Source organism: Kushneria aurantia DSM 21353 (assembly GCF_000382245.1).
Taxonomy (GTDB): domain Bacteria; phylum Pseudomonadota; class Gammaproteobacteria; order Pseudomonadales; family Halomonadaceae; genus Kushneria; species Kushneria aurantia.
Genome location: NZ_KB907862.1, coordinates 1 through 57,131, shown reverse-complemented (window position 1 = coordinate 57,131; position 57,131 = coordinate 1). Strand labels below are relative to the sequence as shown.

Here is a 57,131-nt window from a genome sequence, read left to right as displayed (position 1 = left end):
CTCCGCCGTGGCGCTGCTTGACGGCGCCCGGCAGTCCCGACGTCTCGATGAACTGGAAGCGCTGTTGCGCGAGCTGGCTTTTGGCGCCTTTGCGCGTCTCGAGGGGCTACCCGGGGCACGGCTCTTTCTCAACGTCGATAACCGTTCTGACTGCCAGCAGGGGCTGTCGCCGGAGGCGCTGGTCGAACACCTTGCCCGCCACGGCCTGCGTCCCGAGCAGTTGGTGCTGGAGCTTTCCGAACGCCACGACATCATGCAGCAGCCCTCGAGGCTCGAACTACTGCAGGCGTGTCGGCGTCACCACATGCGGCTGGCAATCGACAATTTCGGCGTCGGCCACGCCGGTCTGATGCGGCTGCATGATCTGCGTCCGGACTATCTCAAGATCGACCGTCACTTCGTCGCCGGCCTGGGCGGTGACCATCGTCGCAAGCTGTTTGTTGCCCATATGGCCAGCCTCGCCCATACCCTGGGAGTCGAGGTGATCGCTGAAGGGGTCGAGAACGAGCATGAATTTCACGCCTGCTGCGATATCGGCAGCGATCTTGTGCAGGGCCATCTGATCCAGCACCCGCTTACCGCCTGCGAGCGGCTGCGCGATGTTTACGAGCACATCGCCGATCTGCGCACTACCGAGGGACGCAGCGACGACGAGGAGAGCCGCTTTCTGAGCGAGCAGATCAGCCAGCCGCCGATCCTGCGCCCGGAAATGCTGATGACCGATGCGCTGACCATGTTTCGCGACCACCGGGAGCACAGCTTCTTTCCGGTGATCGACGACGATGAGCGGCCGCTGGGTGTCCTGCACGAGCAGGCGCTGCGTTTGAGTATGTACTCGCCCTTCGGCCATGCGCTGCTCAAGCGCCATCGGGTCGCCGACCAGATGGCGCGCCTTGTGCGCGTCATACCCAGTGCCGAGGCAGGAACGCCGCTGTCGCGACTGCTCGATCTCTATCATCAGCAGGAAGATACAACAGCCGGTGGCGAGGGCGTATTTGCCACCTGCGAGGGGCGCTATCAGGGGCTCTGGCGTGCCGCCACCCTGATTCACGCCATTCAGCGCCGTGACATGCACCGCGCCCGCGATGAAAACCCGCTCACCCGATTGCCGGGCAACCGCTCGATCGCCCGGGAAGTTGCCGCGCGGCTGGGCCGCAGGGCGCATCCCTGGTGTCTGGTCTACTTCGACCTCGACAATTTCAAGGCCTTCAATGATCGCTACGGCTTTCGTCAGGGCGATCGGGTGCTGATGCTGTTCGGCCAGCTACTCTCCGCCCACTTCGCCGATAGCGGCTGTTTCGTCGGCCATGTGGGCGGCGATGACTTCGTGCTGATCATGGATATCGAGGATTACGACATCGCCCGCACGCGCATTGCCGCACTGCAGGAGGACCTGCGCCAGGAAGCGCTGCAGTTCTACGACGAAGCCAGCCGCCAGCGTGGCTATCTCGACGGCACCGACCGCTTCGGTGCGCCGCGGCGCTTCCCGCTGCTGGCGGTGGCCGCTGCCGCGCTGTGCCTGCACCCCTGCCGCCGCAGCCGCGAGGAGAGCGATATCGAGGCCTGCTCGGCGCTGCTCAAGTGCGTCGCCAAGGAGAGCGACAGCGGGCTCGGCTTCGCCAGCCTGCGTTGATGCCGCTACCACCACGACGGCCCACAGGGAAGCCGCCAGAGGGAGTGGGTTCAAAAAATCGCCGGGAGCGATTTTTGACGTTGCGAAGCAGCGGCCCACAGGGAAGCCGCCAGGGAGGGTGGGTTCAAAAAATCGCCGGGAGCGATTTTTGACGTTGCGAAGCAACGGCCCGAAGGGAAGCCGCCAGGGAAGGCGGCTTCAAAAAATCGCCGGGAGCGATTTTTGACGTTGCGAAGCAACGGCCCGAAGGGAAGCCGCCAGGGAAGGCGGCTTCAAAAAATCGCCGGGAGCGATTTTTGACGTTGCGAAGCAACGGCCCGAAGGGAAGCCGCCAGGGAAGGCGGCTTCAAAAAATCCGCCGTTCGATACCCAGTTTGTCCATCAGCCGGGTAGCGATCTCCTCCACCGAGTAGTTGGTGGTGTTGAGGTGGGGAATGCCGAAGCGACGGTAGAGCGCTTCCACCTCGGCCAGTTCCAGCCGGCACTGCCTGAGCGAGGCGTAGGTGCTGCCGCTGCGGCGCTCGTTGCGGATCGCCGACAGCCGCTCGGCGTCGATGGTCAGGCCGAACAGCTTGTCACGCTGCTGGCGAATCTCCGGCGGCAGGGTCAGGTTATCCATGTCGTCGGCAATGAAGGGGTAGTTGGCAACCCGCAGACCGAACTGCATGGCCAGATAGAGGCTGGTGGGCGTTTTGCCGCAGCGCGATACGCCGACCAGAATCACCTGGGCCTGTTCGAGGTGGCGCAGTGACAGGCCGTCGTCGTGGGAAAGAGCGTACTCCACCGCCGCGATGCGAGCGTCATAGCGCGCCACGTTGTCGCGATTGAGGCCATGGGTGCGATGCACGGTGGGGTGCGGCGCCATGTCGAGCTCTTCGCTCAGCGGCGCGATCAGCGACTCGATGACGTCGTGGCAGAAGCCCTGACTGGCGAGAATGATATCGCGTATCTCATCGCACACGATGGAGTAGAACACGATAGGACGCTCGCCGCTCTCCTCGCAGCTGCGGTCGATGCGCTCACGGATCTCCCGCGCCCGCTCGACGCTCTCCACGAAGGGCCAGGTGCGCTGTTCGAACTCGCGGTCGAACTGTGACAGCACGGCGTGGCCCAGCACCTCCATGGTGATGGCGGTGCCGTCGGAGATATAGAACACGGTTCTCGACATGGCGCGGGTTCCTGAGGCATGGGTGGCCATTAGAGCACGTCCGCTGACGATGAAGGCAGTCGGCTGTCGGGTTCGATTTTCTTGACGTCGCGTTGACTACATCTTTACTACAAAAAGCAATTGCCCCTGCAACCGCCTTCGCAGCGGTGGCGCGCGGCCAGAATCGAGCGGTACGCGACCTTGGTCGTAGCTCATGTAGTAGCGCTGCGTAACGATCCTGGTCCTAAAAGTCGCGATCTGCGTTTGAAAAGTCGCAATCGATGCTATGGCATGGTGCCTGAATTGCGTAGTCTTTTGAGATCCTGAAGAAGTTACCCGCGGCAGGCACGGCCGTGGACCACAACGCATGGACGTGGGCCTTCAAGGCCCTGACGCAGTACGCCTTTGGCGCCGGGAGAGTGGAGCATGAGCGAGCAGAGCAGAGAGGATCAGTCGATTCTGTGGTACGACCAGGTCGGCATGAACGACGTCAATCGCGTAGGGGGCAAGAACGCTTCGCTGGGTGAGATGATCAGTCACCTGGCCGGTGCCGGCGTGAGCGTGCCCAATGGCTTTGCCACTACCGCCACGGCCTGGCGGCGTTTTCTCGAGCAGAGCGGGCTGGACCGACGTATCCACGCCCTGCTCGACGAGACCGATATCGACGACACCCGGGCGCTGGCCGAAGCCGGCGCGCGCATTCGCCAGTGGGTAGTGGATACCCCCTTCACCGATGAGCTGGAAGCGGCGATCGCCGAGGCCTATCAGCAGCTGGCCGGCGACAACCCCGAGGCTTCCTTTGCGGTGCGCTCCTCCGCGACCGCCGAGGATATGCCCGATGCCTCCTTCGCCGGCCAGCAGGAGACCTTTCTCAACGTGCGCGGGCTGGAAGCGATCCGGCTGGCGGTACGCCATGTATTTGCTTCGCTGTTCAACGACCGCGCCATCTCCTATCGAGTGCACCAGGGCTACGACCACAAGGACGTTTCACTCTCCGCCGGCGTGCAGCGCATGGTGCGCTCCGACCTGGCCACCTCGGGGGTGATGTTCACCATCGACACCGAGTCCGGGTTCGACCAGGTGGTCTTCATTACCGCCGCCTGGGGGCTGGGTGAGATGGTGGTGCAGGGCGCCGTCAACCCGGACGAATACTATGTGCACAAGCCCGGCCTGGCCGCCGGCCGCCCCGCCGTGGTGCGCCGCAGCATGGGCACCAAGGCCGAGCGCATGGTCTATGCCGAGGACACCGGCCACGGCCGCCAGGTGCGCACCGAGGCGGTACCCCTCGAGGAGCAGGAGCGCTTCTGCCTGAGCGACAGCGAGATCGAGTCGCTGGCCCACCAGGCGGTGCTGATCGAGCAGCACTACGGCCGGCCCATGGATATCGAGTGGGCGAAGGATGGCCAGACCGGCGAGCTGTTCATCGTTCAGGCGCGCCCGGAGACGGTGCGCTCGCGCCAGCAGGTGATGGAGCGCTACCAGCTGCGCTCGCGCGGACCGGTGCTGGCCGAAGGGCGCGCTATTGGCCAGCGCATCGGCGCCGGGCCGGTGAAGGTGGTGGCCGGCCTTGATGACATGCACCGCGTCGATGCCGGTGACGTGCTGGTCACCGACATGACCGACCCCGACTGGGAGCCGGTGATGAAGCGTGCCGCGGCGATCGTCACCAACCGCGGCGGACGCACCTGCCACGCCGCCATCATCGCACGCGAGCTGGGTATCCCGGCGGTGGTGGGCTGTGGCGACGCCACCGAGCGGCTCGCCGACGCCAGCCGGGTGACGGTCTCCTGCGCCGAAGGCGATACCGGCTATATCTTCAAGGGCGAGCTGGATTTCGAGATCAAGAGCGCCGCCATCGACGACCTGCCGGAGCTGCCGCTCAAGCTGATGATGAACGTCGGTAACCCCGACCGCGCCTTCGACTTCGCCACCCTGCCCAATGAAGGTGTGGGGCTGGCGCGGCTGGAGTTCATCATCAATCGCATGATCGGCATTCACCCCCGCGCGCTGCTGGAGTTCGACCGCCAGACGCCGGCGCTGCAGGCGGAGATCAAAAGCCGCATCGCCGGCTACGACAACCCGGTGGAGTTCTATGTCGCGCGTTTGACCGAGGGCATGGCGACGCTGGCGGCGGCCTTCTGGCCCAAACGGGTTATCGTGCGGCTGTCGGATTTCAAGACCAACGAGTACGCCAACCTGGTGGGCGGCGAGCAGTACGAACCCCACGAGGAGAACCCCATGCTGGGGTTCCGCGGCGCCGGCCGCTACGCCTCGCCGCAGTTCCGCGACTGCTTCGCGCTGGAGTGCGAGGCAGTGCGTCGGGTGCGCGACGACATGGGGCTGGTCAACATGGAGATCATGGTGCCCTTCGTGCGCACCCTGGATGACGCCGCGGCGGTGATCGAGACCCTGGAAGCGCGCGGGCTCAAGCGCGGTGAGAACGGCCTGAAGGTCATAATGATGTGCGAGCTGCCCTCCAACGCCCTGCTGGCGGATCAGTTCCTCGAATACTTCGACGGCTTCTCGATCGGCTCCAACGACATGACCCAGCTCACCCTGGGGTTGGACCGCGACTCCGGCACTGTCTCCGAGCAGTTCGACGAGCGCAACGAGGCGGTGCTGATGCTGCTGTCGATGGCGATTCGCGCTGCCAAACGCCAGGGCAAGTACGTCGGCATCTGCGGTCAGGGGCCGTCGGATCACCTCGATCTTGCCGCCTGGCTGATGGCTGAGGGCATCGACAGCCTGTCGCTCAACCCGGATACGGTGATCAACACCTGGCTGGCGCTGGGTGAGCAGGTCGCAAACGGCGAGGCGGCGTCGCCAAACGGTGCCACCATGTCGGCCGGATAGAGACGATCTGTCTGTATCCGGTTGAACGACCTGATGGTTGATGGCCGGCTCTGCTCACTGAAAGGATCGGACACACTCCTGCTGCAGCCAGTCGGCGAGTCGCAACGCATTCGGCTGCAGCTCGCTCTCGCTTGACCAGATAATACCGTAATGACTCCCGTCCACGGAAAATCCCGAAGGCGCGATCAACCGACCTCTCTCGATATCATCGATTGCCAGTGCAAGAGGGCTCAGGGCAACGCCGAGACCAGCCAGGGCCGCCTCGACCATCAGAAAATGATGGTCGTGATAGCGAACCTCCGACGGTCGTTTGGCATGCGAATTCCTGGCGAGCCAGAGTGACCATGCGTCCGGGCGCGTTTTCGATCCGAGACCAATATAGTCTTCAGCATCAAAGGCACCGACGAGTTGAGGGCTCATGACAGGGCCGACGCGCTCGGCAAAGAGCCGCTGAACATGCCAACTCTCGGGCAAGGCGAAGTCAAGACGGCGGATGGCGAGATCCACACGGTCCTTCTTGAAGGCAATAGGACCACCTCCCACCGACAGATGCAGCGCGATATCCGGATTGCCGGCCTGGAAATTGCCGAGACGCGGGATCAGCCAGCGCATCGCCACAGAAGGTTCGCAGGACAGAACCAGCGCATCCTGTCGTCTATTCGCAGCACGCAGGCTTTGGACCGTCGACTCCAGTTCGTTGAAAAAGCGACCGACCGTCAGATTGAGCGTCTCGCCTGCCGGTGTGAGACGAAGGCTACGCCCGCTCCTCTCGAACAAGCCGAAATCGAGATCCTCGGAAAGCTTCGTGATGCGCCGGCTGACCGCGCCATGGGTCAACGCCAGGCTGTCGGCCGCGAGACGAACGGAACCTAGCCGCGCCGTGGCTTCGAAGGCACGCAGATCGTCCAGGGAGGGAATATCGGAGCGTTTCATTGGTGAAAATATATCACCAATTTACACAAGAAACTATCGCTTTTTGTTTCATGGGGCGAGTTCATAATTGGCGTATGAAAACCCATGGAAATCATAGCGTCGGCATTCTGGCCGACGACCTGACAAGTGCTGCGGATGGGGCGTCACCCTTTGTGATGCGTGGTCTGACCGCGTGGATAGGCCGGGCCGAACTTCCGGGCCATAAGGCGGCCGTGATTTCGGTCGACAGCGGTTCGAGGTCGATGAGCGCTGAACAGGCCGCACGACGAACTGGTGATCTTGCCGCACAGCTGTCGTCTCACCACATCCTTTATAAGACGGTCGACTCGACATTGCGCGGTCATCTCTCCGTGGAACTGGAGGCAGCCTTTCACGCGAGCGGCCGCAAGCGGCTGGTTTTCGCTCCCGCATTTCCGGCCGCAGGCCGAACGACAGTCGGCGGTGTGCAATATGTGAATGGCGTGGGCGTGTCGGAGAGCGTCTACGGCCGCGATCCCGTTCACCCGGCGCGGACCTCGTTACTTGCGGATCTCGTTCCCTTGTCGATCAGCGATGTCGTCATGCTTGATGCAATGACGCAGGAGGATCTCGATCAACAGATCGCAGCCCTCACGGAGCCGGAAAGCATTTTGTGGGTCGGTTCGCCAGGCATGGCTCAGGCACTTGCCCGAACGCTTGCCACAGGCGTCACCCAAGCGGGCATGGTGTCTGCCTCCTGCAGCACGGTTCTCGTCGCCATCGGCTCGGCGAACCCAATCAGCCATCTGCAGGCTGACCGGGTCGAAGAGACCGCTGGCGTGACGCTCCTGCGCGCCCCATGCGATCGTGCCAGCAACGCACAGGATGTGCTGACACGAACCGCTCAAGCCGCCGCGTCACGAATCCAATCGGGTGCAGTGGATCTGTTGGTGGCAACCGGCGGGGATACGATGGAAGCAATCCTCGACCGACTGAATGTCCGAACCTTCCTGCTGTTCGACGAACTCGAGCCTGGGTTCCCTCTTGGACGAACCGTTCTTGCCGATGGACGCACGCTTCTGATCGCGATGAAAGCCGGCGGTTTCGGCGATGAAGATACGCTGCGCCGCGCAATCTCGCGCTTGCGCCATGATCCTCTTTTGTCAAAACAGGTTCTCTCATGACCAACATGTCTTCACCCCTCGCCATCACCATGGGCGACGCTTCTGGTATCGGTCCGGAGATCGTGGTCAAGACTCTCGCGAAGGATAGCGGCCAGACCGTCATCTTCGGCAGTGCGTTGGTGATGTCCGAGGCTATTTTGCTGTTCGATCTCGATCTGGAAGTGCGCACCATTGCCAGTCCAGTCGAGGCTCGGTTCGAGCCGGGTTGCATCGAGGTGATCGACGCGACACGTATCTCCGAACTGCCACCGGTCGGCACGGTCAATACCATCTCCGGACAAGCGTCCTTCGATGCCATCGTGGCGGCGATAGCGGCCGCGAAATCCGGCCAGGTCAGTGGCATTGTCACGGCACCGATCAACAAGGAAGCCATGGGCAGTGCCGGTATTCGCTACCCCGGTCACACCGAGATTCTGGCCGATTACGGTGGCGCGGAGCGTGTCGCCATGATGCTGGTAAATGACGATATCTGCACGGTTCTTGTCACGATCCATACCTCTTTGCGCAAGGCAATCGAAGAAGCCGACTACGATGCGCAAATGTCGGCGATCCGCCTCGCGCATGAGGGCGGCCGGGCACTCGGCATTCCGGCACCTCGCGTCGCCGTGGCGGGACTCAATCCGCATGCGGGTGAAGGTGGCCTCTTCGGCGATGAGGAAATCAAGATCATCCGGCCGGCCATCGAGGCTGCACGTGCCTCTGGCATCGATGCCAGCGGCCCCTGGCCCGGCGATACCGTCTACATGCAGGCCCGCAAGGGTCGTTTCGACGTCGTCGTCGCCCAATATCACGATCAGGGGCTCATCCCGGTGAAATATCCTGGCCTCGAGAAGGGTGTGAATATCACGCTCGGCTTGCCGTTCGTACGCACCAGCCCGGATCACGGCACGGCCTTTGACATTGCCGGAAAGGGGATCGCCGATCCCGCCAGCCTGGAAACCGCACTCGCCTATGCCCGGCGGCTCGTCGCCGCTCGGATCGGGTACAACGAACTGGAAGGGACTATCTGATGGGACTTCGCTTCATTTTCATGCTCACTCGGAACGACCGCACCGTCGAGGATGCAGCCACGCATCTCGGAACCGCACTGAGTGTCGGCGTTCGCCACATCGGCTTCAAGGATATCGGTTTGCCGATCGAGGCCTTGAAAGCACTCAATGAGACGATCAAGGGGGCGGACGCGACCTCCTATCTGGAAGTCGTCTCGCTCGATCGAGAGAGCGAGATGGCATCGGCAAAGGCGGCCATCGAGATCGGCGTAGACGTCCTGCTCGGCGGAACCCGCATCGATGATGTCCTGCCGATATTGAAGGGCGCTTCGATCCAGTATTGTCCGTTCCCCGGACGGATCACCGGCCATCCAAGTGTGCTGGAAGGCAGTATCGACGAAATCGTCGCGAGCGCAAAGGCACTGACGGCAAGGGATGGCGTGCATGGCCTCGATCTGCTCGCCTATCGCTCGAAAGAAAACGTGCCTGAACTGATGAAGGCTGTCTGCGCCGCGGTGTCGAAGCCCGTCTATATGGCCGGCTCCATCGATACGTCCGAGCAGATTGCCACGGTCAAAACCGCTGGTGGTGCGGGCTTTACCATAGGTACCGCCGCGCTCGATGGAAAATACCCGACCCGAGCCAGGGATGTACCGAGTCAACTCGCGGCGATCATCCAGGACGTTGCCCGTCTGAACAATCATATCTCGCCCTTCCACAAGAAGAACCTCGATACGGCCTTCGGCGGCTTCGCCGATGCCTGGTCGCCGAAGATCGCGGGACAGATCAACGACATGCAGATCAAACTGGCCAAATTCGAAGGCGAGTTCGTCTGGCATTTCCATGAACGCGAGGACGAGCTCTTTTTCGTGCATAAAGGCCGTCTGCTGATGAAGTTCCGGGACCGAGACGAGATCATCGAGCCAGGCGAATTCATCATCGTGCCGCATGGCGTCGAGCATTGCCCTGTCGCCCTCGACGATACCTGCGAAGTCGTACTGTTGGAGCCCGCTGCAACGCTGAACACGGGTACGGCCAGGGATGAAAGGACGGTCTCCGAACTGGGCCACATTTAAGGATCGGTGCCTGAAGGCCTTGACTCACACCGGCTCGCTCTCCTGTGCAAGCGTTGCATCCAGCTCCTGCCCGACGCCTCGCGGCCTTTTTCGGGGACGCTTCGCACTCGGGCCGGTTTGCCGCCCTTGTTATCAATCGAGTTGCCACGGTTCAGGCAACACGAGGCGACACAGTCAGTTACTATGGATTATTGACATTTCGCCGCTGATTTGTTCTTTTATTTCAACAATGAAGACAATGAATGCGCTACAGATCGATGAGAGCGTGACTCTCATTCTCACACCGGAAACTCCGCGCTGCGGCCTTCGCTTTCTGCGCTCGTTGCCGCTTTGCCCGTGCCTGAAAACAGTATGATCACATCCGAGCGGACACCGCTGCTTTGTGTTGACAATCTCTCGGTCCGTTTTGGCAGTACCGACGTGGTCAGGAATCTGAGTTTCGATGTTCACGCCGGTCGGACGATGGCAGTGGTGGGTGAAAGCGGTTCAGGCAAGTCGATAACCTCGCTGTCGGTGATGCGGTTGGCGGACATGATCGGCGCACATTACCCGACCGGTCGTATCAATTTTGCCCCCGAAGGCGTCGCCCCGCGCGATCTTCTGACCTGCTCCCGGAAAGCGATGCGGTCGATTCGTGGCAAGGAGATCGCGATGATCTTCCAGGAGCCGATGACATCGCTCAATCCGGTCTACACCATCGGTGACCAACTGGCCGAAGTATTGATTCTGCATGAAAGCCGTAGCCGTGCCGCAGCGCTGGGCGAGGCCGAGCGGCTGCTGAGTCTCGTGCGCCTGCCTGATGCAGGAGGCCTGCTGGGACGCTATCCGCACCAGCTGTCGGGTGGCATGCGTCAGCGGGTAATGATCGCCATGTCGCTGGCCTGTCGTCCCAGACTGCTGATCGCCGACGAGCCCACCACCGCGCTGGACGTAACCGTGCAGGCGCAGATTCTCGATATCATGAAAGATCTGCAGGCCGAACTGGGAATGGCGATGATCTTCATCACTCACGACATGGGGGTGGTGGCCGAAATGGCCGATGACGTGGTGGTGATGTGGGAGGGCAGCAAGGTCGAGCAGGGCACGGTCGAAGAGGTCTTTGCCCGGCCACGGCACCCCTACACCCGCATGTTGCTGGGCGCTGTCCCCCGGCTGGGCGAAATGAACAGTCACGCCTACCCCCTTCGCACGCCGTTAACCATGCTGCGTGACGGCGAACTGGTAAGTGAAGGTGAGGAGCGGCTGCAGGATACCGCCGACTATAGCGCGGCGCCGCTTTTGAAGGTCGAGGATCTCTCGGTCCAGTTCGATGTCCGGAAAACCTTCTGGGGCCGGGTGACGCATCGCAACTTTGCCGTCTCCAGGGTAAGTTTCGAGATCTATCCCGGTGAAACCCTGGCGCTGGTGGGCGAGAGTGGTTCGGGCAAGTCCACCATTGGTCGGACCATCCAGCAGTTGCAGGAGCCGGCGGCGGGTGAAGTCTGGTTCGATGGCAGGCCGATGTCGCAGATGAAGCTGGCCGAGCGTCAACGACTGCGCCGCGAGGTGCAGTACATCTTCCAGGACCCCTTTGCCTCGCTTGATCCGCGCCGAACCATTGAGGAGTCGATCGCCGAGCCGATCCACACTCACGGACTCATGGAAGGCAGTCGTGCTATTAAAGCCCGCGTGGGTGAGTTGCTTGAGCGTGTGGGACTCGATGCCGATATGGCCGGGCGCTATCCGCACGAATTTTCCGGTGGGCAGCGCCAGCGGATCTGCATCGCCCGTGCGCTTGCCTCGAGACCGCGACTTATTATCGCCGACGAAGCGCTATCGGCACTGGATGTTTCCGTGCAGGCGCAGGTGATCAATCTGTTCATGGATTTGCAGCGGGAAGAGGGGCTGGCCTACCTCTTTATCAGCCATGACATGGCCGTCGTCGAGAAGATGAGTCATCGTGTCGCGGTGCTCTATCTCGGCCAGATCATCGAATCTGGCTCACGTGGCGATGTTTTCGAGCGCACGGCGCACAGCTACACCCAACGTCTGATATCGGCTGTACCGGTAGCTGACCCGACCATACGTCGCGACCGCAGTTCGCTGAATGGCGAAGTACCGTCCGCCATTCGTCCTGTCGAGCAGCCTCCCGTGATTCTGCCACGACATGACATTGCACCCGGACATTGCGTCGCCCGGGAAAACAAATAATCCACCCTGGGAGTTATCCAGCATGCGTTTTTCCCCCCGCCTCAGGGCAGTCACGGCGGCCGCCGGTCTGTTGCTCGTCACCAGTGCGCTCTCCAACCCGGTCATGGCCGAGGGCACGCTCACGGTCTCTTCACCGCAGGACCCCGGCTCCTGGGACCCGGTCGATACCTTCCTGGTGAACTGGGCTTCGGTGGCGACCAATATCTATGATGGCCTGACCTATCGTGGACCTGATATGGAGCTGGTACCCGGGCTGGCCACGGAATGGGAGACGCTGGATGATGGCACCCGTATCCGCTTCCATCTGCGTGAGGGTGTGACTTTCCATAACGGTGAGCCGTTCAATGCCACCGCCGTAAAATTTACCTTCGACCGCCTTCTGGGTGAAGAGGGAGCCAGGGGACCACAGCAGTCGAACTACACCTCGATCGACAGTGTCGAGGTGATCGATGACAGGACGGTGGATTTTCACCTCAACAAGCCCGATCCGGTGCTGCTGACCAAGCTCGCCGGCTACGGCGCCATGATCGTGCCGCCGGTATATATCAAGGAGCACGGAGAGGAGTATTTCAATACTCATCCTGTCGGCACCGGGCCGTTTGAATTCGTCTCCTACGAGCCGAAGGTGGGTATCAGCCTGAAGGCCTACGACGATTTCTGGGGCGATGGGCCGACATTATCGAACCTCGACTACCGCTTCATCTCCGAGCCCTCGACCGCGGTGGCTGAACTACAGTCGGGCGGCGTCGATCTGGTCATCCCGCCGACCATTCCGATCTCGATGATTCCGACGATAGAGGATGATCCCAACCTCAGCATCGTGACGACTCCCGGTCCGACCGTTTATGCGCTGCGTTTCAACACCAAAAGCGGCATCACCCGCAGCGAAAAGGTCCGTCGTGCTCTGATCATGGCGGTGGACCGCCAGTCTATTGTCGACCAGATCCTCGGCGGCCAGGCACAGGTGATTGCTTCCTTCCAGGGCGAACGCAGCTTCGGTTTCGATCCGAATATGGAACCGCTGCCCTACGATCCCGATCAGGCCAGGCAACTGCTGCAGGAGGCCGGTGTCGAGCCCGGCGCCAGGGTCGAGATCGACATCCGTGGCAACGACGCGACCTTTGCCGAGGTCACTCAGGCGGTCGCGGCCTATCTGGGCCAGGTCGGCGTGATAGCGACCATCAAGCCGGTAGAGACCAATACCCTGCTCAATGATGTCATCCCGCAGGGCAAGACCGGCGAGATGTTCCAGCAGAGCTGGGGCGGCTGGACCTTTGACTTCGACAATACCGCCTACGCGATGTACCACAGCGGTCAGAAGTGGAATCCCTATGACAGTGACCCGAAAATGGACGAACTGCTGGAGCAGCAGCGTTCGCTGACGGACCGTAACAGGCGCGAGCAGCTTCTTCAGCAGATCGCGCATTACGCTGCCGATCGGGCACTGGAGATGCCGCTCTATAGTCTCAACGCTATCTACGGCATCAACAATCGGGTTGAGGGATTTGTCCCTGCTCCTGACAGCCGACTTCGCCTGAACCGGGTTTCGGTGCAGTAAAACCGCGCCGCCTGGCCCGCCTACCCGATCGGTGCGGGCCAGGCCCGGGACAGGGAGATGAAACGTGATCGCATTTATTATGAAACGGGTGATTCAGGCGATTTTCGTCGTCATCGCGGTGAGTCTTGTCGTTGCAGTGGCGATCCGCCTGACCGGCGATCCGGCCCTGATGATCGCTCAGGGCGCCACCAACATCACCGAGGCAGATCTCGAGCGCATTCGTGAGGGACTTGGGCTCAATCAGCCCTTCATTGTGCAATACCTGCAGTCACTGGCGGGTCTGCTGACCTGGCAGTTTGGCAACAGCTTCGTTGGCGGCACTTCGGTTACGCTGCTGATCAACAAGGCGTTGCCGGCGACACTGGCGCTGGCTTTTGCTTCACTCTTCGTGTCAATCGCGATCTCGATTCCGCTGGGCATCCGTGCGGCCGTTTCGCGTGGCAGATGGAGCGATCAACTGATTCGCATCTGTTCGCTGGTAGGGTTGAGCTTTCCCAATTTCTGGCTGGCGACAATGCTGGTGTTGCTGTTCTCGATCACCCTGAAGTGGTTGCCGCCTTCCGGCATGAATGGCATGCAGAGCTTTATCATGCCGGCGTTGACGATGGGCATCATTCTGACCGCGACCAATGTGAGGCTGGTAAGAACCACGATGCTCGAGACCCTTAATGCCCAGTACATCATGGTCGCCCGTGCCAAGGGACTGAGTGAGCGCAAGGTGCTCTATAAGCATGCGCTACGCAATTGCGCCATTCCGCTGATCACCTATTTTGGGCTCCAGTTCGGTACGCTTCTGGGCGGCATCGTGGTAATAGAACGAGTGTTCAACTGGCCCGGTATGGGAACGCTGGCCTTCGATGCCGTTGCGGCGCGCGACTATCCCGTACTGCAGGCGGTTATAATGATCCTGTCACTGATGATCGTTGCCATCAATCTGCTGGTCGACATCGCCTACGGGCTGGTTGATCCCCGTATCCGGACGAAGTGAACATGGCCGCGACAATCTCCCTGCATCTGCGCAATCTCAAGTCGCTTGAATTTATCCTGGGGGCGGTGCTTCTGGGTGTGATCGTCTTCTGTGTGCTGTTCTCTCAATGGCTGTTTACCCCGCCCGGCGCTATCGACCTCGGTGCGCGGCTATTACCACCGTTTCAGGATGTGGCCCACCTGTTCGGGACCGACGCCCTGGGGCGCGATGTGCTCAGTCGAGTGGCCGCAGGCGGCTGGGTTTCACTGAAGGTGGGATTTCTGTCGGTTATGGGTTCCGTTGTCATCGGTGTCGTCATGGGGCTTATTTCGGGCTACTACCGTGGCGTCTGGGACGTCATCGTGATGCGCTTTGCCGACATCCAGCTGGCACTGCCGTTTATCCTGCTTGCCATCACCTTTGTCGCCATCCTGGGCGGGTCACTCACCAATACCATTATTCTGTTAATCATCAGTCAGTGGGTACAATATGCCCGTCTGGTGCGTGGTTCTGTGCTGACGCTGCGCGAGCGGGAATTTATCCTGTCTGCGCGTGCCATCGGAGTGAAAGACATGGCCCTTATTCTTCACCATTTTCTGCCCAATCTTCTGGGCCCGGTGATTGTGCTGATGACGCTCAACGTGGCCAATAACATTCTATTGGAAAGTTCTCTTACCTTCCTAGGCCTCGGTGTCGACCCTACCATTCCTTCCTGGGGTGGGATGCTGGCCGAGGGGCGTACCTACCTGCAGACCGCCTGGTGGATCTCGGTCTTCCCGGGGCTTGCCATCCTGCTCACGGTACTGGGGCTCAACCTGCTGGGCGATTGGCTGCGCGATACGCTCGACCCGACCGGAAGAACCAGCCGTTGATTCTGATCGAGAAGACATATCCTGGCACATTCGATGCGCTATTCGACCAGGCGGAGGGCGACAGGATAGAGACCTGGACCTTCGATGACGGTGCCACTCGCGCTCGAGCCGAGACCGAATTTGCCGAAAAGGGTATCGTGGCACGCTGCCGCTCGGCCTATAAACCTTTGGTTTCCGCCTTTCTGGAAGATATCGAGACTGACGGGCTCGTTTCAGCTTCTGTCATCTACCCCCGGCATCCTGCCGCAACCGAGGCTCGTTTCCTGCTGGAGAGCTATCCTCTGGCAGCGCTTTATCCGCAGGTTGACTTCACTTTCGCTCCCGGTTTGCCGAGCGATGAAATACCCGGCTACAAGCTGGTGCTGAGCTATAAAAATGGCGAGTGCCGCACCCGCTATGTGCTTGCCCCCAATCGACTGCATGAGGATTTTGCCGGCGAGCGCGCGCTTTCACCCTGTGGCTGGCTCATTACTGGTGGAAACGCATACCCGCTGTCAACGGCTTACGAGACAATCTTTTTCGACGCGATGACGGCTATCCGTGATGCCGATTGGGGCGACAGCGAGCCCTTTTTCGAAGAGCTCAATATCGCTGTTACGCTACCCACGGCAGACGAGCCACTGGCATATGGTGACGAAGTAATGTCGCTGCGCGAGGCGCTACACGAGGAGTTTTATTTCTCTTGCCTGGAGGTTTTCCAGCAGCGTTCCGGTCGCCCGCGCGGCGATCGTCATCTGCAGCCCGGTCAGATTGTTCCGGAGATATGCTATGGCGATGCTTATACTGTAAAGGTCGAAACCCGACCCTATGATGGCAGCTCCTTTTCCGATTACATGCAGCCGTCTTGTATGCTTGAGTGCCCGCTTTCCCGGCGCCAGATCGATGAGGAGCTGGCGACGCTCGGAGGTGTCCGTTTTGAGGCATTTTCAGTGGCCGGACGCAGGCTGGAAGGAGGTTACGTCGCCGGAACCGATCGGCCGATGATCATTTCTGCCGGACAACATGCGAACGAAACCTCTTCTCCCGCAGGCACACTACGGGCAGCACAACAGCTTGCGCAAAACCAGGGCGCGCATTTCACTCTCTGCCCACTGGAGAACCCTGATGGTTATGCCCTGCATCAGCGGTTGATCGTCGACAATCCTCGCCATATGCATCATGCCGCGCGCTATACCGCCCTGGGAGATGATCTGGAATATCGTGAGGGGGTTGCCCTGCACGAAAAGATGATCCGGCTGGAGGCCGAGCGACTGGCGCCCGATGCTTTATTGCATCTCAACCTGCATGGCTACCCGGCGCATGAATGGACCCGCCCATTGTCGGGTTATATCCCCCGTGGCTTCGAGATGTGGACCATTCCGAAGGGCTTCTTTCTCATGCTGCGTTACGCGCCGGGTTGGGCTGCTGCTGGCCGTGCGCTATTGGAAGCTGTGACCCTGAGGCTTGGTCGAGTGCCCGGCCTGCACGCTTTCAATGAGGCGCAGATCGCTGTCTTTGATATTCATGCCGGGGCCATTGGTTTTGAAATGATTAATGGATTTCCGTGCTGGCTCTGCGAGGATGACCGCCATCGGGTTGCGATGACGCTGATTACCGAATACCCGGATGAAACGATCTACGGAAACGCTTTCCGCGCCGGCGTTGCAGCGCAGGAAGCGACGGTGCTTGCTGCCTATGAGGCGCTTCAGACGCTGGATTTGTCCGTCAACGGCGCTATGAAATAATTGCCCATGAGCCGTTTAATCCTCGACATCACTGGCCAGCCACTCTTCCACGCCTGAAGGCCTCGACTCACACCGGCTCGCTCTGCTGTGCAAGCGTTACATCCAGCACCCGCGCGGCAGCGCCCCGGGCGGCCATGAAGCGGCTGTCACTCAGCACCTCGGGGACGACCAGCGGCGCATCGGGCAGCAGCCGGCGCTGGCTCTCCGCGAAGGCCTTGAGTGCCGGCGACAGCAGCGTCTCTCCCAGGGTGGTCAGTTCGCCGCCGATAACAATCTCGGCGGGGTTGAGGCTGTGGTGCAGATTGTGCAGCAGTACGCCCAGTGCCCGGCCGGCGCGCGCCAGCACCGGGGCCGTCTCGCGCGTCGGCAGGCGCGCCACGGCGGCGGCGAGATCGTCGTCGGCACTCAGGCCAAAGCGCTCGCGCAGCATCCAGCCGCTCACCAGGGTTTCGGCGCAGCCGCGATTGCCGCAGCGGCACAGGGCGCCATCCGGAGCGAGCAGGGTGTGGCCGACCTCGCCGGCCAGGCCGTGAACGCCGCTGATAATGCGCGCTGCGCCGCTGTTCTCCACCAGCCCGCTACCGATGCCGATGTCGGCATTCAGATAGAGCAGCGAGGGCACCCGGCGGTGGGCGAACCAGACTTCGCCGAAGGCTGCCAGTGAGGACTCATTGTCCATCAGGCGCAGACCGAAGTCGTCGGGCAGGTGGGCGTCGAGCAGGTCGAGAAAACGCACCCGGCGCCAGCCGAGGTTGGGTGCCAGCCCCAGCAGCGGCTCATCGGGCATGACCGGTCCGGGTAGCGCCACGCCCATGCCCAGTAACCGCCTTCCGGTGCCACAGGCGGCGCGCAGCGCGATCAGCTCCCGCGCCAGCAGGCGTGCGGCCTCCCCCGGCGCGGCACCGTTATGGCCGAGACAGCGCTGCGCCAGTGGGCGCCCGGTAAGCGTGCAGGCCATCAGCCGCAGCTCGTCGACGCCGACTTCCACCCCCAGCAGCAGATGGTGCTGTTCACCCGGATGCAGCGCCCGGCCGGGGCGGCCGCTGCCGTTGCGGTGCAGCTCGCCCTCGGTCAGCCAGCCGCCGCCCAGCAGCGCCTGGACGGCATTACCCACCGTCATCTTGGTCAGCCCCGAGCGCTGTGCCAGCTCGGCACGGGTCAGGCCCGGCGTATGCCGCACAAGGTCGAGGAGCGCACGCCGATTGCGCTGTTTGAGCGAACCCAGATCGCCGCTGAAGCGCGGTGGATGGAGCACGGCCATGAGGATGTTTCCGGGCAGCAGGGTAGATGCGTTGACCGCGGCGTTGGCAGCGCGTCGCGGCGTCGTGGGTGTCTCATCATCGGAGGTTGTGCCGCGTCGGGCAAGATGCGCTGCGACCATGGTCTGAGGGGTCGACCTATGTCCAATGGCGAGCAGTAGTGGTGCGGGGTGAAACTGCTATGGTAAAGAGTCCTGACTAACCATTCTGCCAATGGAACAGAAAATGACAGCTCCCGTCTATCCCGACCTCGCCGGTCGCCGGGTGGTCATCACCGGTGGCGGCTCCGGCATTGGTGAAGGCATCGTGCGCGCCTTTGCCGCCCAGGGGGCCCGGGTGCACTTTCTCGATATCATCGACGAGGCGCAGACGCTCGCCGACGAGCTGGGCGAGGAGGTGCACTTTCACCACTGCGATCTCACCGACGCCGAGGCGCTGGAGGCGACGCTTGCCGACATCGGTGCGGTGGATGTGCTGGTCAATAACGCCGCCAACGACGACCGCCACCGCCTCGAGGAGGTCACCCCCGAATACTGGGACGACCGCATGGCGGTCAATCTGCGCCATCAGGCGCTGGCCGCGCGTGCGGTGGCCCCGGCCATGCGCCAGCGCGGCAGCGGCGCGATCGTCAACATGGGCTCGATCAGCTGGCATTTGGGCCAGCCCGGCATGGTGCTCTACGAGACCGCCAAGGCGGCCATCGAGGGCCTCACCCGGGCGCTGGCGAGCGAGCTGGGCGAGGACGGCATTCGCGTCAACTGCGTGATTCCCGGCAACGTCAAGACGCCGCGCCAGTCGCGCTGGTACGGTCCGGAGGACGAGGCGCAGATCGTCGCCGAGCAGAAACTCAAGGTGCGCATTCACCCCCACCATGTCGCCGCCATGGTGCTCTTTCTGGCGTCGGATGCCGCCGGTGCCTGTACCGCTCACAACTACTGGGTCGACGCCGGCTGGCTGTAGCCGCGTGGCCGCCATTCACTGCTCCGGAGAGCACCAATATGCAGTCGCAAACTTCCAGTGCGGACGACGATAGCCACAAACGACAACTCTATGTGCTGATGATCTGCTGTGTCGCCGCGCTCGGCGGCTTTCTGTTCGGTTTCGACAGCGGTGTCATCAATGGCACCGTCGACGGTCTGCAGTCCGCCTTTAATTCCGACAGCGCGGGGACCGGGTTCAACGTCGCCTCGATGCTGCTGGGCTGTGCCGCCGGCGCCTTCTTCGCCGGTCGGCTGGCGGACCGCTTCGGACGGCGCGCGCTGCTGATCGTTGCGGCGCTGTTTTTCATCGTCAGCGCCTGGGGCTCCGGAGTGGCCACCGGCTCGTTTGAGTTTGTCATCTACCGCATTATCGGCGGCCTTGCCGTGGGTGCTGCCAGCGTGATGACGCCGGCCTATATCAGTGAAGTGGCGCCGTCGGCGATTCGCGGCCGGCTGGCGACCATCCAGCAGATCGCCATCATCGGCGGTCTCTTCATGGCCTTTGTCAGCAACTACATCCTCGCCCGGGTGGCGGGCGCCTCCACCGCCGAGTTCTGGTGGGGCTTCGAAACCTGGCGCTGGATGTTCTGGATGGAGCTGATTCCGGCCACCATCTTCTTCATTGCGCTGCTGTTTATTCCCGAGAGCCCGCGCTATCTGATCAGCGGCAGTCGCGGCAGGCAGGCACTTTCCGTGCTGCGTACCCTGATGGGCGAGCGCGAGGCAGAGCAGAAGGCGCAGGAGATTCGCGCCTCGCTCAACCAGGAGGAGAAACCGCGCCTCTCCGATCTGATCAGCCAGAAGACCGGCCGTCTGCATCGCATCGTCTGGGTCGGCATCGGCCTGGCGGTCTTCCAGCAGCTGGTCGGCATCAACGTGGTCTTCTACTACGGCGCGGTGTTGTGGCAGTCGGTGGGCTTCAACGAAAGCGACTCGCTGTTGATCAACGTGATCAGCGGCGCGGTCAGTATCGCTGCCTGCCTGGTGACGATTGCGATCATCGACAAGGTGGGCCGCAAGCCGATTCTGTGGGTAGGCTCGGTGGGCATGACCGTGACCCTGGCGATCGTCGCCTGGGCGTTCTCCACCGCCGGGCGGGTCGACGGCTCGCTGGTGCTGGGCGACGGCATGGGCGTCGTGGCGCTGCTGGCGGCCAACGCCTATGTGATGTTCTTCAACGCCTCCTGGGGGCCGGTAATGTGGGTCATGCTGGGCGAGATGTTCCCCAACCAGCTGCGTGGCTCGGGGCTGGCGGTAGCCGGGCTGTGCCAGTGGCTGGCCAACTTCGGCATCACCATGACCTTCCCGATCATGCTGGCCGGTATCGGTCTCGCCGGCGCCTACGGCATCTATGCCTTCTTCGCGCTGCTGTCGGTGTTCTTCGTACTGAAAATGGTCAGGGAAACCCGCGGTCGAGAGCTCGAGGAGATGTCGTCGGACTGAGCGGCCACGCTTTTTGCGCAACCCCCTGCACCGCCCGCAGCGCCGCTGCGGGCGGTTTTTGTCGTCTACGACGATAGTTTGCGCAACCTTTACTGTAACTTTAGTCGCGCCAGCGGCAGCCAGCGCCGCCGCAAAAAATGAGTATCCGAGCGGCTTCGCGATTTTTATATATCGGAATCGATATCGAAATGTACGGTTTAAGGTATTACTCGAAAGCAACTCTTCGGCCGTATTTTGACGTACGGCGTAATGCGTGAGCTCGCGGTGTTCCCGGCCGCGCAACGCCTGAACTATCAGAACAAGCGCTGAACTTCGCCGAGGAGTACGCCATGAGATTATTTCGCCGAGACCCCCATTCACCGTCCGGTCGCCGCCGGGTCCTGTTACTGGGCGCTCTGGCCGCTGCCGCTCTGACGCTGGCGCCGTTGGGCAGCGTTTGGGCGTCGGATCAGAACGTCAAGATGGGCTTTATCGTCAAAAAGCCCGAGCAGGCCTGGTTCATCAATGAGCAGCGTGCTGCCACCGAGATGGGCGAGCAGATGGGGTTCACCGTGGTACGGCTGGCCGGCGAGGATGGTCAGCAGGTTCTCAGTGCCATCGATAACCTTCACTCCCAGGGCGCTCAGGGTTTCATTATCTGCCCGCCGGACGTGCGTCTCGGTCCGGCCATTCTCAATCGTGCCAAACAGTACGGCATGAAGGTGCTGACGGTTGACGACCAGTTTGTCGGCGCTGATGGCAAGCCGATGACCGAGGTGCCGCACCTGGGCATGTCCGGTTACAAGATCGGCCGCCAGGTGGGCGATGCGATTGCCGCCGAGATGCAGGCGCGTGGCTGGAATCCGGAAGACGTGGCGGCGCTGCGCATCTCCAACAACGAGCTGCCGACCGCCCGCGAGCGCACTGACGGTGCCACCGATGCACTGCTCGAAAACGGTTTCGATCCCGATCATATCTTCGATGCGCCACAGCAGAATACCGATACCAGCAGCGCCTTCGCCGCCGCCTCGCCGGTGTTTGCCAAGCATGGCAATTTCAAGCACTGGGTGATCTACGCCCTCAACGAGGAGAGCGTGCTGGGCGGCGTGCGGGCCAGCGAGCAGTATGGCCTCTCCGCCGACCAGGTGATCGGGGTGGGCATTAATGGCTCGGGCGCCGCCTTTGCCGAGTTCTCTCGTCAGCAGCCCACCGGCTTCTACGGCACTATCGCGGTGAGCTCCACCATGCACGGTCGCCAGACCGCCGAGAACCTTTATAACTGGATCACCAAGGGCGAGAAGCCGCCGGCCAATACCGAGACCAGCGGTACCCTGATGACTCGCGACAACTGGCAGCAGGTGCGTCAGGACCTCGGCCTGTAATCGATTTGCGGCCGAGCCGTCGGGGTTCGGCCGCTGGGTGTTCAGCGGAGTCATTTCATGACCAGTCCCTATCTTGTCGTCGAGGGTGTGACCGTCGAGTTTCCCGGCGTGCGCGCCCTCGATAACGTCAGCTTCAGTGCTCGCGCCGGCGGGGTACACGCTCTGATGGGTGAAAACGGCGCCGGCAAGTCGACCCTGCTCAAGGTGCTCAGCGGCGTGAACCGGGTCAGCGCCGGGGCGCTGCATATCGACGGCGAGCGCTGCGTGTTCGCCAACGCCCGTGAAGCGCTCGCCAGGGGGATCGCCATCATCTATCAGGAGCTGACTTTGTCGCCCAACCTGTCGGTGGCGGAAAACCTGCTGCTGGGGCAGCTGCCCGAACGCCATGGTTTCGTCGACCGCCGGCGTCTGCGCGAGAAGGCGTTGGCGGTACTGGAGGACCTGGGCGAGGGCAGTATCAATCCCGCCACCAAAGTGCGCGAGCTGTCGATCGGCCAGCAGCAGATGATCGAGATTGGCCGCGCGCTGTTGCGCAACGCGCGCATTATCGCCTTCGACGAACCCACCAGTTCGCTGTCGGTGCAGGAGACGCGCCAGCTCAAGCGCATTGTCGCGCGCTTGCGCGATGAGGGGCGAGTGGTGCTCTACGTAACGCACCGTATGGAAGAGGTCTTCGAAATGTGCGACGCGGTCACGGTGTTCCGCGACGGCAAGCACATCAGTACCCATGAGAGCCTCGAGGATGTCACCCACGACACGCTGGTCAGCGAGATGGTGGGGCGCGATATCGAGGATATCTACGGCTATCGCACGCGCGAGCAGGGCAACGTCCTGATGCGACTGGAGGGCATTAACGGACCGGGCGTCAGCGCGCCGGTCAGCTTCGAGGTGCGTCGCGGCGAGGTGCTGGGCCTTTTTGGCCTGGTGGGTGCCGGGCGCAGCGAACTGATGCGCATGGTGTGTGGTGTCGAAACGCCGCGCGAAGGCCAGCTGCATTTCGACGGCAGGGCGTGCCGTTTTGCCACTCCCGGCCAGGCGATTCGCGCCGGCATTGCCATGTGCCCGGAGGATCGCAAGTCGCAGGGCATCTTTCCGGTCGCCAGCGTCGCCGACAATCTCAACATCAGCTGTCGGCGCTTTTTCAAGCGCTTTGGCTGGCTGCGCGACCCGAAGCGCGAAAGTGCCAATGCGCGCCACTACATCGACAAGCTGAGCATTCGCACGCCGGGGCCGCGCACCCGTATCGGCACGCTCTCCGGCGGTAACCAGCAAAAAGTGATTCTGTCCCGCTGGCTGGCGGAGAAGATCGAGCTGTTCGTGATGGACGAGCCGACCCGTGGCATTGATGTGGGCGCCCGCCGTGAAATCTATGCGCTGCTTTACGACCTTGCCGAGCGCGGCAAGGGGGTCGTGGTGATCTCCAGCGACCTGGCCGAGGTGAGTGCGATCTGCGACCGCATCGGCGTAATGCGCGACGGCGAACTGGTCGATATCGTGCCGCGCGACGAGGCGACCCCCGAACGGCTGCTGGGATTGGCGCTGCCGGCCTGATGCCGGCGCAGTAACCATAACGCTTTGGCTTCACCCCACAGAGGGTAACGCTCGAGGAGAGCCACAATGACACAGGAAAAAACGGGGATGCTGCAGTCGCCTGAAGGGCGGCGCGGGCTGCCCAAACCGATACGCGCGCTGCTCGATACGTCGGGTCTGATCGCCGTCTTCATTCTGCTGTTTATCGGTCTGTCGGTGCTGGTGCCCGATTTTTTCACCGGCCGCAATATTGTCGGCCTGCTGCTGTCGGTAACGCTGATCGGCACCATCGCCACCACCATGATGATGGTACTGGCACTCGGCGAGGTGGACCTGTCGGTGGCCTCGATTGTCGCCTTCGCCGGCGTCGTGGCGGCGGTCGTCACCTCGACCTCCGGCAGTGTGCTGGTCGGCGTGTTGGTCGGGGTGGCTGCCGGTGGCGCGGTAGGGGCCTTCAACGGCTTCGTGGTGGCGCGTTTCGGGGTCAACTCACTGATCGCCACCCTGGCGGCGATGGAATTCGTGCGCGGGCTGGCCTATATCACCTCCGGCGGCGACGCGGTGATGATCACCGTGCCGGGCTTTTTCGATCTCGGCACTCTCTCCTTTCTGGGCCTGACCCTGCCGGTCTGGACCATGATCGCGTGCTTCGTGATCTTCGGTGTGATGCTCAACTTCACCGCCTTCGGGCGCAACGTGCTGGCCACCGGTGGCAACGCCGAGGCGGCGAGTCTGGCCGGGGTCAACGTGCGCCGGCTGCGCATCACGGTGTTTGCCCTGCAGGGCATCGTGGCGGGTGTCGCCGGCGTGCTGCTGACCTCGCGCATGGGGCTTGGCGACCCCAACACCTCGCAGGGGCTGGAGCTGGCGGTCATCTCCGCCTGCGTACTGGGCGGGGTGTCGCTCTCCGGCGGCGTGGCCTCGATCACCGGGGTGCTGGTGGGGGTGTTGATCATGGGCTGTGTACAGAACGCCATGGGACTGCTCAACGTGCCCACCTTCTATCAGTACCTGGTGCGCGGCGCCATCCTGCTGCTGGCGGTAATGTTCGACCGCTGGAAGCAGAGCCGGCGCAGCCGTGCCTGAGAACAAAGGTGAGCGGGTGCCGGCGCTCTACCAACGGGCCGATACTGCCTCATTCCAGCCCCGCCAACAGCGCCCGGCAGTCGGGCAGTTGCCAGTCGGTCAGTTCGCCGAAGTCGTTTTCCGGGGCGTTGACCAGTAGCGTGCGCGTACCGGCAGCGCGGCCGCAGGCCATGTCCATGCGGCTGTCGCCCACCATTACCAGCTGCTCGGCGTCCACTTGCCAGTGGTCGATGAAAAACTCGAGCCCGCCCGGGTCGGGCTTGGGGGTGGCCTCGTCGCGGCCCAGCACGCAGTGGCGCTGGAAGCAGCCTGCCAGCCCAATCGCCTCCAGAGTGATATACGCCAGTGCGCGGTCGTTGCGGGTCAGAATACCCAGCCGGTCGCCGCGTTCGCAGAGGCGGCGAACCAGCTCGACGGCGCCATTCGCTGCCGTGGAGCGCAGCGCCAGCTCGCGTTCATGCTCAAAAAGCCAGATTCGGCCGGCCTCGCGCTGCTGCGCTGGCAGGGCATCGAGATGATCGAGAATATCAACGCCTTCCGGCACTTCAAGATGGCGCCGAATGGCGGCGAAATCGTGAATGCCGACGGTCAGGGTGCCGTCCATGTCGAACACCCAGTGGCGGTGGTGGTTAAATCCTGGCATACGGATAAATGCAGATTTCTGGTGTGAAGCTTACATGAACTGGCAATAATGAATGGTCGTCAGCCTTCAGATAAAGCGAGGCATATTTCGGCAGGATCCCTGCAAGAACTGAGCTTTTCATCGGACCTCGAGATTCATGATCACATCAGCAGCGCTGTTGGCTGCTGTGCCTGAACATCTCTACAACTTTCTGTTGCGCGACGCCTATATGGTAGTCGATAGCGGCTTCACAGGCAGCTGGCTCTCGCGTTCGCAGGGCTTCGATAATAGGCTGATGAGTGCTGGCGACGCGCATTGGGTCGTCATAGAGTTGCCCGATAAGAAGGATGCAAAAGCGCATCTCATGGCAGAGTTGATCAAACACTTTGACCAAACGAGAGTTGCCGCCGAAAACACAAAGCATGCGATGAAAAACGACATCCTCTTCGATCTGCTGCACGGCGGTGCCTCGATCAGCCGCAACATAGATCGTATCCAGCTGTTTTCTGAGATCTTCTTCCATTTCCGCGGTTAATTTACCGACCAGCAACTGGATAGCATGCCGCTCCAGACATAAACGTAGATCGTATACTTCGTTGAGCTCTTCGGCACTGAAAGTGCGTACGAAGAAGCCACGCCGAGGTTGAGATACCAGCATGCCACGGCTCTCCAGAAGCCTTGCGGCCTCTCGCACCGGGGCCCTGCTGACGCCGAATTCTCTGGCTAACTGCGCTTCAGCCAGATGAGAGCCGGATTGAAACCTTCCCTTGAGTAACGCCTCAGTGAGTTGGTCGGCAATCTGGTTCACCAGGTCGCGTTGCTGGAGCGCGTGAAACGGCTGATGGGGTTTGGTCATAAAATTTTGCATCCTTCAGTGTCGACTGTCGACAGTTTTTGGTCGAGCTGCTAGATTGCTTTTCTACCCGTCGTAAGAGCGGTGCGAATCTGCCCACAATGACAATGCACAGGAGAGCGACGATGGATGCAACTCCCAATGCCGCAAATCGATCTACAGCGACGTCGGTGCGCCGCGATCTTGCAGCTGCCTATCGTCTGATCGCTCATTTTGGCCTCGACGACAGTATCTACACCCATATCTCGGCGCGTGCCGGAACGGGCCACGACCGCTTTTTGATCAATCCCTACGGCTACCGCTTCGAGGAGGTCACGGCAGATAACCTGGTGACCGTCGATCTGAACGGCGAGCTCATCGACGATCCGCTGGATACGGGGATCAACAAGGCGGGGTTCACCATTCACAGCGCCGTGCATGCCGCCCGCCCCGATCTGGCCTGCGTGCTGCATACCCATTCGGTGGCCGGGGTGGCGGTCTCCTGCCAGCAGGAGGGCATCCTGCCGCTCAATCAGTGGGCGTTGCAGTTCCACGGCCGGGTTGCCTACCACGACTACGAGGGCATCGCCCTCGACCATGGCGAGCGTGAACGTCTGGTGGCGGATCTCGGCGAATACTCGATCATGGTGCTGCGTAACCACGGCATGCTGGTTTGTGGGCGCACCATCGGCGAGGCGTTTCGGCGCATGTTCAATCTGGAGCGCACCTGTCGTGCGCAACTGGCGCTGCAGTCCAGTGGCGCGACCTCATGTCTGCCGTCGGAGCCGATTTGCGAACACACCGCACAGCAGTACGAGCGCTGGGATAGCGAGCACGATGTCGCCGGCCGTGACCGTGAGTGGGAGGCCTGGCGACGGCTGGCCGGACGCTTGCCGACGGCTGCGGTGAACTGAAAATCAATACCCTTCACAATCTCAATAAAAGGACAGGGTCATGAAAAATCCAATCGCAAGCCTGGGCCTTGGCGGTCTGCTGCTGACGCTTTTGTCGCTTTCTCCGGGCGCCTCTGGATCATCGGCGTCGTCGGACGGTGACGGGGCGCAACCGCACAGTGGCGGAGAGGTCAATATCGCTATTCAGCCGGAGCCGCCCAGCCTGATGCTGCCGCTGGTGCAGAATAATCCGGTGCAGCTGATCGGGGGCAATATCTTCGAGAGTCTGTTGCGCTACAGCACCGATCTGGAGCCGATGCCGCAGTTGGCGAAATCGTGGGAGATCGGCGATGACGGCCTCACCTACACCTTCCACCTGTACGACAACGTGGTGTGGCACGACGGCGAGCCCTTCAGTGCCGAGGACGTGGTCTTTTCGGTGGGGTTCATGACCGAAGTCGAGCCCCAGGCGCGGGAGACCATGTCCCACGTCGAGCGCATCGAGACACCTGATGCCAACACCGTGGTGTTCCACCTCAAACAGCCCTATCCGGCTTTTATCATGGCCTTCGAGGTAGGGTCGATGCCGATGGTGCCGAAGCATATCTATGAAGGTACCGATTATCACAACAACCCGGCCAACGCTCATCCGATTGGCACCGGCCCCTTCGAATTTGAACGCTGGGATCGCGGCTCAGTGATCGTGCTGAGTAAAAACGAGGATTACTACCAGGAGGGGCTGCCCTATCTCGATACCCTCTATTGGCATGTAATTCCCGATGCTGCCTCCCGCGCCGCCGCCTACGAGAACGGCACCCTCGACGTGCTGCCCGCCGGCTCGGTGGAGAATTTCGATCTTGAGCGCCTCGCCGACCTGCCCGGCAGTTGTATCACCAACCAGGGCAGCGAGATGTTCAATCCCTTCGCCATGCTGTGGCTCAACAATCGTGAAGGACCGATGTCGGATGTGCGCTTTCGCAAGGCGGTGATGTACGCCCTCGATCGTCAGTTTGCCAACGACGTGCTGTGGAACGGGCTGGGCCGGATACCGGCAGGCCCCTTCAGCAGCAAACTACCGGAGCACGACGACTCGATCGAGGCCTATCCCCACGATCCCGAGCAGGCGCGTGCGCTGCTCGATGAGATGGGTTACAACGGCGAGCAGATACGGCTGCTGCCGCTGCCCTATGGGGAAACCTGGGCGCGCTGGTCCGAGGCGGTGCGCCAGAACCTCGAGGATGCAGGCATCAACGTCACCACCGAGGCCACCGATGTGGCGGGCTGGAACCAGGCGATCAGCCAGTGGGACTACGATATCGCCTTCACCTACCTCTATCAGTACAGCGACCCTTCGATCGGCATCTCGCGTACCTACAACTCCGACAACATCGCCAGGGGCTCGCCGTGGAACAACGTCGAGGGTTATCGCAATGAGCGCGTCGACGAACTGTTCGCCGCTGCCGCCGTCGAGGCCGATCCCGAGGCGCGTCAGCAGTTGTATAGCGAGGTGCAGCAGATCCTGCATGAGGAGGTGCCGCTGGCGTGGTTGCTGGAGATGCCGCAGCCGGTGATTCACGGTTGTGACGTGCACAACCTGATCACCACCGGGATCGGCATCAGCGACGGCTTCAAGAACGCCTGGATCGAAAGCGGCGATTAACGACCCACCTGCTGCCCGCTTCCACTGGTGCGGGTGGCTCGATAGTCGTGGCCCGCCGGACGCCGCGGCGCTCGCCAGCCGAGCGCCTGCGGTTGAGCCGTCGTGACGCGGCGAGGAGCAATCATGCTGTATCTGTCCCTGATCGCGGGTCGGCTCGGCAAGGCGGTGCTCGTGCTGCTGGCGATCCTTGTTTTCAACTTCTTTCTGATTCATGCCGCCCCCGGTGATCCGGCACTGGTGATGGCCGGGGAGGCGGGATCCACCGATGCAGAATTCATTGCCGATCTGCGCGAGCGTTTCGGTCTCGACCAGCCGCTACCAGTGCAGCTATGGCATTACATCAGCGGTGTGCTGACACTCGACTTCGGCTATTCCTATCGTCAGCAGATGCCGGTGCTCGATCTGATTCTCGATCGCCTGCCGGCGACTCTTTTGCTGACCGGCGCCGCTTTCATTATCTCGCTGAGCCTGGGGGTGTTGGCCGGCGCACTGGCGGCGATGCGAGCCGGAAAGCCCTCGGGTTCCCTGATCATGGGGCTGGCGCTGTTGTTCTACGCCACGCCGCTCTACTGGGTGGCGATGATGTCGGTACTGCTGTTCTCGGTATGGCTCGAGTGGCTGCCGGCCTACGGCTTCAGCACAGTGGGCGCGAACTATACCGGCCTGGCTCATGTCGGCGACGTGGCGCTGCATCTGATTCTGCCGGCACTCACTCTGGGGCTGTTTTTCATGGCGATCTACACCCGCATGACACGTACCTCGATGCTCAGCGTGGCGCAGCAGGATTTCGTCAGAACCGCTCGCGCCAAGGGGGTGGCGCCCGGCGTGATTCAGCGCCGCCATATTCTACGCAACGCGCTGCTGCCGATCATCACCCTCGCCGGGCTGCAGGCGGGGCAGATGGTGGGCGGGGCGGTACTCACCGAAACCGTGTTTGCCTGGCCGGGCATTGGCCGCCTGATGTATGACGCCCTGATGCAGCGCGATTATAACCTGCTGCTGGGGGTTTTCTTCTTCTCGGCGTTGCTGGTGATCGTTTTCAACATGATCACTGATGTCATCTATCGTCTCGCCGATCCGCGCATCAGGGGGGCTGCATGAGCTTTTGGCATCGTTTTGCGCGTAACAGGGGCGCATTGCTGGGGGTATTCATCCTGACCTTTTTCATTCTACTGGCGCTGCTGGCACCCTTTCTCTACCCCGATTCGCCGTGGCGTATGGTGCAGCGCCCCTTTCTTGCTCCTGGCGAAGTCGAGGGCTTTCCGCTGGGTACCGATGCCATGGGGCGCGACGTCGCCGCGGGGCTGGCTCACGGCGCCTGGGTATCGCTGCTGGTGGGGCTGATCTCGACACTGGCGGCGATGCTTATCGGCGTCCCGCTGGGAGCGCTGGCCGGTTATTTCGGCGGTCGTGTCGACGATGTCCTGATGCGTTTCACCGAGTTCTTTCAGACCATTCCCAACTTCGCGCTGGCGATCGTGCTGGTGGCGATTCTGCAGCCCAGTATCACCACCATCATACTGGCGATCGCGATCGTCAGCTGGCCGCCGGTGGCGCGCCTGGTACGCGGCGAGTTCCTGTCGCTGAAGCAGCGGGAGTACGTCGAGGCGGCGCGGCTGGTGGGTCAGGGGCATGTTGCCATTATCGTCCGTCAGATTCTGCCCAATGCGCTGTCGCCGGTGATCGTGCTCGCTTCGCTGATGATCGCCACCGCCATCCTGCTGGAGTCGGCGCTCTCCTTTATGGGGCTGGGCGACCCCGACCTGATGTCCTGGGGTTATATGATCGGCGCGGCGCGCACCGTGATGCGTCAGGCCTGGTGGCTTTCGGTGATTCCCGGGGTGGCGATTCTGCTCACCGTGCTGGCCCTCAACCTGGTAGGCGATGGTCTGGACGATGCGCTCAACCCACAACTGGCACGCCAGCGCTGAGGAGACGACGATGAGCGAGACACTGCTGCATATCGAACGTCTGGCGCTGTCGTTGCCCGAAGGGGGCGAGCGTCTCTATGCGGTCGAAAATATCGACTACCATCTCGACAGCGGCGAAATTCTCTGCGTGGTGGGCGAATCCGGTTCGGGCAAATCGATGACCGCCAACGCCATCATGCGGCTGCTGCCCAGGGGGGTGAACGTCGCCCAGGGGCGTGCGCTGTTCGCCGGGCGCGATCTGCTGCGGATGAGTGAGGAGGAGCATCGCGCCCTGCGCGGACGGCATATCGGCATGATCTTCCAGGAGCCGATGACCGCGCTTAATCCTCTGCTGCGCATCGGCGACCAGCTCGCCGAGGTGTTCGAGGCCCACGGCCTGCTGAGTACCGGCGAGCGCCGCCAGCGGTCACTGGCACTGCTCGAGGAGGTGCGCCTGCCGGATCCTGCAGCGGCGCTGCGCGCCTATCCCTTCGAGCTTTCCGGCGGCCAGCGTCAGCGAGTGATGATCGCCATGGCGCTGGCACTCGAACCGCAACTGCTGGTGGCCGATGAGCCCACCACCGCGCTGGATGTCACCACCCAGGCGCAGATTCTTGGTCTGATCCGCGATCTACAGAAGCGGCGTGGCATGGCGGTGATGTTGATTACTCACGATTTCGGCGTGGTCGCCGAAGTGGCCGACCGGGTCTGCGTGATGCGCGAGGGCCGGATTGTCGAGATGGGCACTGCCGCGGAGGTGCTCGATAATCCCCGCGACGCTTATACCCGAGCGCTGATCGAGGCGATTCCCGGCGATGCCGTAGCGCCCCCTCGAGAGGTGGCGGACAGTGTGCCGCTGCTGAGCGTCACAGGACTCGACAAGGTCTACCGCACTGGCGGTGGCTGGTTCAAGGAGAAGCGCGAGGTGGTCGCCCTGGAGGGTATCGCGTTCAGTCTGGGGCGCGGCGAGACCATCGGCGTAGTGGGTGAGTCGGGCTCCGGAAAATCGACCCTGGGACGCTGCCTGGTGGGTCTCAACCGGCCCGACAGCGGTGAGATTCGCCTTGACGATGTTGACCTGCGTGCCCTCGCCGGTCGCGAACTGCGCGAACACCGCCGCCGTATCCAGATGATCTTTCAGGACCCCTACGCCTCGCTCAACCCGCGCACCCGGGTGGGCATGGCGATCGCTCAGGGGCCGATCGCCAATGGCGTGCCCAGAGCACAGGCTCTGGCGCGGGCGCGTGAGCTGTTGGCGACCGTGGGGCTGGAGGGCAGCGCTGCCGAGCGCTTTCCGCATGAGTTCTCCGGCGGTCAGCGTCAGCGTATCGGTATTGCCCGCGCGCTGGCGCTGGACCCTGAGCTGATCATCGCTGACGAAGCGGTCTCGGCACTGGATGTGTCGATTCAGGCACAGATACTGGCGCTGCTCGATCGGCTCAAGAAGGAGCTGTCGCTGTCACTGCTGTTCATCACCCACGACCTGCGGGTGGCGGCGCAGATCTGTGATCGGCTGATCGTAATGCAGAAAGGTCAGATCGTGGAGCAGGGCAGCGCCGAGCAGGTTTTCAACTCTCCGCAGCACGCCTATACACGGGAACTGCTGGCGGCCATTCCCGGCCGTCGCAGGCCAGCGGCGACACCTGTTGTCGAGGAGGATCAGCCCTGAATGGACCACATGAACAGCGTCACCAAAGACAATCTCCATGACGCCACAGGATCTGCCCGGATGCCTTCACGGCAGGGGGTATTGCTGGGTAGTCGCGACATCATGACCCCCTATATCGAGGCCTTCGAGCAGATCGCGCCGCATCTTCGGCTGGCGTTTCCCGAGCAGATTGCCGATCCCGAGGCGGTCAGCTTCGCGCTGGCCTGGGACCCTGACGACGAGGCTTTTCGACGCTTTACGCAACTGCGCCTGATTTCCTCCATTGCGGCGGGCGTCAACGGCATTCTGGCCAGCCGCAGCCTACCGCAGGAGGTGCCGTTGATGCGTATCGCCGGAGAGTCCCAGGCGCTGATGATGGCCGGCTTCGTGAGTTGGCATGTGCTGTGGCACCATCGCCGCTTCGGCGACTATCTGGCCCGGCAGCGCGCTGCCTGCTGGCAGCGGCAGGCCAAACGCGCCCCCGATGACATCCGCATCGGCCTGCTGGGCGTTGGCACCATGGGTACGGCGGTGGCGCGGGCGCTGCTGGCGTTGGGCTATAAGGTCGAGTGCCATTCGCGCAGCGGTCGCTCACCGCTGGCGGACATGCAGTGCTGGCAGGGGGGCGCAGGGCTGGCCGCGCTGGCGGAGCGCAGCGAGATTCTGATCAACCTGCTACCGCTGACCGCCGAAACGCACAACCTGCTCGATGCGGCGCTGTTCGACCGCATGCCCCGTGGCGCGGCACTGATTCACGTCGGGCGCGGCGAGCAGCTGGTCGAGGCAGACCTGCTCGCCGCTCTCGACAGCGGTCAGCTCTCGGGCGCCTCGCTGGATGTCTTCGCCGTCGAGCCGCTGCCGCGCGAGCACCCCTTCTGGCGCCACGATCGCATTGTCGTCACGCCTCACGACGCCTGCGATTCGACCCCCTCCCAGGTGGCGCGCGAGGTCGCGACCGCGCTGCGGCGTCTCGACGCAGGGCAGCTGCCGGCGACGCTGGTGGATCGCCAGGCAGGCTACTGAGGCGCCGGGCGTTCGAGAGTGACATTCACCCGGCCCACTCCCAACAGTCGACAAGGACGCATCATGAAAACCTTCTTCCACGATGAACAGCGTCGTCACCATCCCGAGATCTACTTCTCGCGTGGCAAAATGCGCACGCCGCTGGAGGTACCGGAGCGCACCGATCATCTGCTGGCTGCCGCCCGCGCCTGCGGCCTGCAGATCGAAACCCCGCAGGACTACGGCATGGCACCGCTGGGTGCGGTGCACAGCCAGCCCTATCTGCGTTTTCTGCACAGTGCCCACCGGCGCTGGCATGAACTGGACGGCGACTGGGGTGAAGAGGTGATGTCGAACATCTTCGTGCGCGAGCCCAATGCGCTGCGCGGCATTCTCGCCGAGGCGGCGCGCTACCAGGCTGACGGCAGCTCGCCGATCGGCCGCCATACATGGGGCGCAGCCTGGTGGTCGGCGCAGAGCGCGGTGGCCGGCGCCGAGGCGCTGTTGGGCGGCGAGCGTTTCGCCTGGGCGCTGTGCCGCCCGCCCGGGCACCACGCCCGCGCTGATGCCGCCGGTGGTTTCTGCTATCTCAACAATGCCGCGATCGCCGCGCATCATCTTTCGCGCCATTTCAAGCGTGTGGTGGTACTGGACACCGACGTGCACCATGGCCAGGGCATTCAGGAGATCTTCTACGACCGCAGCGACGTGCTCTACATCTCGACGCATGGTGATACCACCAACTTCTACCCCGGTGTCAGCGGCCACGTCGACGAGCGCGGCGAGGGAGAAGGTTACGGCTACAACCTCAACCTGCCGATGCCCCATGGCTCAGAGGAGTCGGTGTTCTTCGATCGCCTCGGCGAGGCGCTGGACGCCATCGAAGTGTTCGAGCCCGAGGCGGTGGTGCTGTCGCTGGGCTTCGATATCTTCGAGCATGACCCCCAGGCGCAGGTAGCGGTCACCACGCCCGGCTTTGCACGCCTTGGCGAGGCGGTGGCGGGTATTGGCCGGCCAACTCTGGTGGTGCAGGAGGGCGGCTATTACCTCGAAGGGCTGGAGGCCAATGCGGTGAGTTTCTTCGAAGGGCTGTTGCGCTGATCGGTGAGCGCGTTATTCCGCTCGATGCGTGCCGCAGCTCCCGCTTTCACGGCGGGTACAGCGCTGGCGCCCGGTGAGCCAGCCGCGCCCCACCCTCGAGCGGCGAGTGTTGGATAGGTTTTTGTGATTCAAAACCACGAATAAAGATATTTTAATTAATAAATGGCCTCTCTCAGGATGGGCATAACGCGCCATGAGAAGAGAGCTTCTGATCTTCTGCATCCCGCCATGTCGGGCATGGACGAGGTATGTTTATCGGAAGGATGCAGCCATGACAGTCGAACAAACCGATACGCTGGTGGTCGGTGCAGGCCAGGCCGGTGTCGCAATGAGCGAGCACCTGGGGCGCCTGGGCGTTCCCCATCTGGTGGTGGAACGTGAGCGCATTGCCGAGCGCTGGCGTACGCAACGCTGGGATTCACTGGTCACCAACGGGCCTGTCTGGCACGACCGCTTTCCGGGGCTCGAGTTCGCAGAGGTTGATCCTGACGGTTTCGCGAGCAGAGCGCAGGTCGCGGCCTATTTCGAACGCTATGTTGCGCAGCTCAACGCTCCCGTGCGTACCGGCGTAGAGGTGCAGCGGGTACAGCGCAATCGCGGCCGCCCGGGTTTCACCATTACCACCTCGAGCGGAGTGATCGAGGCCAACCGTGTGGTGGCGGCGACAGGCCCTTTTCAGTGCCCGGTGATCCCCCCCATCGCCCCCGACACGGCCTCACTTTACCAATTGCACACCGCCGATTATCGCAACCCCGAACAGCTTCCCGAGGGGAGCGTACTTGTCGTGGGAGCCGGATCGTCGGGTGTACAGGTGGCGGATGAGCTGAACCGTGCCGGCCGCCGGGTCTATCTCTCGGTAGGGCCGCATGACCGGCCACCGCGGGCTTATCGAGGTCGCGATTTTGTCTGGTGGTTGGGGGTGCTCGGAGAGTGGGATGCCGAGGTCGCGGCGCCCGGTCGGGAGCATGTCACCATCGCGGTCAGCGGTGCGCGCGGCGGTCGAACCGTCGATTTCCGCCTGCTGGCCGACGAGGGCATCACCCTGGTGGGACGCACTCGCGGCTTTGAAGATGACGTGGTGACGTTTGAGTCCGATCTTGGCGACAACCTGGCGCGCGGTGATGCCAACTATCTGGCGCTTCTTCAGGCCGCCGACGCCTACGTGGCGCGCAACGGACTCGAACTTCCCGAGGAGCCCGAGGCGCACCGCATCGCAAAGGATCCGGATTGTGTCAGGCAACCGCTCGAGGCGCTCGATCTTGCCGAGGCCGGTGTGAGCACGGTGATCTGGGCCACCGGATTCAGCGTCAATTTCGACTGGCTAAACGTCGACGCTTTCGATGAGCAGGGCAGGCCCCGACATCAGCGCGGTGTCTCCAGTGAGCCGGGCATCTATTTTCTCGGACTGCCCTGGCTGTCGCGTCGTGGCTCCAGTTTTATCTGGGGTGTGTGGCATGACGCCAAACATATTGCCGATCACATCGCGACACAGCGCAAATACCTCGACTACCACCGCGCGGCACTGCGCGCTGGAGGCGATGGAGGCGTGCCGGGTGAAGCGCGGATGGCAACCTGTACGACGAGCAAAAATAACAGGATGGAAGCGAAATAATGCCGACCCACACACGCATCCGCATGTTCAATACCCGGGATACCTATCCCGATCAGAGTCTCGACAATGATCTCTGCCAGGCGGTGCGAGCCGGTCATACGGTGTACGTGCGCGGTCAGGTGGGTACCGACTTCGAGGGCAATCTGGTGGGCCTCGGCGATCCGCGCGCTCAGACCGAACAGGCGATGAAAAACGTCAAACAGCTGCTCGAGGAGGCCGGCTCGGATCTCTCCCATATCGTCAAGACCACCACCTATATTACCGACCCGCGCTTTCGTGAGCCGGTCTATTGTGAAGTCGGCAAGTGGCTCAAGGGTGTCTTTCCCATCTCCACCGGGCTGGTAGTAGCGGGATTGGCGCAGCCGCAGTGGTTGATGGAGATCGATGTGATCGCCGTCATACCGCAAGAGGAGGACAAATCATGACCTTTTCGATCGCGGCACGCTGTGCACAAACCGGTGAAACAGGATGTGCCGTCAGCTCATCGAGCATCTGCGTGGCGGCGCGCTGCGCCTTCGCCGGTCCGGGTGGGGCGGTGCTGAGCCAGAACGTTACCAATCCGGCGCTGGGCGTGAAGGGGCTTGCGCTGATGGCGCAGGGGCTGACGCCGCAGGAGGCGCTGGAACGCCTGCTGACCGAGGAAAAGGCGCCCGACTATCGTCAGTTACTGCTGATCGACGGCGAGGGTCGCCACGCCATCTTTGACGGTGACCAGGCACTCGGTGTGGTAGGGCGCGCCACGGGCCTCGACTGCGTCGCCGCCGGCAATCTGCTGGCCGACCCGGGCGTACCACAGGCAATGGTGACGGTCTTCGAACGCAGCGAAGGGCCGCTGGCACAGCGCCTGATCGCTGCGCTGCAGGCGGGGCTGGCCGCCGGCGGCGAGGCGGGACCGGTCTATTCGGCGGGCCTGCAGGTCGCGCGTCCCGGGGTCAGCTGGCCGGTGGTCGACCTGCGGGTCGACTGGCACGACACGCCCATCGATGAACTGGCGGCGCTTTGGGAGCGCTACCGCCCGCAGCTCGAGGACTACGTCACTCGCGCGGACGACCCCGAGGTCGCACCGGGCTACGGGGTACCCGGGGATTCTCGATGACGGCGCCCGCGCCTGCCGGCACCCCCGACAGCGCTGAGCTGTTGGCCGAGCTGATCGCCTTCGATACCACCAGTCACCGCTCCAATCTGGCACTGATCGGTTTTATCGAAGCCTACCTGGCGGGGCAGGGTGTCAAGACGCAGCGTATCCCCGATGCCTCGGGCGAGAAGGCCAACCTGTTCGCTACCATCGGTCCGGCCGAGGCATCGGGCATCCTCCTTTCCGGGCACACCGACACCGTGCCGGTCGAGGGGCAGCCGTGGCAGCGGCCGCCCTATTGTCTCACCCGCGAGGGGGATCGCTTCTATGGACGCGGCACCGCCGACATGAAGGGCTTTCTGGCCTGCGTGCTGGCGGCGGTACCGCGTTTCGTCAACGCGCCACTGCAGCGCCCGATACATCTCGCCTTCTCTTGCGATGAAGAGGTGGGCTGCGTTGGGGTGCGCTCAATGATCGAGCGGCTGCCATCGCTGGCGCCCGCATCCCTGGCCTGTATCGTTGGTGAGCCCACCGGCATGCGTCCCGTGATGGGGCACAAGGGCAAGCTGGCGCGGCGCTGCCACATCAGGGGCGCCGCCTGTCATTCGGCCTACGCGCCGCAGGGCGTCAACGCCATTGAATACGCGGCGGCGCTGATCGGCCGTCTTGTCGCCGTGGCCGAACGCCTGCAGCAGCAGGACGAACAGGATGCCCGCTTCACGCCACCCTTCTCGACGCTTCAGGTCGGCACCATTCAGGGCGGCCGGGCGCTCAATATCGTGCCGGATGAGTGCTCTTTCGATTGGGAGATGCGGGCGCTGCCCGGGGTTGAGCCGCAAGTGATCGAGCACGAGCTCCGGGACTGGGCCGAGCGCGAGCTGCTGCCCCGCATGCAGGCGGTCGCGCCCGGGGCGCGGATAGACTTCGAACCGCTGGCCGAGTATCCGGGATTGGCTGCTGACGCAGAGGGTGCCGCGGCACGACTGTTGGCAGAGCTGACCGGGTGCTGTGCGTTCGACACGGTCGCCTTCGGCACCGAGGCTGGCCTCTATGCCGAAGCCGGTGTACCGACCCTGGTCTGCGGGCCCGGCTCGATGGCGCAGGGCCACAAGGCTGATGAGTATATCGAAGCAGAACAGCTCGAGGCGTGTGATGCCATGATGGCGCGGCTGGCGGCACGACTATCATCGTCGGCCACATGATCGAGTGTCTATTTATCCTGTTGCGCCGAGTGATTCGGCACGAGGCCTGGATAGGAAAATCCGAAGCAATGGCGTTGATAATGCTATTTTCTCTGATGCCGTTCAGCGGTTAGTTTGAGGAGAAATCCTGGCAGGCGTCAGATATTGGTAAGCAGAGCGCTGCCGCGCCTATCGTCGCTAAAATGGGAGAACGGACGGCTATGCTGAGTACAGAGCAGATCGACAGGTTTCATCGAGATGGCTATCTGGTCGTGGAAAATGTATTCAATGTCGACGAACTAGAGGCGCTCAATAACGATTTCGAGAACTGGCTGGATGCAAGCCGCCACCATTGCGCAGCCTATGGCGAGACTCTCGACCATCGCCCGCGCTTCGATGTAGGTGGTGACCACAGTCCCGCTCACCCATCACTGCGACGAGTGAGCTCACCTACCGAAATCTCCGATGCCTACCTGCAGGTAGCGGCCGACTCGAAAATGGCCGATATGGTCTTCGAAATTATCGGCGCGGGAGGCGTGAGGCTTCACCACAGCAAGATCAACGCCAAGTTGCCGGGTACTGAAACACAAGTGAAGTGGCATCAGGATTTCCTTTTTACGCCTCACAGTAACGATGACCTGATCACTGCACTGCTGATGATCGGAGATGTCACTACCGATAATGGGCCCTTGCAGGTCATCCCCGGTAGCCATCGGCAGGAGCTCTATTCCCATTGGCAGGATGAACGGTTCACCGGGACGGTAGACAGTACCGTCATCGAGCGTGAGTGCGCCGAGCTGGTCGAATGTACGGGACCAGCCGGTTCCGTGTGTTTCATGCACACTCGATTGCTGCACGCTTCGGCGCCCAACGCCTCCGCTCATCCGCGCACGCTGTTCATTGTTGTGTACAGCGCCGAGGATGCGCTGCCCTATGGCGACAATCCGCTACCCAGCCGGCATCAGGGCATGCTGGTGCGTGGTCATGAGAGCGGTCTGGTACGGACAACGCCCAATGTGCTGCGACTACCGCAGAAGCCCAGCGGCGCCTCCTTTTTTGTCCAGCAGGCAGGGCAGGACATACCAGCCTGAGATGTCATCGGACCGAGGGACGCCCGAAACCTTTTCAGCAAGGGGCCTGGAGTATGCGGGAGAGAAAACCGGAATCATTACCTTCGTTCCCGTAGCGGGAATGTGACACATCGGCGAGGACGAATGCGACATCCGGCATCCATGTTTCGAACAGGATGCGGTTTAAAAAAACAGCTATCGAGCTGTCTGAAAACCACAGTACAACGACAAGAGAGGTTCAACATGAAAACGTCTGTTCGCAGGATAACCATATTCGCAACGCTTGCACTAGCAGCTTTCTTTGCTCTGACGTTGATCTCCCCGGTGCAGGCCGACACCCTGGATGAGGTCAAGGCGCGTGGTACCCTGAAAGTCGGTACCGAGATGCAGTTTGCGCCCTTTGATTATCTCGAAAACGGGCAGCAGACGGGCTTTAATAAAGCGCTTTTTGCGGAAGTAGGGAAAGCACTCGGGGTGGAGGTGCAGTTTATCGATCTGCCCTGGCCCAGTGTGCTGCCGGGTCTGGAAGCCGGAAAATACGACATGGTAGCCGGCCCGCTGATCATTACCGAAGCGCGTATGAAACGCTACCATTTTACCTCGCCGATTGCCGAAAGCACTGTCGCTCTGCTGGCCCGGGCCGGAGATAACAGCATGCAGGCACCCTCTGATCTGGCCGGCAAAAGTGCCGGCGCCGGACAGGGCAGTGCCCAACTGGCGGCGCTGGAAGATTATGTGGCAGGGCTCGATCAGCCCGTCGAGATCCGTGAATACGTCGATAACAATCAGGCCTATGCCGACCTGGCAGCCGGCCGTATCGATGCCGTTGCCAACTCCCTGCCCAATATCGCCTATATCGCACAGCAGCGTTCGTCGCAGTTCAAGTTGGTTACCCCCGGCTTTGGACCGCAAAGCTGGTTCGCTTATGTCGGGCGCAACGGTGACGATGCCGACAGCCTGGTGAATGCTGTCGATCAGGTGATCGACAAACTTCGCGCCAGTGGCCGGCTGGCCGAGCTGCAGGAGAAGTGGATCGGTGAGTCGATGGATGTGCCTGCCGAGCCCGTGCCTGCCGAAGGCACCTGAGCAATGTTCGATCTCGCAATACTGCAGCAGGGTTTGCCCCTTCTGATCGCCGGCCTGTGGAATACGGTATGGCTGTCGGCGCTGGGGTTGATCCTCGGATTCATGCTGGGCGTGATCGTCTGCTCGCTGCGGCTTTCCGGTCGGCTCGCATTACGCCGTCTGGGCGGCGCCTATGTCAGTATTTTCCGCGGAATTCCGCTGCTGATCCAATTGCTGTTTATCTACTATCTATTACCGCGCATCGGCATAGAGGCGCCCGCCTGGGTGGCCGCAACCGCTGGTCTGGCGCTCTGCTGTGGCGCCTATTTTGCCGAAATCCTGCGCGGTGGTTTTATTACCCTGCCTGAAGGACAGATCGAGGCATCGCGGCTACTGGGACTCAACGAGTGGCAGATTCTCGTCCGTATCCGGATGCCGCAGGCGTTGCGCAGTACACTGCCGGCGCTACTCAATGAGGTCATCCTGCTGATCAAGGCGTCATCGCTCATCTCGGTAGTAGGCATCGCCGAGCTCACCCGTAGCGCACAGAATCTGGCGGCCAGCACCTTTATGCAGCTTCAGTTCTATATGGCAGCGGCGGCACTTTACTGTGTGGTCAACATGACGCTGGCTGTGCTCGCCGGGCGGATGGAGAAACGCTTCGAGGAGGCGCGTGCCTGATGGACTTTTCAGTACTTACCGACCACCTGCCGGAGATCGCCCACGGCTTTTTGATCACCCTCCTGAGCTGGTTTGGCGGCATCATGCTGGGAGCGATACTCGGCCTGCTGATCGCGATCATTCAGCTCGGTGCCGGGCGGTGGGTCCGAGCGGGGCTGCGCGTCTACATCGAGATCGTGCGTGCCACCCCCTTTCTGGTACAGCTGTTTCTGCTCTACTACGGCGGACCCGCACTGGGACTGCGGCTATCGCCAATGGCGGCGGGACTGATCGGTCTGGGCATATACGGCAGCGTCTATTTCGCCGAAATCTTTCGAACCGGTTTCCTGTCGGTGCCCCGTGGTCAGATCGAAGCGGCCCACATGCTGGGCATGTCGCCCCGAACGGTAATCAGACGCATCCAGTTGCCGCAGATGATGGTGCTGATTTTGCCGGCGCTGACCAACTTCACCATCGTACTGGGCAAGGAGACGCCCATACTGTCGATCATTACGGTGCCGGAACTGACCTTTGTATTGACCGGGATTGGCTCGGAAACCTTTGCCTATGTCGAAACCCTGCTGGCGCTGTGTGTGGGCTATTACCTGATGGCCGAGTTCTGCTCGCGTCTGGGGCAGCGTCTCGAGTCACGCATGGGTCGTTATCTTGGCCAGCAGAGTAGCGGCATCAGCAGCGAACGGAATACGGCAGGAGCCAGGACATGACACAAACATCGCAGCAACAGGTCGTGCTCGAAGCGCGCGGCATGAGCAAGCAGTTCGGCGATCATCGGGTTCTGGAAGACATCAACCTTGCCGTAAAGGGCTCCGAGGTGGTCTGCCTGATTGGCCCCTCCGGTTCCGGCAAAAGCACACTGCTGCGCTGTCTCGCCTTTCTCGAAGCCTACGACGACGGCGATGTGTTCGTCGAAGGGGAGTTGCTGGGATATGACCGTGGGGCCAATGGTCGTCGCCTGCGCTCCCGCCCGGCGCGCCTGCGTGAAGTGCGCCGCGACATGGGTATGGTGTTTCAGCAGTTCAATCTCTGGCCTCATATGAGCGTTATTGACAACGTCATGGAAGCGTTGGTGCGGGTGCGGGGCATGAAGCGTGACGAGGCGCGGCGGCTGGCGCTTGAAGTGCTCGACAAGGTGGGGCTGCCGGAAAAGGCCGATGTCTGGCCCAGCCGCCTCTCCGGCGGGCAACAGCAGCGCGTGGCTATCGCTCGCTCGCTGGCGATGTCGCCGGCCATCATGCTGTTCGACGAGCCGACCTCGGCACTCGACCCCGAACTGGTCGGCGAGGTGCTGCAGGTCATGAAGCAACTCGCCGAGGAGGGCATGACGATGGTGATCGTTACGCATGAAATGGGGTTCGCGGCGCAGGCGGCCGATCGCGTCATCTTCCTGGACCAGGGACACATCCTCGAGCAGGGCGTACCGAAGCAACTCTTCAGAGCGCCACGGACAGAGCGCCTTGCGCAGTTTCTGCAAAACTATCTGCAGCGTAACGAGATATTTCGCGATGATGGCAAGGAAGGTTACCGGTAGTGACAACACTCAATATTCCAGAGCGCTTTCCATGCGTATTGCCGGAAACGCAAGAAGAGCAGCCTGTCGTGATGCCTGGCCAATATGCTGTCCAGCAATGCGTGGCATAAATATGAGTAAAATGGGCGTCTCCAAACCCGGTTAGCGGCATCACAATGACGGGAGTCTGCATGCGCCATTTCACGCTCAAGCAGCTGCGCTATTTCACAGTGGCCGGAGAGCTTTCCAGTGTGACACTGGCCGCCAGAAAGCTCCATGTCTCCCAGCCCTCGATCACGGCGGCCATTCGCCAGATGGAGGAGAGTTCCGGCCTTCAGTTGTTTGTGCGACACCACGCGCAGGGACTATCGCTGACGTCTTCCGGCAGACAGCTTTGGGCGCGCACCCGGCAGCTACTGCGTGATGCCGACGATCTGGAAAGGTTTACCCTGTCGCTGGGTGAAGAAATTGCTGGTGAACTGCGGCTGGTGGCCTTTCCGACCTTTGCGCCGGTTTTTCTGCCACAGCTTTTGCGGCGCTATACCGAGACCTACGGCTCGGTCAGCCTGCACTGTGATGAGATGATACAGGGCGATATTGTCACTGGTTTGAGCGAGGGGGTCTATGAGCTGGCGTTCACTTACGATCTCCAGATACCCGCCAATATCGAGTTTACCCCTCTTTATAGTTTTCCCCCTTACGCTGTAGTGGCCGAAGGTCATCCGTTGGGTCAGCGCAAGCGTATCAGCCTTCGCGAGCTTATCGACTACCCCATGGTGTTGCTCGACTGGCCGCAGAGCAGGGAATATTTTCTTTCCATCTTCGAATCTCGAAAACTGACCCCACGGGTAGCCTACCGTGCTCGTTCGCTGGACATGATTCGTGGTTTGGTGGCCAGCGGCTTTGGTTTTTCGTTGTTCAATACGCCTCTGACCAGCCGAGAGACTTTTGACGGGGGGAGGCTCAGAGCGCTCTGGTTACAGGATGATGCGCAGCCACTGTCAATGGGGATCGCCTGTGTCAAAGGAGTGCGACCGAGCCCGGCCGCACAGGCAATGAAGCAACTGGCACTGCAAACGGAACTTCCCGCAGCAGCCCTGGACGACAGCGAAGCCGTTCGCACGCCTTCTCAATGAGACGCCAATGCATTTCAGAATCCTGGCGGCCTATCCATCATCGTCTTTCCAGGTTTCTGACATAAAGCAGTGTTTGAAGTGTTCCACAACCGCGGGCCTTGCGCGGCCTGAATCAGGAAAAGCTATGCAATGGCTCACTCGATTGTATTTTAATTAATCTCGCGCCATGTTTATGGTGATGGATAATATCGGCACGTAGCGTTTACACGCATTATCCAATAACAATACAGATGAGGTGCACAGATGCGAAAGACAAAAAGAGTTGAATCATTAGGTCAATACTTTGCTTGCTGTTGCAAGTGCGCAGGTTTGTCAGCCTTGATCGCAGGGGCGATATCCCTTCCAGCCAGTGCAGATACTCTTTCTATCGGGCATACGACATGGGTCGGCTACGGGACGCTTTATCTTGCTCAGGAAAAGGGATTTTTCGAGGAAAACGGCCTTGATGTCGAGTTGCCTACCTTCGAGGGCTCATCGGGGTATATGTCGGCGCTGGCTTCGGGTGACCTTCAGGGTGTGGCAGGTACCATAGCCGAGCTGGTTAAATATCGTTCTGCAGATTTCTGCTTCAAGGCCGTCGTGGTGCTGGACGATAGCTATGGCGGTGATGGTGTGGTTACCGAGAGTAATGTCACCTCTATCCATCAATTGCAGGGCATGACCGTGGGAATGAACGAAGGTGGTGCTTCACAGTTCTGGCTTTCGTACTTGCTCAGGAACAACAATCTTTCCTTGAGCGATGTTAATATTCAGAACATGTCAGCTGATGCGGCAGCAGCGGCTTTCATTGCCGGTCGTATACCCGTTGCTGTGACATGGGAGCCCAATTTAAGCTTCATTCGCTCTCATGATCGGGGTCACATACTGGTTGATAGCAGCGAAACCCCCGGCGTTATCATTGATGTGGTGGCTCTGAGCTGTGACGTTATAGAGCAGCGCCCGGACGATGTGAATGCATTGGTAAAAGGTCTTTACAAGGCGGTCGATTATTTTAAAAATAATCCGCAAGCATCTTATGCGCTCATGGCCGAAGGCGTTGGCGGATACCTTGAGGACCCACAGGATTTTGCCGAGGCGACCGAAGGCGTAAGGTTCTACAATGAAAGCGATAACCAGGATTCGATCGGAAACCATGATTCACCCGGGAATATTGCTGATCTGGTTCGCGTTGCACGTGAAACATGGAATGAGGTTGAAGGGAGCTCCCTGAATACCACCTATTCCGACATTGTGGATCCTTCATTTATACATCAGCCATAAGGAGGATTCATGCAGAGACAGTCCTTGTGGCAGCGATGCCTGACTCCCCGCGCCAGCATCCCGTCAGGGGTTGTATGGGGCGCAGGTCTGGGGATATGGGGGCTCATTCTGTTGGGATGGGCGTTGGTGACATACCATCATTTTGTCCGCCCCATTTTTTTGCCCACTCCGGATGCGGTAATCCATACCGGTTTCAAAATGGCGAAAGATGGGTCACTTTGGGAGAACCTGTGGGCGAGTGTTCAGGTCGTCGTTTACGGCTTTGTACTGTCCTCGATTGTTTCAATACCTGTCGGCATTCTGATGGGAAGCTTTCGAGCCGTTCAATCGGTCTGTGATCCTATCGTCAACTTTATGCGTTATTTGCCTGTCACGGCTTTTGTACCACTTTTTATACTGTGGATAGGCATTGGTATCGAGCAGCGGGTTGCCGTCATATTTTTTGGCGTTTTTTTTCAGCAGCTCGTATTGATTGCCGATGTCTCCAGAAACGTCTCGCAGGATCTGCTTAATGCGTCGTATACGCTGGGCGCTACAAGACGTGATGTCGTGCTGCATGTGCTTTTTCCTGCCTGTATTCCGGGGGTCATCGATGTTCTTCGTGTGACCATGGGATGGGCCTGGACATATCTTGTGGTGGCGGAAATGGTGGCCGCACAGAGTGGTTTGGGATATATCAGTTTAAAAGCCATGCGTGGCTTCCAGGTGGATACCATCTTTCTTGCAATATCTCTTATTGGTCTGATGGGACTGCTCACGGATCAGGCTTTCAAACAACTACGGCTAAAAATGGCGTCCTGGGCGTTTTAAATATGAATACGCAACCCGATTTTTATGTGCCGGCGGAGGCCGCGCCTTCGTTTGGGCGTCAATCCGGCAGCGTTTGTCTCGACATCGATCATGTCAGCCTGGAATATGGCGTTGGTCAAGGCAGCATCAAAGCGCTTGAAGCAACATCATTACAGATAATGCAGAATGAATTTGCCGCTATCGTAGGACCCTCCGGCTGCGGAAAATCCAGTCTGCTATATCTCGCTTCAGGGTTGGTACCTTCGACACATGGCGAAATGCGTGTTAATGGAAATATCATAACCGGTCCTGGTGTCGATCGCGGTATGGTGTTCCAGACGTATACTCTTTTTCCATGGCTGAATGTTCGCGACAATATTGCGTTCGGTCCCAGAAGGCGAGGTAAATCAAAAAAGGAAATTGAAGAAGTCGTCAATTATTACATTAATGAGATAGGGTTGGCGCGTTTCGCCGACGCCTGGCCCCGGCAACTTTCCGGGGGCATGATGCAGCGGGTGGCTATCGCGCGTGCGCTGGCTAATGACCCTGATGTTTTATTGATGGATGAGCCATTTGGTGCTCTTGATAGTCAAACCAGGCTGCAAATGCAACAGCTACTGCTGGAAGTGTGGGATCATAATAACAAGACAGTGCTTTTTGTAACTCACGATATTGATGAAGCCATATTCCTGGCAGATCGTGTTTATGTCATGAGTGGCCGTCCCGGCAGGATTCATGACATTATCGATATCGGGCTATCGCGCCCGCGGGATGGCGAAGTGGTTATGGCGAGCGAGTTTATAGATATAAAGCGTCGGATTTTGAAAATCCTTTCAGCCGCATAGGATGTCCCATCAAGACAACCGGGTAGAATGAAACTTCACAACAGGGAGTTCGACAGGATGATGAATGCTCAGGAAATGCAACTACGCACTGACCTGGCGGCGCTGTTTCGCCTCAGCGCTCGGCTCGATCTTCATGAGGCCGTTGCCAACCATTTCAGCGCTGCGCTCTCCGCAAGCGGCAGACAGTTTTTGATCAATCCGAAGTGGGTTCATTTTTCTCGCATTCGCGCCAGTGATCTGGTGCTGTTTGACCTTGATGACCCGGATAATCAGCCCCTTGAACGCATTGACCCAACCGCCTGGGCAATTCATGGCCAGATGCATCAGAAAATGCCGCATGCGCGAGTGGTGATGCATCTTCATCCTCCCTTTGCCACCTCGATAGCAACGCTGCAGGACCCGACGATTCTGCCTATCGATCAGAATTCAGCGCGCTATTTCAATCGCGTCGCGCTGGATACGACCTTCGGTGGCATGGCAAACAGCGAGGAGGAAGGTGAACGTCTTGCCGGTCTTCTGGGCGATAAGCGTCGACTGATGATGGGCAACCATGGCGTCATGGTTGTCGGTGATACCATCGGTGAGGTGTTTGACGATATGTATACCCTGGAACGGGCCTGTCGTATCCAGATACAGGCACTGTCGACAGGCAAGCCGCTCCGGATACTTGATGATGACGTGGCCGAGGTAACCGCCAGGGACTGGGAGTCGATCACCGATTTCTCGATCGCCCATTTCGAGCAGATGAAGGAGATCCTCTATCAGGAAGATCCTTCCTTTGCCGAGTGATGGAGCACCCCGCTGCCCGTGATGTCACCCTGGGCGTGATCATGCTCAATACGCATTTTCCGCGCCTGCAGGGGGATATCGGCAATCCTGTCGGCCTCGCGCATCCGATGATTTATCACAGGGTCGATTCGGCCAGCGTGCCGGCGGTGGTGAGTGCGCGCATGGATGACAGCGTCGTCGAGGATTTTGTCGCCGCCGGCCGCAGTCTGGTCGAGCGCGGCGCACGGATTGTGACCACTTCCTGCGGTTTTGTATGTGCCATCCACGACCGGCTACAGGCGGCGCTGCCGGTGCCGCTGGTCTCTTCGGCGCTCAATCTGACCCCCTGGCTGTGCGACGAGGTGACGCCGGCAGAGTCAGTAGGTATTCTAACCTTCGATGAGCGCACGCTGAGCCGGGCGCACTTCGGTCGTTTCCAGCGCGATAACATCGTCATTGGCGGTATGCAGGAGAGCGAGACGTTCTACCCCACTATCCGTTTCGATCATCCGACGTGGTGTGTTGCCAGCGTTGAACGCGAGGTGATCGCTGCGGCTGTGGCGCTCCGGCGGCAGGCGCCGACCATGAAAGCGCTGTTGCTGGAGTGCACCAACCTTTCGCCGTGGCGCGCCATGCTGGCCGAGCGGCTGGGGCTGGCGGTGTTCGACCTTCACGATGCGATTGCACTGGTCCAAAAGCGAGGTCGTTTCTGAGCGGCCCACAACAATAAAGGACGCCGTTCATGTGGCTGGTCATACTGCCTATTGCGCTGCTGTTTGCCATTATCCTGCTGCCCCTGCCGCGCATCGGCGGCAACGTCATCATTGGCCTGCTCGCTGCCGCCGCAGCGGCGGCGTTGCTCGGCGGGCTCGGTCCATTGGCGATCGTCGAGGCGGCGATCAGTGGTATCGACAAGCTGGCATGGGTCATCATGCTGTCGATCTTCGGCAGCCTCTATGCCGAAGCCCAGGTGCGTCTCGGTGCCATGCAGACGGCGCTGGACAGCTTTCGTGCCCTGTTCGGGCGCTCTACCGCGGGGCTGATCGCCGCCGTTATTCTGACCCTGGTACTGAGCGGTTCGCTGCTGGGCGATGCCATCGCGGCCGCTACCGTGATCGGCCTGCTGGTAATTCCCACCCTGGCGGCGATCGGCCTGGCCGGCGAGCGTATTGCGGTGATCATCGTCATGGGGGCCGTTATCGGTTCGGGCATGCCGCCCATCTCGCAGTCCTTCTTTCTCGCCGCCTCGCTGACCGGTATCGATCCGGGCACGATTCTCGGCATGGCCTATCTCACCATGAGCGGTAGCGTGGTGATCGCCATATTGACGGCGATACGGCTGTGCCGCCGCGCTTCGGCCGCGGGGCTTGACGCGCCGCCACCCCTGTTGGCGGTATTGCGGGAGCGCTGGCGTACGCTGATCCCCATGCTGGTGCTGCTGGCCATCGTGGTGGTCGCCTCACTGGGCTTTAACATCTTCGAGCGCACGCCGGTTCTGGCCGACGGCGTTGCCGCCCTGAGCGAAGTGCCGATTCTGCGCGGGCTGGCCTTTCGAGTGGTGCTGGCGATCCTGGTCGCGCTGCTGGTCAGCCTTGCGTTTCGCACGGTGCGGCGCCAGGCCGGTGAGGTGGCCGTGGCCGGGCTGCGCAACGTTGCCAAAACCGTACAGATTCAGCTCTGCGCCGGGGTCATGGTGGGGGTGTTCTACAACGCCGGCCTGATCAATGTGGTGCAGCAGGCCACCAGCCATCTGGCGCCCAACCTGATGGCCACGGCCGGCGGTCTGGCCACGATGGTGGTGGGGATGTTGACCGGCTCGCAGACCACGGCGCAAACCATGATCGTGAGTATCATGGCACCGGCGTTGACCAACCTCGGGCAGTCGCCCGAAGCCGTGGCGATGGGGGCTGCCAATCTCGCCATGGCGGGGCAGTCGATGCCGCCGGTGGGGTTGACCACCTTCGTCGTGGCCGGGCTGGTGGGCGGCGTGATCGGCACTCGCGTCGATCCGGTAAAAACCATGGTGATGGCGCTGCCGGTAACGCTCTATTTCGCGTTTGTCGGCTTCGCCTTCTGGCTTTGGGGGTAGCGCATGCCGTCTCGATCGGTAGCCGTCGTCGGCGGCGGGGTAGTCGGCAGCTGTACGGCGCTGGCACTGCAGGAGCGTGGCTTTCGCGTCACGCTCTACGCCCCCGCGATCGATACCGGCATGACCTCCTGGGGCAATGCCGGCGTGATCACCCATGCCTCGGTGATTCCGCTCAACATTCCGGGCCTGCTGGGTCAACTGCCACGCTATCTGCTCAACCTTGACCCGGCTCTGCGTATCGCGCCCCTGGCGCTACCCGGCGTGGCGCCCTGGCTGACGCGCTTTCTGCGCGGCTGTGAACCCGCTTCGGTAGCGAGGCGCTCGGCGGCCCTCGCTCGACTGATCGCGCCAGCGCTTGACGCACACCGCCACTGGGCGACACCGGCCGGCGCCGACGACCTGTTCCACATGACCGGCTGGAGCAAGCTCTATCGCCACCTGCCGACGCAGGCGCGCATAACCGCCATGACCGAGCCCTGGACGGCCAACGACGTGCATTTCGAACTGCTGCAAGGCGACGCCCTGGAGCAGGTGTTCGGTGGCGCCTCGCGCCACTATGCGCTGGGCATGCGTATTCCACAGACCGCCTATGTCGACTCGCCCGGGCGATTGGTCGAGCGCTATCGCGATCTGTTTGTGCAGCGCGGCGGCGAGTGGTGCTGCGATTCACCGACGGCCATCGAGCCGCTGTCAGCGGGGTATCGTCTGGCCGGCCATCAGACGGTCCATGAACAGCTTGCGGTCTGCGCCGGCCCCTGGTCGTGCGATCTGCTTCGCCCATTGGGCTACCGCCTGCCGATGGCCTTCGAGCGCGGCTATCACCAGGAGTTTGCCCTCGACCCGGCGCAGTCGCTGGCGACGCCCTTTCACGATGTGGACGGCGCCTTTGTCTGTACGCCGATGAACGGCGGGGTGCGGGTGTTAACGGGTATCGAGTTCGATCGGCGCGATCGTGGTGCCACGCCCCATCAGCTCAGGCGCATCCTGCCGCGGGTGCGTGAGGTGCTGACCCTGGGCGAGGCGCGCGGCGAGCCCTGGCTGGGACGACGCCCCTCCTTTCCCGACGGGCTGCCGGCGATCGGTGCGGCGCCGCGACACGCGGGGCTGTGGTTCGGCTTCGGCCACGGCCATATCGGTCTTTCCACGGCGGCCGTGACGGGCGACTGGCTGGCCCGGGCGATGGTCAGCGGGCAGGAGGACCCGGCCCGGGCCGACTTCAGTCCGCGGCGCTTTGGCGAATAGCGCGGCCGCTAACGGTGTTTTGACAGGTCGCAGCTCCCGCTTTCACAGCGGGTACAGCGCTGGCGCCCGGTGAGCCAGCCGGAGATGCGATAGCGCCGTGGCGCGAACCAGCGATAGACCCGATCGGCCAGCGGACGAACAAGTGGCCAGCGCAGCGGCGCCGTGAGCCAACCGCGCCCCACCAGCGACCAGGCGCGATGGGTCACGTCCAGCCCGCGCAGTCGCTCACCCTGATAGTCGCCCAGCAGAATGGCGCTTGCCTCGTCGGGGTCGACGTGCGGCCAGCGCTGACTGAAATCCTCGGCGTTGATGTCCTCGAAGCGAATACGGTCATGTGTATCAAGGCGCCGCAGATGAGCGATCTCGTGAGCGCAGAGCGGGCAGGCGCCATCGTAGAAAAGCGTCAGTTCGGCCATGGGGGCTCCATGATGGCAACAGGCATACCCCCAGCGTAGTCGATGCCGCGCAACGTCAACGCGTCAGAAACTCGAGTGCCGCGCGGTAACCGAAGCTGCCCATACCGGCGACCACCGCCTCGGCGCGGGCCGAGATGTAGGAGTGGTGGCGAAACGCCTCGCGGGTGTGGATGTTGGAAAGGTGCACCTCCACCACCCGCCCTTCGAAGGCCTTGAGGGCGTCGAGCAGCGCTACCGAGGTGTGCGACCAGGCGGCGGGGTTGATGATGATGGCATCGGCGTCTTCCCGCGCGCGGTGAATGCGCTCCAGCATCTCGCCTTCGTGGTTGGTCTGCAGAAAATCGAGACGGACGCCGTCGCCGGCATGGCCACGCAGCTCGCGCTCGATATCGTCCAGCGTCTCGTGGCCGTAGATATCCGGCTCGCGTTTGCCCAGCAGATTGAGGTTGGGGCCGTTGAGAATCAGGATGCGCATCGGGGCCTGCCTGTCATGGGTGTCTTTCAGAGTGGCCGGTCAGTGTGTTGCGCCACCCGGCAAAAAGCGCGGCTTCAGCACGCCGGCCAGGGCGTCGTAGGGAATCGTCAGCTGCGGCTGACCGATAACATAGGGGCCCAGGCTGTAGACATCGTAGCGTACCGCAAGCTGATCCTTCAGTGGCGCCACGTTATCGCTGGTCACGAAGGGCCAGTCCTTCGGGTTCAGCGTCTGCCCCGCTTCGCTGTCGGCAAGCCAGCGCTGCCAGGCCTGATGCAGGGCGCTGTCGAAAGCCTCCCGCGCGCCGGGCAGCAGCATGTCGTCAAGGGTGACTACCTCGCGCCGACGCTCGTCGATCACCATGAAGTTTGTGATCGGCATGCCGTGAGCGCCGCCGGTATACACCCAGCTGTTCAATGCCAGCACCACAAGATCGTCGTGGCGAGCGATCTGTTGGGCTTCGAGGTCCGCCTGCCAGGGGCGTGGTGATGTGTTGCCCGCGTTGGCCTGCAGGCTCTGGTTGAAGAAGTCGGCGGCGAAGGCGTCCAGGGTGGCGGGCGTGGCGCTCTCTTCGGAGGGCGCGTCGCTCATCGGTGCGGCCATGCGCAGCAGGCGCTGCATCAGCGCTTCGGAAAGCGCCGTGCTGTTATCGAACGTCAGCCAGTCGGCCTCGATTCGGCCGCACGCCTCATCCACGCCTTCGCAGTCGGGCGCGGTCAGGGTACGGCTGTGCGGCGTTATGGTCAGCGGCGCTGAGAGAGCCTGCGGCGTTACGGCCGCCGAGCCGGCGCTGTCCGGGACACTAGCGCCCTCTGTATTGCCATGGACACAGCCCCCCAGCACCAGCAGCAGGGCGGCGGCGATAAGCGTATGACGCGCGAGAACGTGCATGAGGCATCCTCTGGATAACAGGCGAACCCGGGTTCAGGGTGCCGCTGCCGCCGCGCCGCGGAAGTGGCTGCGCCAGTAGCGGTTGTCGAGATTGGCCACGCTCACCTCGCGGCCGCTGCCCGGGGCGTGAATCATGCGACGATCACCCATATAGATGCCCACATGGTTGACGCGGCCGCCCGAGCCGAAAAAGAGCAGATCGCCCGGCCGGGCGCGGTCGATTTCCGGCAGGGCATCGAACTGCTGCTGCGAGGTGCGCGGAATAGTGATGCCGGCTGCGGCCAGGCTCGCCTGGGTCAGGCCGCTGCAGTCCATCCCCGCACTGGTCGTGCCGCCCCACCGATAGGGCGTGCCCAGCGCCTCGCGGGCGTGGTTCATCGCCAGCACCCGCTCGATGGAGAGATTCTTCTGCGACGACAGCGGCAGGCTGGCATAGCGCTCCTGCGTGGACGGCCCGCCGGCGCAGCCGGTCAGCCACAGCAGTGCGATCAGCAGCGCACCGTGGCGCAGCCAGCAGAAATTGAAACGAATACACATGACACTAGTCCGGAACCGTTCGGTGAAAAAAGACACAGCATGCCATCAATTGCCCATTCACGGGCCGCGGTCAAGGGGGGAGAGCTTAAAGCGGACGGCGTCGGCGCATAAAAAGGCCCCGTGGCAACCTGCTTCCACGGGGCGGGGAGAATATAGCTGTTATAGGGTCAGAAGCGGTAGCTGATACCGCCCATCACCACCACCGGGTCGATATTGAGGGTAGTGTCGTAATTGGTGCCGCCGACGTTGACGGTGGCGTCGGAGTCGATATCGATGTACCAGGCCGAGGCGTTGACCGCCCAGTGGTCATCGATCAGCAGGTCGACACCCAGCTGGCCGGCCAGCCCCCAGGAGTCGTCCGCATCCAGGCTGACGCCGTCGGCGTTGACCTTTTCATCCCAGATATGGGTGTAGTTGACGCCGGCGCCGATATAGGGCTGAACCCGCGCGCCAGTGCCGCCCAGCGGATAGAACTGCAGCGTCAGGGTCGGCGGCAGATGCTTGACCGAGCCGTCCAGGCCGTCGCCGGCACCGCCGTGGAGATCGAAGTCCTGGGTGAAGGGCGCGGCGGCCAGCAGCTCGACGCCGAACTTGTCGAGAAAGCGATAGCCCAGCGTGAAGGCAAAGCCGGTGTCGTCCTTGATGTCGACCCTGTCGGCGACGATACCGATGTCGCCGTTGTCGCTTTTGGGTGCCACCTTGGCCAGCCCGAGGCGGGTGTAGAAATCGCCCTGACCGTAACTGAAACTGTCGGCCTGAGCGGCAGTCGTCATCAGGGTAGCGCCCAGCACCAGCCCGGCAGCGGATAGAATGGACAGTTTACGCATGTGGTGTCTCCCTTGAAGATACTGCACGGCGGCGCCGACCCGTGCCTTTCGCGCTCTTGTGAACAGCGGCCCCGTACCTTGTGAACAGTGTGCGATTACATTGTGCCGCCCGTATCGGGTGCTTTTTTGATCCAGGTCAAATTATCGCCCGGGGCGGACAACATGCCGCAGGGGTGGCGTTTCGCAGGGCATTTGCCCTTGATGGCTGGACGAATGCGCCGATTCGCGCCATGTTCAGGGTCTGGTGTCTCAAAAGGCTCTGTGCGCCGCGTCCGGCGCTGGATGGAACAGGAATGACAGGAGAGGTAATGAGCGAATCGTCCTCGATTCTCAACGAACAGTCGCTTGCGTTTCTCGAGCGCTATCTCAACAACGCCGCGCCCACCGGTTACGAATGGGAAGGGCAGAAGCTTTGGATGGAGTATCTCCGCCCCTGGGTGGATGAGTTCTTCACCGACACCTACGGCAGCGCGGTCGGCGTGATCAACCCCGACGCCGACTACAAGGTGGTGATCGAGGGGCATGCCGACGAGATCGGCTGGTACGTGAACTACATCTCCGAAGAGGGGATGATCTATGTGGTGCGCAACGGCGGCAGCGACCACCAGATCGCGCCTTCCAAGCGGGTCAACATCCATACCGACAACGGCGTCGTCGAGGGCGTCTTCGGCTGGCCGGCGATCCACACCCGCCGCAGCGGCGGCAGCGAAGAGCAGGCGCCCAAGCCCGACAACATCTTCGTCGACGTGGGCTGTGACAACCGCGAGCAGGTCGAGGCGCTGGGCGTGCACGTCGGCTGCGTGATCACCTATCCCGACACCTTCAGCGTGCTCAACGGCAACCGTTTCATCTGCCGTGCGCTGGACAACCGTATGGGCGGTTTCATGATCGCCGAGGTAGCGCGGCTTTTGAAAGAGAGCGGCGAGCAGCTCGACTTCGGCCTCTATATCGTCAACTCGGTGCAGGAGGAGGTCGGACTGCGCGGCGCGCAGATGATCGCCGAACGCATTCAGCCCAACGTGGCGATCGTCACCGACGTGTGCCACGACACCCACACGCCGATGATCGACCCGAAAAAGGAAGGCAGCAGCAAAATCGGCGCCGGCCCGGTGATCGCCTGGGCGCCGGCGGTGCAGAACCGCCTTCGCGAGCGCCTGCTGGAGGTCGCCAAAAAGGGTGACATTCCCTTCCAGCGCCAGGCCCGCTCGCGCGCCACCGGCACCGACACCGACGCCTTCGCCTACAGCAACGCAGGCGTGGCCTCGGCGCTCATCTCGCTGCCGCTGCGCTACATGCACACCACCGTGGAGATGGTCGACCGCAATGACGTGGAGCACGTTATACGGTTGATTCGCGATACGCTTTTGAATATCAAAAGCGGCGAGACGTTCAGCTACTTTGACTAAGCGTTGCTGAAACCTCCGGCGTCCCGGGCGCCGGAGGACGCCACGTTCGAAAGGACTTTACCCCCCTCCAGCCGGCGTTCGCGTCAGGGCCAGTCGAACCCCCAGTGCGACGAACATGACGCCGACGCTGCGCTCGAGCCACGCCTTGAGTTTTACGCCGGGGCGCAGGCGTTGCCCGCCCAGTGTGACAACAGTAATCAGGACGGCGCTCCACAGCGTGGCGACAGCATCGAAGATCAGGCCCAGGGTTAGAAAGGCAAGCGGTTTGAGCGTCGATGCCGGGTCAATGAACTGCGGCATGAAGGCCATGAAAAACAGCGCCACTTTCGGGTTGAGCACGTTGGTCAGAAAGCCCTGACGGAACAGCGTGCGCAGACGGGTCTCACTGAAGCGGGGCGCTGGTGCCTGCGGCGATGAATGGCGACACTTGAGCAGGACCGACAGCCCCAGCCAGATCAGATAGATCGCGCCGGCCCATTTGACCACTGTGAACGCCATCGCAGAGGTGGCCAGAATGGCCGAGAGCCCAAGGGCGGCGGCCAGCACATGCACCAGCGTGCCTGTACTGATGCCCAGCGCCGTCACCGCCCCCTGCTGCCAGCGGCCCGCGGCGGTATGCGAGACAATCAGCAGTGAATCCGGCCCCGGCGTCATGTTAAGGATCAGGCCCGAAAGCATGAAAATGGCAAGATCATGGATGCCCAGCATGATGTGTCTCCGGGAAGGGGCGTTTAAAAGTCCATTTTGTCACAAGGCTATTTCTAATAGGCCAGCCGGCCCTTTAATTCGCCAAATGGCCGCATGACCTGCTGTTGATAGGCGTGTCTTGCCTGCAATTGCTGGTACCAGCGGCGGACATTGGGCAGCTCAGGGCGTGAAATACCTTCCATCTCGAAATAGCGATACAGCGTTGTTCCAGCAGGGATATCGGCCAGTCCCAGCGTGTTGCCGCTAAGCCAGGGCTGTTGGCTCAATTGATCATCAAGTCGCTGGTAAAGCTGCTCGCAGCGTTTCAAGGCTGGCGATAATGCGTAGTCGCCGACGCGAAAGCTCCACAGTCCGGCCAGCCGGCCCTTGAGTGGCTTGCCGAGTTGCAGTGGGTCATCAAGCGGTTCGAGGCGCCTGCGCAGATAATCGCGTATACGTTTGGCTTCGGCATGACCGAGCTTTTGTTTTGCAACTGTTTGCGGGCGTCGTCGGTAACTTCAATCTGCCAGGCCAGGATCGCGCTCTATCTCATCCAGGGTATAGGTTCGTTCCTCGCCGCGACGCACCCGCTCCAGCGTCTGTTCAGCCAGGTAGGCGTCTTCGAGGTCCTCGAGATGTTCGAGGATCGCCTCGCGGGCGTAGTAGGTCTTGGTGCGGCCGGTCGCTTTGGCCAGCGCTTCGAGACGCTCCTCGATCTCCGGTGGCAGACGGATGGCCCGCATGGCGATACTCCCGAGCGGTTGATATACGTGTATATCATACGCCCGATTTATTTCGGGCCAAGCATGTGGATGCGGCAACAAATCACTACGCTTCAGGGCGACGATCGGTTATTCATTTAATTAGTCGCCCCTGCTAAACCCCGATTTTTTCCGGGGAGTCGAATTCGGCTCTCCTTATACTGGCCAATGAGCACAAAAAATTGAAGATCATTGACCGGACATAACGCCAAAATAGACCTGAAAAGCGGAAAAAGTAACAGACAAAAAGAAGCTCCCTGAGCTTCTTCATGACTTTCCTCAAATTCATGCCGACACCACACAGCAGCGCATGAATCCGATCGCCCTTGCGCCCTTTCAGATAACAGCGTGACAGCAATCCTTCGCTTTTCATGTGACCGATGATGGGTTCTATACTGTT

General features: G+C 61.5%; 53 protein-coding genes and 1 pseudogene (1 of these 54 running past the window's edge). 40 read left to right on the top strand and 14 right to left on the bottom strand.

Translation table 11 applies throughout. The annotated features are described in order from the left end of the window. Positions 1-1,633, top strand: partial view of a bifunctional diguanylate cyclase/phosphodiesterase gene (locus H146_RS18020; RefSeq protein ID WP_019949831.1) — the 3' portion only. It extends 209 nt beyond the left edge of the window; the window shows 1,633 of its 1,842 coding nt (coding positions 210-1,842); its start codon lies beyond the left edge, outside the window; the stop codon is at positions 1,631-1,633. Between the two features lie 346 nt (positions 1,634-1,979). On the opposite strand, the gene ppsR is transcribed toward H146_RS18020, so the two are convergent. Next, complete coding sequence (gene ppsR, locus H146_RS0100260; protein ID WP_019949830.1) at positions 1,980-2,801, bottom strand: posphoenolpyruvate synthetase regulatory kinase/phosphorylase PpsR; 822 nt, start codon at positions 2,799-2,801, stop codon at positions 1,980-1,982. 405 nt (positions 2,802-3,206) lie between these two features. Between ppsR and ppsA the strand changes: the two genes are divergently transcribed. Then, positions 3,207-5,633, top strand: coding sequence for a phosphoenolpyruvate synthase (gene ppsA / locus H146_RS0100255; protein ID WP_019949829.1), 2,427 nt, complete (start codon positions 3,207-3,209; stop codon positions 5,631-5,633). A gap of 54 nt (positions 5,634-5,687) precedes the next feature. Here ppsA and H146_RS18015 read toward each other — a convergent pair whose 3' ends face one another. Beyond that, on the bottom strand, positions 5,688-6,566 hold the full coding sequence (locus H146_RS18015) for a LysR family transcriptional regulator (RefSeq protein WP_019949828.1): 879 nt from the start codon (positions 6,564-6,566) through the stop codon (positions 5,688-5,690). A 2-nt stretch (positions 6,567-6,568) separates the two neighbouring features. Between H146_RS18015 and H146_RS0100245 the strand changes: the two genes are divergently transcribed. From H146_RS0100245 to H146_RS0100210, 8 genes are all read left to right on the top strand, one after another. Next, positions 6,569-7,708, top strand: a complete 1,140-nt coding sequence (locus H146_RS0100245) for a four-carbon acid sugar kinase family protein (RefSeq protein WP_211213267.1) — start codon at positions 6,569-6,571, stop codon at positions 7,706-7,708. Continuing rightward, positions 7,705-8,718, top strand: a complete 1,014-nt coding sequence (gene pdxA, locus H146_RS0100240) for a 4-hydroxythreonine-4-phosphate dehydrogenase PdxA (RefSeq protein WP_019949826.1) — start codon at positions 7,705-7,707, stop codon at positions 8,716-8,718. The genes H146_RS0100245 and pdxA overlap by 4 nt, the downstream gene beginning before the upstream one ends. Next, a complete protein-coding gene (locus tag H146_RS0100235; protein ID WP_019949825.1) occupies positions 8,718-9,773 on the top strand; it encodes a cupin domain-containing protein in 1,056 nt (351 codons plus the stop codon). The genes pdxA and H146_RS0100235 overlap by 1 nt, the downstream gene beginning before the upstream one ends. A gap of 351 nt (positions 9,774-10,124) precedes the next feature. Further along, positions 10,125-11,963 carry an ABC transporter ATP-binding protein gene (locus H146_RS0100230; protein ID WP_026351647.1) on the top strand — a complete coding sequence of 613 codons (1,839 nt, stop codon included), beginning with the start codon at positions 10,125-10,127 and terminating at the stop codon, positions 11,961-11,963. 22 nt (positions 11,964-11,985) lie between these two features. Continuing rightward, positions 11,986-13,521, top strand: a complete 1,536-nt coding sequence (locus H146_RS0100225) for an ABC transporter substrate-binding protein (RefSeq protein WP_019949823.1) — start codon at positions 11,986-11,988, stop codon at positions 13,519-13,521. Positions 13,522-13,600: 79 nt separating this feature from the next. Then, on the top strand, positions 13,601-14,509 hold the full coding sequence (locus tag H146_RS0100220) for an ABC transporter permease (protein ID WP_033195317.1): 909 nt from the start codon (positions 13,601-13,603) through the stop codon (positions 14,507-14,509). A gap of 2 nt (positions 14,510-14,511) precedes the next feature. Continuing rightward, positions 14,512-15,360, top strand: a complete 849-nt coding sequence (locus tag H146_RS0100215; RefSeq protein ID WP_019949821.1) for an ABC transporter permease — start codon at positions 14,512-14,514, stop codon at positions 15,358-15,360. Next, complete coding sequence (locus H146_RS0100210) at positions 15,357-17,084, top strand: M14 family zinc carboxypeptidase (protein WP_019949820.1); 1,728 nt, start codon at positions 15,357-15,359, stop codon at positions 17,082-17,084. The genes H146_RS0100215 and H146_RS0100210 overlap by 4 nt, the downstream gene beginning before the upstream one ends. 67 nt (positions 17,085-17,151) lie before the next feature. Here H146_RS0100210 and H146_RS0100205 read toward each other — a convergent pair whose 3' ends face one another. After that, positions 17,152-18,345: an ROK family transcriptional regulator gene (locus H146_RS0100205; RefSeq protein WP_019949819.1), complete on the bottom strand. Its 1,194-nt coding sequence runs from the start codon at positions 18,343-18,345 to the stop codon at positions 17,152-17,154. Between the two features lie 223 nt (positions 18,346-18,568). On the opposite strand from H146_RS0100205, the gene xylB reads away from it, so the two are divergent. From xylB to araH, 5 genes are all read left to right on the top strand, one after another. After that, the gene (gene xylB, locus H146_RS0100200) at positions 18,569-19,303 is read left to right on the top strand and encodes a D-xylose 1-dehydrogenase (RefSeq protein ID WP_019949818.1); all 735 of its coding nucleotides are present in this window, start codon (positions 18,569-18,571) and stop codon (positions 19,301-19,303) included. A gap of 38 nt (positions 19,304-19,341) precedes the next feature. Beyond that, the gene (locus H146_RS0100195) at positions 19,342-20,766 is read left to right on the top strand and encodes a sugar porter family MFS transporter (protein ID WP_019949817.1); all 1,425 of its coding nucleotides are present in this window, start codon (positions 19,342-19,344) and stop codon (positions 20,764-20,766) included. Positions 20,767-21,095: 329 nt separating this feature from the next. After that, a complete protein-coding gene (locus H146_RS0100190; RefSeq protein ID WP_083920740.1) occupies positions 21,096-22,127 on the top strand; it encodes an arabinose ABC transporter substrate-binding protein in 1,032 nt (343 codons plus the stop codon). Between the two features lie 57 nt (positions 22,128-22,184). After that, positions 22,185-23,678, top strand: a complete 1,494-nt coding sequence (gene araG, locus H146_RS0100185) for an L-arabinose ABC transporter ATP-binding protein AraG (RefSeq protein WP_019949815.1) — start codon at positions 22,185-22,187, stop codon at positions 23,676-23,678. A gap of 66 nt (positions 23,679-23,744) precedes the next feature. After that, positions 23,745-24,743 (top strand): L-arabinose ABC transporter permease AraH, encoded by a 999-nt coding sequence (gene araH / locus H146_RS0100180; protein WP_019949814.1) that lies wholly within the window; start codon positions 23,745-23,747, stop codon positions 24,741-24,743. A gap of 49 nt (positions 24,744-24,792) precedes the next feature. Here araH and H146_RS0100175 read toward each other — a convergent pair whose 3' ends face one another. Then, positions 24,793-25,386: an HAD family hydrolase gene (locus H146_RS0100175; protein WP_033195305.1), complete on the bottom strand. Its 594-nt coding sequence runs from the start codon at positions 25,384-25,386 to the stop codon at positions 24,793-24,795. A 145-nt stretch (positions 25,387-25,531) separates the two neighbouring features. After that, positions 25,532-26,221 (bottom strand): GntR family transcriptional regulator, encoded by a 690-nt coding sequence (locus H146_RS0100170; protein WP_019949812.1) that lies wholly within the window; start codon positions 26,219-26,221, stop codon positions 25,532-25,534. Positions 26,222-26,343: 122 nt separating this feature from the next. Between H146_RS0100170 and H146_RS0100165 the strand changes: the two genes are divergently transcribed. The 24 genes from H146_RS0100165 (at position 26,344) to H146_RS0100050 (ending at position 50,731) form a co-directional block, all read left to right on the top strand. Further along, complete coding sequence (locus tag H146_RS0100165) at positions 26,344-27,111, top strand: class II aldolase/adducin family protein (protein WP_019949811.1); 768 nt, start codon at positions 26,344-26,346, stop codon at positions 27,109-27,111. Positions 27,112-27,151: 40 nt separating this feature from the next. After that, complete coding sequence (locus H146_RS0100160) at positions 27,152-28,750, top strand: ABC transporter substrate-binding protein (RefSeq protein WP_019949810.1); 1,599 nt, start codon at positions 27,152-27,154, stop codon at positions 28,748-28,750. Positions 28,751-28,873: 123 nt separating this feature from the next. Then, positions 28,874-29,851, top strand: coding sequence for an ABC transporter permease (locus tag H146_RS0100155; RefSeq protein ID WP_019949809.1), 978 nt, complete (start codon positions 28,874-28,876; stop codon positions 29,849-29,851). Then, positions 29,848-30,681, top strand: a complete 834-nt coding sequence (locus H146_RS0100150) for an ABC transporter permease (protein ID WP_019949808.1) — start codon at positions 29,848-29,850, stop codon at positions 30,679-30,681. Before H146_RS0100155 ends, H146_RS0100150 begins: the two co-directional genes overlap by 4 nt. A 10-nt stretch (positions 30,682-30,691) precedes the next feature. Beyond that, on the top strand, positions 30,692-32,329 hold the full coding sequence (locus H146_RS0100145) for an ABC transporter ATP-binding protein (RefSeq protein ID WP_019949807.1): 1,638 nt from the start codon (positions 30,692-30,694) through the stop codon (positions 32,327-32,329). Positions 32,330-32,389: 60 nt separating this feature from the next. Then, complete coding sequence (locus H146_RS0100140) at positions 32,390-33,331, top strand: 2-hydroxyacid dehydrogenase (RefSeq protein WP_019949806.1); 942 nt, start codon at positions 32,390-32,392, stop codon at positions 33,329-33,331. A gap of 63 nt (positions 33,332-33,394) precedes the next feature. Continuing rightward, positions 33,395-34,411 (top strand): histone deacetylase family protein, encoded by a 1,017-nt coding sequence (locus H146_RS0100135; protein WP_019949805.1) that lies wholly within the window; start codon positions 33,395-33,397, stop codon positions 34,409-34,411. A 271-nt stretch (positions 34,412-34,682) separates the two neighbouring features. Continuing rightward, the gene (locus H146_RS0100130; RefSeq protein WP_019949804.1) at positions 34,683-36,023 is read left to right on the top strand and encodes a flavin-containing monooxygenase; all 1,341 of its coding nucleotides are present in this window, start codon (positions 34,683-34,685) and stop codon (positions 36,021-36,023) included. After that, a complete protein-coding gene (locus H146_RS0100125) occupies positions 36,023-36,448 on the top strand; it encodes a RidA family protein (protein ID WP_019949803.1) in 426 nt (141 codons plus the stop codon). The genes H146_RS0100130 and H146_RS0100125 overlap by 1 nt, the downstream gene beginning before the upstream one ends. After that, the gene (locus H146_RS0100120; RefSeq protein WP_019949802.1) at positions 36,445-37,119 is read left to right on the top strand and encodes a DUF1028 domain-containing protein; all 675 of its coding nucleotides are present in this window, start codon (positions 36,445-36,447) and stop codon (positions 37,117-37,119) included. Before H146_RS0100125 ends, H146_RS0100120 begins: the two co-directional genes overlap by 4 nt. Next, positions 37,116-38,300 carry an acetylornithine deacetylase gene (gene argE / locus H146_RS0100115; RefSeq protein ID WP_019949801.1) on the top strand — a complete coding sequence of 395 codons (1,185 nt, stop codon included), beginning with the start codon at positions 37,116-37,118 and terminating at the stop codon, positions 38,298-38,300. The genes H146_RS0100120 and argE overlap by 4 nt, the downstream gene beginning before the upstream one ends. Before the next feature lie 200 nt (positions 38,301-38,500). Continuing rightward, positions 38,501-39,370 carry a phytanoyl-CoA dioxygenase family protein gene (locus H146_RS0100110; RefSeq protein WP_019949800.1) on the top strand — a complete coding sequence of 290 codons (870 nt, stop codon included), beginning with the start codon at positions 38,501-38,503 and terminating at the stop codon, positions 39,368-39,370. A gap of 123 nt (positions 39,371-39,493) precedes the next feature. Then, positions 39,494-40,435, top strand: coding sequence for a transporter substrate-binding domain-containing protein (locus tag H146_RS0100105; protein WP_245558675.1), 942 nt, complete (start codon positions 39,494-39,496; stop codon positions 40,433-40,435). A gap of 3 nt (positions 40,436-40,438) precedes the next feature. Beyond that, complete coding sequence (locus H146_RS0100100; protein ID WP_019949798.1) at positions 40,439-41,095, top strand: amino acid ABC transporter permease; 657 nt, start codon at positions 40,439-40,441, stop codon at positions 41,093-41,095. After that, positions 41,095-41,799: an amino acid ABC transporter permease gene (locus H146_RS0100095; protein WP_019949797.1), complete on the top strand. Its 705-nt coding sequence runs from the start codon at positions 41,095-41,097 to the stop codon at positions 41,797-41,799. Before H146_RS0100100 ends, H146_RS0100095 begins: the two co-directional genes overlap by 1 nt. Further along, positions 41,796-42,623 (top strand): amino acid ABC transporter ATP-binding protein, encoded by an 828-nt coding sequence (locus H146_RS0100090; RefSeq protein ID WP_019949796.1) that lies wholly within the window; start codon positions 41,796-41,798, stop codon positions 42,621-42,623. The genes H146_RS0100095 and H146_RS0100090 overlap by 4 nt, the downstream gene beginning before the upstream one ends. A 170-nt stretch (positions 42,624-42,793) precedes the next feature. Further along, positions 42,794-43,738 carry a LysR family transcriptional regulator gene (locus tag H146_RS0100085; RefSeq protein ID WP_019949795.1) on the top strand — a complete coding sequence of 315 codons (945 nt, stop codon included), beginning with the start codon at positions 42,794-42,796 and terminating at the stop codon, positions 43,736-43,738. Between the two features lie 243 nt (positions 43,739-43,981). Continuing rightward, positions 43,982-44,998: an ABC transporter substrate-binding protein gene (locus H146_RS0100080; protein ID WP_083920739.1), complete on the top strand. Its 1,017-nt coding sequence runs from the start codon at positions 43,982-43,984 to the stop codon at positions 44,996-44,998. Between the two features lie 9 nt (positions 44,999-45,007). Continuing rightward, positions 45,008-45,808, top strand: a complete 801-nt coding sequence (locus H146_RS0100075) for an ABC transporter permease (protein ID WP_019949793.1) — start codon at positions 45,008-45,010, stop codon at positions 45,806-45,808. 2 nt (positions 45,809-45,810) lie between these two features. After that, positions 45,811-46,632: an ABC transporter ATP-binding protein gene (locus H146_RS0100070; RefSeq protein WP_026351642.1), complete on the top strand. Its 822-nt coding sequence runs from the start codon at positions 45,811-45,813 to the stop codon at positions 46,630-46,632. Between the two features lie 57 nt (positions 46,633-46,689). Further along, entirely contained in the window at positions 46,690-47,421 is a 732-nt protein-coding gene (locus H146_RS0100065) for a class II aldolase and adducin N-terminal domain-containing protein (RefSeq protein WP_019949791.1), read from the top strand. Continuing rightward, positions 47,418-48,113 (top strand): aspartate/glutamate racemase family protein, encoded by a 696-nt coding sequence (locus tag H146_RS0100060; RefSeq protein ID WP_169433447.1) that lies wholly within the window; start codon positions 47,418-47,420, stop codon positions 48,111-48,113. Before H146_RS0100065 ends, H146_RS0100060 begins: the two co-directional genes overlap by 4 nt. 29 nt (positions 48,114-48,142) lie before the next feature. Continuing rightward, complete coding sequence (locus H146_RS0100055) at positions 48,143-49,489, top strand: TRAP transporter large permease subunit (protein ID WP_019949789.1); 1,347 nt, start codon at positions 48,143-48,145, stop codon at positions 49,487-49,489. 3 nt (positions 49,490-49,492) lie between these two features. Beyond that, positions 49,493-50,731 (top strand): NAD(P)/FAD-dependent oxidoreductase, encoded by a 1,239-nt coding sequence (locus tag H146_RS0100050; RefSeq protein WP_019949788.1) that lies wholly within the window; start codon positions 49,493-49,495, stop codon positions 50,729-50,731. An 8-nt stretch (positions 50,732-50,739) separates the two neighbouring features. On the opposite strand, the gene H146_RS0100045 is transcribed toward H146_RS0100050, so the two are convergent. The 5 genes from H146_RS0100045 to H146_RS0100025 all read right to left on the bottom strand — a co-directional run bounded on the left by H146_RS0100045 (position 50,740) and on the right by H146_RS0100025 (position 53,877). Further along, complete coding sequence (locus H146_RS0100045) at positions 50,740-51,147, bottom strand: thiol-disulfide oxidoreductase DCC family protein (protein WP_019949787.1); 408 nt, start codon at positions 51,145-51,147, stop codon at positions 50,740-50,742. Positions 51,148-51,202: 55 nt separating this feature from the next. Next, complete coding sequence (gene aroQ / locus H146_RS0100040; RefSeq protein WP_019949786.1) at positions 51,203-51,622, bottom strand: type II 3-dehydroquinate dehydratase; 420 nt, start codon at positions 51,620-51,622, stop codon at positions 51,203-51,205. A 39-nt stretch (positions 51,623-51,661) separates the two neighbouring features. Beyond that, on the bottom strand, positions 51,662-52,513 hold the full coding sequence (locus H146_RS0100035; RefSeq protein WP_019949785.1) for a DUF3298 and DUF4163 domain-containing protein: 852 nt from the start codon (positions 52,511-52,513) through the stop codon (positions 51,662-51,664). A 33-nt stretch (positions 52,514-52,546) separates the two neighbouring features. Further along, positions 52,547-53,050, bottom strand: a complete 504-nt coding sequence (locus H146_RS0100030; RefSeq protein WP_019949784.1) for a C40 family peptidase — start codon at positions 53,048-53,050, stop codon at positions 52,547-52,549. Positions 53,051-53,217: 167 nt separating this feature from the next. Next, a complete protein-coding gene (locus tag H146_RS0100025) occupies positions 53,218-53,877 on the bottom strand; it encodes an OmpW/AlkL family protein (RefSeq protein WP_019949783.1) in 660 nt (219 codons plus the stop codon). A gap of 308 nt (positions 53,878-54,185) precedes the next feature. Between H146_RS0100025 and H146_RS0100020 the strand changes: the two genes are divergently transcribed. Then, on the top strand, positions 54,186-55,283 hold the full coding sequence (locus tag H146_RS0100020; RefSeq protein ID WP_019949782.1) for a M42 family metallopeptidase: 1,098 nt from the start codon (positions 54,186-54,188) through the stop codon (positions 55,281-55,283). A gap of 57 nt (positions 55,284-55,340) precedes the next feature. On the opposite strand, the gene H146_RS0100015 is transcribed toward H146_RS0100020, so the two are convergent. The 4 genes and pseudogenes from H146_RS0100015 to H146_RS22015 form a co-directional block, all read right to left on the bottom strand. Further along, positions 55,341-55,991 carry a LysE family translocator gene (locus H146_RS0100015; RefSeq protein WP_019949781.1) on the bottom strand — a complete coding sequence of 217 codons (651 nt, stop codon included), beginning with the start codon at positions 55,989-55,991 and terminating at the stop codon, positions 55,341-55,343. 53 nt (positions 55,992-56,044) lie between these two features. Continuing rightward, the gene (locus H146_RS21800) at positions 56,045-56,341 is read right to left on the bottom strand and encodes a glutathione S-transferase C-terminal domain-containing protein (RefSeq protein WP_342664553.1); all 297 of its coding nucleotides are present in this window, start codon (positions 56,339-56,341) and stop codon (positions 56,045-56,047) included. 147 nt (positions 56,342-56,488) lie between these two features. Then, on the bottom strand, positions 56,489-56,713 hold the full coding sequence (gene relB, locus H146_RS0100010; RefSeq protein ID WP_019949780.1) for a type II toxin-antitoxin system RelB family antitoxin: 225 nt from the start codon (positions 56,711-56,713) through the stop codon (positions 56,489-56,491). Positions 56,714-56,846: 133 nt separating this feature from the next. Then, positions 56,847-57,131: pseudogene (locus tag H146_RS22015) on the bottom strand (hypothetical protein); the annotation flags it as partial.

What these genes read in the sequence shown, in the direction of transcription:
- H146_RS0100140 (WP_019949806.1), top strand. Translation starts at nt 32,390, where the DNA reads ATGCCTTCACGGCAGGGGGTATTGCTGGGTAGTCGCGACATCATGACC.
- relB (WP_019949780.1), bottom strand. Translation starts at nt 56,713, where the DNA reads ATGCGGGCCATCCGTCTGCCACCGGAGATCGAGGAGCGTCTCGAAGCG.
- xylB (WP_019949818.1), top strand. Translation starts at nt 18,569, where the DNA reads ATGACAGCTCCCGTCTATCCCGACCTCGCCGGTCGCCGGGTGGTCATC.
- H146_RS0100225 (WP_019949823.1), top strand. Translation starts at nt 11,986, where the DNA reads ATGCGTTTTTCCCCCCGCCTCAGGGCAGTCACGGCGGCCGCCGGTCTG.
- araG (WP_019949815.1), top strand. Translation starts at nt 22,185, where the DNA reads ATGACCAGTCCCTATCTTGTCGTCGAGGGTGTGACCGTCGAGTTTCCC.
- H146_RS18015 (WP_019949828.1), bottom strand. Translation starts at nt 6,566, where the DNA reads ATGAAACGCTCCGATATTCCCTCCCTGGACGATCTGCGTGCCTTCGAA.
- H146_RS0100155 (WP_019949809.1), top strand. Translation starts at nt 28,874, where the DNA reads ATGCTGTATCTGTCCCTGATCGCGGGTCGGCTCGGCAAGGCGGTGCTC.
- H146_RS0100165 (WP_019949811.1), top strand. Translation starts at nt 26,344, where the DNA reads ATGGATGCAACTCCCAATGCCGCAAATCGATCTACAGCGACGTCGGTG.
- ppsA (WP_019949829.1), top strand. Translation starts at nt 3,207, where the DNA reads ATGAGCGAGCAGAGCAGAGAGGATCAGTCGATTCTGTGGTACGACCAG.
- H146_RS0100125 (WP_019949803.1), top strand. Translation starts at nt 36,023, where the DNA reads ATGCCGACCCACACACGCATCCGCATGTTCAATACCCGGGATACCTAT.
- H146_RS0100110 (WP_019949800.1), top strand. Translation starts at nt 38,501, where the DNA reads ATGCTGAGTACAGAGCAGATCGACAGGTTTCATCGAGATGGCTATCTG.
- H146_RS0100025 (WP_019949783.1), bottom strand. Translation starts at nt 53,877, where the DNA reads ATGCGTAAACTGTCCATTCTATCCGCTGCCGGGCTGGTGCTGGGCGCT.
- H146_RS0100130 (WP_019949804.1), top strand. Translation starts at nt 34,683, where the DNA reads ATGACAGTCGAACAAACCGATACGCTGGTGGTCGGTGCAGGCCAGGCC.
- H146_RS0100045 (WP_019949787.1), bottom strand. Translation starts at nt 51,147, where the DNA reads ATGGCCGAACTGACGCTTTTCTACGATGGCGCCTGCCCGCTCTGCGCT.
- H146_RS0100065 (WP_019949791.1), top strand. Translation starts at nt 46,690, where the DNA reads ATGATGAATGCTCAGGAAATGCAACTACGCACTGACCTGGCGGCGCTG.
- H146_RS0100105 (WP_245558675.1), top strand. Translation starts at nt 39,494, where the DNA reads ATGCGACATCCGGCATCCATGTTTCGAACAGGATGCGGTTTAAAAAAA.
- H146_RS0100160 (WP_019949810.1), top strand. Translation starts at nt 27,152, where the DNA reads ATGAAAAATCCAATCGCAAGCCTGGGCCTTGGCGGTCTGCTGCTGACG.
- H146_RS0100080 (WP_083920739.1), top strand. Translation starts at nt 43,982, where the DNA reads ATGCGAAAGACAAAAAGAGTTGAATCATTAGGTCAATACTTTGCTTGC.
- H146_RS0100015 (WP_019949781.1), bottom strand. Translation starts at nt 55,991, where the DNA reads ATGCTGGGCATCCATGATCTTGCCATTTTCATGCTTTCGGGCCTGATC.
- ppsR (WP_019949830.1), bottom strand. Translation starts at nt 2,801, where the DNA reads ATGTCGAGAACCGTGTTCTATATCTCCGACGGCACCGCCATCACCATG.
- H146_RS0100235 (WP_019949825.1), top strand. Translation starts at nt 8,718, where the DNA reads ATGGGACTTCGCTTCATTTTCATGCTCACTCGGAACGACCGCACCGTC.
- H146_RS0100175 (WP_033195305.1), bottom strand. Translation starts at nt 25,386, where the DNA reads ATGCCAGGATTTAACCACCACCGCCACTGGGTGTTCGACATGGACGGC.
- H146_RS0100170 (WP_019949812.1), bottom strand. Translation starts at nt 26,221, where the DNA reads ATGACCAAACCCCATCAGCCGTTTCACGCGCTCCAGCAACGCGACCTG.
- H146_RS0100145 (WP_019949807.1), top strand. Translation starts at nt 30,692, where the DNA reads ATGAGCGAGACACTGCTGCATATCGAACGTCTGGCGCTGTCGTTGCCC.
- H146_RS0100070 (WP_026351642.1), top strand. Translation starts at nt 45,811, where the DNA reads ATGAATACGCAACCCGATTTTTATGTGCCGGCGGAGGCCGCGCCTTCG.
- H146_RS0100090 (WP_019949796.1), top strand. Translation starts at nt 41,796, where the DNA reads ATGACACAAACATCGCAGCAACAGGTCGTGCTCGAAGCGCGCGGCATG.
- H146_RS0100220 (WP_033195317.1), top strand. Translation starts at nt 13,601, where the DNA reads ATGAAACGGGTGATTCAGGCGATTTTCGTCGTCATCGCGGTGAGTCTT.
- H146_RS0100135 (WP_019949805.1), top strand. Translation starts at nt 33,395, where the DNA reads ATGAAAACCTTCTTCCACGATGAACAGCGTCGTCACCATCCCGAGATC.
- araH (WP_019949814.1), top strand. Translation starts at nt 23,745, where the DNA reads ATGACACAGGAAAAAACGGGGATGCTGCAGTCGCCTGAAGGGCGGCGC.
- argE (WP_019949801.1), top strand. Translation starts at nt 37,116, where the DNA reads ATGACGGCGCCCGCGCCTGCCGGCACCCCCGACAGCGCTGAGCTGTTG.
- H146_RS0100075 (WP_019949793.1), top strand. Translation starts at nt 45,008, where the DNA reads ATGCAGAGACAGTCCTTGTGGCAGCGATGCCTGACTCCCCGCGCCAGC.
- H146_RS0100030 (WP_019949784.1), bottom strand. Translation starts at nt 53,050, where the DNA reads ATGTGTATTCGTTTCAATTTCTGCTGGCTGCGCCACGGTGCGCTGCTG.
- aroQ (WP_019949786.1), bottom strand. Translation starts at nt 51,622, where the DNA reads ATGCGCATCCTGATTCTCAACGGCCCCAACCTCAATCTGCTGGGCAAA.
- H146_RS0100100 (WP_019949798.1), top strand. Translation starts at nt 40,439, where the DNA reads ATGTTCGATCTCGCAATACTGCAGCAGGGTTTGCCCCTTCTGATCGCC.
- H146_RS0100120 (WP_019949802.1), top strand. Translation starts at nt 36,445, where the DNA reads ATGACCTTTTCGATCGCGGCACGCTGTGCACAAACCGGTGAAACAGGA.
- H146_RS0100085 (WP_019949795.1), top strand. Translation starts at nt 42,794, where the DNA reads ATGCGCCATTTCACGCTCAAGCAGCTGCGCTATTTCACAGTGGCCGGA.
- H146_RS0100190 (WP_083920740.1), top strand. Translation starts at nt 21,096, where the DNA reads ATGAGATTATTTCGCCGAGACCCCCATTCACCGTCCGGTCGCCGCCGG.
- H146_RS0100095 (WP_019949797.1), top strand. Translation starts at nt 41,095, where the DNA reads ATGGACTTTTCAGTACTTACCGACCACCTGCCGGAGATCGCCCACGGC.
- H146_RS0100055 (WP_019949789.1), top strand. Translation starts at nt 48,143, where the DNA reads ATGTGGCTGGTCATACTGCCTATTGCGCTGCTGTTTGCCATTATCCTG.
- H146_RS0100020 (WP_019949782.1), top strand. Translation starts at nt 54,186, where the DNA reads ATGAGCGAATCGTCCTCGATTCTCAACGAACAGTCGCTTGCGTTTCTC.
- H146_RS0100205 (WP_019949819.1), bottom strand. Translation starts at nt 18,345, where the DNA reads ATGGCCGTGCTCCATCCACCGCGCTTCAGCGGCGATCTGGGTTCGCTC.
- H146_RS0100035 (WP_019949785.1), bottom strand. Translation starts at nt 52,513, where the DNA reads ATGCACGTTCTCGCGCGTCATACGCTTATCGCCGCCGCCCTGCTGCTG.
- H146_RS0100150 (WP_019949808.1), top strand. Translation starts at nt 29,848, where the DNA reads ATGAGCTTTTGGCATCGTTTTGCGCGTAACAGGGGCGCATTGCTGGGG.
- H146_RS0100050 (WP_019949788.1), top strand. Translation starts at nt 49,493, where the DNA reads ATGCCGTCTCGATCGGTAGCCGTCGTCGGCGGCGGGGTAGTCGGCAGC.
- H146_RS0100215 (WP_019949821.1), top strand. Translation starts at nt 14,512, where the DNA reads ATGGCCGCGACAATCTCCCTGCATCTGCGCAATCTCAAGTCGCTTGAA.
- H146_RS0100195 (WP_019949817.1), top strand. Translation starts at nt 19,342, where the DNA reads ATGCAGTCGCAAACTTCCAGTGCGGACGACGATAGCCACAAACGACAA.
- H146_RS0100230 (WP_026351647.1), top strand. Translation starts at nt 10,125, where the DNA reads ATGATCACATCCGAGCGGACACCGCTGCTTTGTGTTGACAATCTCTCG.
- pdxA (WP_019949826.1), top strand. Translation starts at nt 7,705, where the DNA reads ATGACCAACATGTCTTCACCCCTCGCCATCACCATGGGCGACGCTTCT.